Source organism: Streptococcus sp. 2022WUSS135 (assembly GCF_044427045.1).
Taxonomy (GTDB): Bacteria; Bacillota; Bacilli; order Lactobacillales; family Streptococcaceae; genus Streptococcus; species Streptococcus hashimotonensis.
This window is the reverse complement of the sequence record NZ_JAOTGL010000003.1, coordinates 57,672-102,477: the sequence shown is the minus strand read 5'-3', so window position 1 is coordinate 102,477 and position 44,806 is coordinate 57,672. Positions and strand designations below refer to the sequence as shown.

Here is a 44,806-nt window from a genome sequence, read left to right as displayed (position 1 = left end):
AAGCAATATTTAATTCCAAACTTAACTGATTTGTGTTATACTGTTTATACATTTTCATGCCTTTCTAGTTGTTTTGTCGTTATTATAATTATAAAGCATGAAATGGAAAACGAGCAACTCCTAATTGGAATTGCTCGTTTTTTTATATGTGAGCGGCTAGTTTTTGCCCAGCCTCAGCTTCATTTTTAAAAGGTGTAATCTTTCAGAATCTCAATAGACTCAATTTTTACATCTGTTTTAGGTTTATCGCTACCATCTGTTTCGACGGAAGCGATTTTATCTACGATGTCCATCCCTTCAATGACTTGACCAAATACGGTATGCTTGCCATCTAAGTTTGGGTTGCCTCCGTTTTTATAAGCATCGATGATTTTACCAGGATAGCTAGAACTAGAGAGTTGGCTAGACATGTCAGTTGTATTTTGATTGATGAAAAACTGACTTCCATTTGTTCCTGCACCAGCATTTGCCATAGAAAGTGAGCCACGAATGTTATAAAGGAAAGCTGAAATCTCGTCTTTAAAACCATTTCCAGCATCGATAGTAGTATCTTTTCCGGCCCAGATAGACTCTCCACCAGTACCATTTCCAAGAGGATCGCCACCTTGAATCATGAAATCCTTAATGACACGATGGAAGATCGTTCCATTATAGTATCCTTCCTTGGCATGGGTCAGAAAGTTTTCCACAGTTAATGGAGCTTGCTCGGGGAAGAGTTTTATAGTGATGTCGCCTTCGGTTGTTTTTATTTTAACAGCAGCCTCATTTTCACCAATTTCATTGGAAAGTTGGGGGAATGTAGCTTTAGGATTGTTAATGGCGTATGCCAAATCTTTGGCATATTGGCTAGAAGCAGTTGTATCAGCTGTCGTAGTCGAGCTTGAACTAGAGCTAGATGCTGTAGAAGATGAGCTATTAGCTGTCGAGTTGTTTATGCAGGCAGTTAGCAAGATGCTCGAAGCTAGAGCAAGAGCTAGTATTTTTTTCATTGAAAATCCTTTCTTGTCTTGTTCAATATTATGCTCATTCTACCATGAAATATGGATTTTTTCAATTTTTATCTAGTATAAAAAGTGTATCTAATTCAACAATATGATATACTATATTCACAAATGTAAAAAGGAGAATAGTGATGTTTGAGAACTTGTTTGGCCCAGATGGAAGCCTAGTATGGCATACGGCCCTTTTCTACAGTTTTTCTGCAATCATATTAGCGACGGTTTGTTTCCATATTATTAAAAATTTTATGGAATGGCACCATAACAATCAGGCCCCAAAAGAATCCTACAGGGCCAAGCTTGTCTCTAAACGAACTCATGTTTTTGGTAATGAAGTAGCACGAACCAATTATTATGTAACGTTTGAATGGGAGGGAAGACGGCAGGAGTTCCGTGTACGCTCGGACGAGTATGCCCTCTTGGCAGAGGGAGATGTAGGCAACCTGCATTTTCAGGGGACTCGCTTCCTAGGTTTTGAACGGCTCTAAGAGTCGTTTTTCTTTTGAAAATATCCCTATCTAGTGTATAATGGTCTGAACAGATATTCGTACAACACAAAAGAGGTATTTAAAATGATTCAATCAATCGGACAGGTTATGCTGTATGTCAATAATCCTGAAGCAGCCGCAAAATTCTGGAATGAAAAAGTTGGCTTTGAGCGTGTAGAACGCCAAGAACAAGGTCCGCAAGTTTCTTATGTTATCGCGCCAAAAGTAGATAGCGATGTTCAATTTGTTCTTCATGATAAGGCAGCAGTTGCTGAAATGCATCCAGAGATGTTTCTTGGTATTCCATCTATCTTGATGGCATCTGCAGATGTTGAAAAAACCTACCAAGAATTTATCGAACGCGGTGTCAATGCCAACCCAGTTATGGATCTTGGATTTATGAAAACTTTCAACTTTAGCGACGAAGAAGGCAACTATTACGCAGTACAAGAGGTAAAATAAATGTCAATTCAGAATCGGATTGAAGAAATGTACAAAGACCATGAGGTCAAGCCCTATATTTCCCCTGAACGTGACCTGGCAGCCTGGCTTTTGGAGGCCAAGCCCGTTCCAAAACGCAATATGATTCGGCTAGAAGAAGGTCTGCTGGCAGGGGACATTATCCTCCTCTGGCGTGTCAATTTTGGCACTTTTACAACTACGACGCCCTATTCCAAGTATTTTGAGTACATTTACGGCATCAATGGCCCTGCCCATATGGAAAAGTTGTTGGCGGAAGGCTATGTTTATTTAGAGTCAGCCTTTGATTCGCTGGACCACATTACCTCCACTGCCAAGAAGAATATCCTCAAGGCAGAAGGCGTGACCGGTCTTTCCAAGATGAAGGCGGCCGACCTCGACACTGCCCTCAAGGACCACTTGACAGAAGAAAAACTAGCTCCCTACTTTGCTGTTCGTGGTTATGCCCTGACGAAAAAAGGCAAAGCTGCTCTGGAAAATCACCCAGAAGTCATTGACAAACACCCAAAGAAGAAAATGTAGACTGGCAAGGCTAGTCTATTTTTTCTTGACAGAAAACGTTATCAATGGTATTCTAATATAAAATATTGAAACGTTTCAAAAACGAAATAGAAAGGAGCAAACAATGGCAGAGCAAAAATCAATTACTATGAAAGATGTAGCAAGACTAGCTGGTGTCAGTGTTGGTACGGTTTCTCGAGTTATTAATAAGGAACCAGGTATTAAGGAAAGCACACTAGAAAAAGTTCAGACTGCCATTCAGGAATTAAATTACATTCCAGATGTTTATGCGCGTGGGATGAAAAAGAACAAGACGGAAACCATTGCCTTAATTATTCCAACAGTCTGGCATCCATTTTTTGGAGAGTTTGCCTACCATGTCGAAGTGGCCCTGAGCAAGAAGAACTACAAGCTCTTGCTCTGCAATATCTCAGGACCCAAGCGGGAACTAGACTACCTAACCATGCTCCAGCAAAATAAGGTGGACGGCATCATTGCCATCACCTACAGTCCGATTGAGGATTACTTATCGTCCAATATTCCTTTTGTGAGTATCGACCGCACCTATGAAAACAAGGCAATCCCTTGTGTCAGTTCGGACAACCAAGCTGGTGCGGAACTGGCAGCGGATACCTTGATTGCAAAAGGAGGTCGCCATTTTGCCTTTATCGGCGGGCACAATAAAACAATCAATGAAACCAAGAAGCGCAGATTGTATTTTGAAAAGCGGATTGTAGAGGCAGGTTTTCCTTGTCAGGTCTTGGACTTGGAAGAGCCATATGATGACTTTGTCGGCCAAGTCGAAGAGTTTCTGATTAACAATCCACAGGTTGACGCCATTTTCACCATCAATGATTTTGTAGCCCTAGACACACTTGCTGTTTTGGAAAAACTGGGACGACGGGTTCCAGAAGACGTGCAGGTAATCGGCTATGACGGCATTCAGTTGGCAAGTGAACGCTCTTTAGAACTTTCCACCATTCGTCAGCCTCTAGAGGCTATGGCCCAGGAAGCAGTTGCCTGTCTAGTCGATGTCATCGAGAAAAGGGAGCGTCCTCTCCAAGTTACGTTACCAATTTCTTATGTGGACGGAAAAACTACAAAAAATTTTTAAAAAAGCAGTTGACAGAAAACGGTTACAATGATAAAATAAAATCATCAATAAACAGTTGGTTTTATTTTTACAAGAAAAATGAAACGTTTCAAAAAAGAGGTTCACATCCTCTTTCTAAAATCAATAAATTTGAAACGTTTCAAAAAGGAGTTCTTATGAAAACATCAAAACTGCAACAAGCTGGGCTCTTGGATCGAATCAAGCAACAGAAACTCTTGTTACTGATGTTACTACCAGGCTTGGTCTTGACTTTCATCTTCCGTTACATCCCCATGTATGGGGTCTTGATTGCCTTTAAAGATTATAATCCTTTAAAAGGGGTGCTTGGTAGTGAGTGGATTGGGTTTGAAGAGTTTACCAAGTTTCTTTCTTCTCCCAATTTCGGCACCTTACTTGCCAACACCTTGAAATTGAGTGTCTACGGTTTGCTTCTGGGATTTCTTCCGCTCATTATTTTGGCAATCATGCTCAACCAACTATTGAGTGATAAGGCTAAAAAACGGATTCAGTTGGTACTGTACGCACCAAACTTCATCTCGGTCGTTGTCATCGTTGGTATGATTTTCCTCTTCTTCTCAGTAGGAGGACCAGTCAACTCAATCCTCAGTCTATTTGGTATTGAAGCCAACTTCCTGACAGATCCTGACTTCTTCAGACCACTCTATATCTTAAGTGGTATCTGGCAGGGAATGGGCTGGGCATCGACTCTCTACACAGCTACCTTGGTCAATGTTGATCCAGCCTTGATTGAAGCGGCTAAACTAGACGGTGCCAACATCTTCCAACGAATCTGGCACATTGACCTGCCTGCATTGAAACCAGTCATGGTCATTCAATTTATCCTGGCAGCTGGGGGCATTATGAACGTTGGCTATGAAAAAGCCTTCCTGATGCAGACCTCCCTCAACCTAACCAGTTCTGAAATTATCTCCACCTACGTCTACAAAATCGGTTTGGTGTCAGGTGACTACTCTTATTCAACAGCGGTTGGTTTATTCAATGCCTTTATCAATATTATCCTGCTGATTGCAGTCAATAAGATTGTCCAACGCATCAATGACGGACAAGGCTTATAGGAGGTTCGTATGAATACACAAATGTACACAAAATTTGACAAGCGAATGCTGATTGTCAATAAAATCTTGCTGGCATTTCTTGTTTTCATAACAGTTGTGCCTATGACTTACATTTTAGTAGCTTCCTTCATGGACCCACAGGCCTTGGTCAGCAAGGGAATTAGCTTTGATCCAAAGGACTGGACAGTAGAAGGCTACCAACGAGTCTTTTCAGACAAGTCTATCCTATGTGGATTTTTCAACTCCCTCTTTTATTCCTTCTCCTTTGCCTTTGTGACTGTAGCCATTTCGGTCATGACTGCCTATCCCCTTTCTAAGAAGGATTTGGTCGGGAAAAAATGGATCAATACCTTCCTCGTCTTCACCATGTTCTTTGGTGGTGGCCTTGTTCCGACCTACCTCTTGGTCAAAGATTTGGGAATGTTGAACACCGTTTGGGCCATTATTATCCCTGGTGCAGTCAATGTTTGGAATATCATCTTGGCACGGACCTATTTCCAAGGCTTGCCAGATGAGTTGGTAGAAGCAGCGGTAATGGACGGGGCCAATGAATTTCAGATTTTCTGGAAAATCATGATCCCGCTGGCAAAACCAATTATGTTTGTCCTCTTCCTCTATGCCTTTGTCGGTCAATGGAATTCTTACTTCGATGCCATGATTTACATTAAGGATCCAGACTTGGAACCGCTCCAACTCGTGCTACGGAAAATCCTCATTCAGAGTGAGCCTGCCAAGGATATGATTGGTGCCCAGGCTGCCATGAATGAAATGAAACGAATCGCAGAAATGATTAAGTATGCGACCATAGTTATCTCTAGCTTGCCACTCATTGTCATGTATCCATTCTTCCAGAAATACTTTGATAAGGGTATCATGGCTGGTTCATTAAAAGGTTAATAAATATCTTTCATTTTCTCTTTTCTTGCGTCGTTAACTCACTTTGCCGTACCTCAGTACAGCCTTCAGCTTTTGATAGGAACGTAGTTCCCTCTATTTCCCACCTCTAAAGGTTCTCAAAACCTTTAGAGCTAGTAATAAAAGGAAAATGAAAGATATTCTAAAAAATCAATTTACAAATTATAGGAGGTTGTTTCTGATGAAACACACATTTGGAAAAACAGTTGTTACGCTTCTTGCAAGTACCGTTTTATTGGCTGCTTGTGGTTCAAAAAATACCGCATCAAGCCCTGATTATGAATTAAAGGATGTTCAGTTCCCTTTGGAAAAATCAGTTACGCTTAAATTCATGACTGCTAGTTCGCCCTTAGCTCCAGCAGATCCAAATGAAAAGTTAATTTTCAAGCGTTTAGAAGAAGAAACAGGCGTTCATATTGACTGGACAAATTATCAGTCTGACTTTGGTGAAAAACGGAACTTAGATATTGCTTCAGGTGATTTACCAGATGCCATTCACAACGACGGGGCTTCTGATGTGGAATTGATGAATTGGGCGAAGCAAGGGGTTATCGTACCAGTTGAAGACTTGATTGATGAGCATATGCCAAACCTCAAGAAAATTCTTGCTGAGAACCCAGAATACCGTTCAATGATTACGGCTCCAGACGGACATATCTACTCATTCCCATGGATTGAAGAGTTAGGTGAAGGTAAGGAATCAATTCACACCGTTAACGATATTGCTTGGATTAACAAAGAATGGTTGAACAAACTCGGTCTTGAAATGCCAAAAACAACGGACGACTTGATTAAGGTCCTTGAAGCCTTCAAGACCCAAGATCCAAACGGAAACGGCAAGGCGGATGAAATTCCAATGGGCTTCATCAATGGTGGAGGAAATGAGGACTTCAAAATTCTTTTTGGTGCATTCGGTGTAGGTGATAATGATGACCACTTAGTTGTCAGCAATGACGGAACTGTTGACTTCACAGCGGACAATGAAGACTACAAAGAAGGTGTTGAATTTATGCGTACCCTTCAAGAAAAAGGTCTTCTAGATCCTGAAGCGTTTGAACAAGATTGGAACACTTACATCTCTAAAGGGAGTGAAAATCTCTATGGAGTTTACTTTACTTGGGATAAGGCAAATGTGACAGGTATGAACGATACCTATGACATCTTGCCAGTCTTGGCAGGTCCTGATGGAACAAAGCACATCACTCGTACAAACGGTATGGGCTTCCAACGTGACCGCATGGTTATCACATCAGCCAATAAAAACTTGGAATTGACAGCCAAGTGGATTGATGCCCAATACGCTCCGCTCCAATCTGTTCAAAACAACTGGGGGACCTATGGCGACGAAAGCCAACAAAATATATTTGAACTTGACACAGCAACTAACAGCTTGAAACACTTACCATTGGATGGTACTGTTCCAGGCGAATTGCGTCAGAAGACAGAAGTTGGTGGACCCTTGGCTATTCTTGATGAATACTACGGTACAGTGACCACCATGCCAGATGACGCTAAATGGCGTTTGGATTTGATGCACGCTACTTATCTTGACTATGTGACAAATGACGATATCTACCCTCGTGTCTTCATGGAACAAGAAGATTTGGATAAAATTGCTCAAGTTGAAGCAGATATGAACGACTTCATCTACCGCAAACGTGCAGAATGGATTGTGAACGGCGGCATTGAAGAAGAATGGGATAGCTATTTGAAAGAATTGGAAAGCTACGGTCTGTCTGACTGGTTAGCTATCAAGCAAAAATACTACGATCAATACAAAGAAAATCAGTAATCAAAAAGGAGGCTGCCTGTGAAAACAGTTGAAAAAGCCAATGCATATATTCAAGCAGAAAAAGTAACCCTTGATCCGACATTTAGACCAGAACGTCATTTCGTTCCAGAAATTGGCTGGATCAATGACCCAAATGGATTTGTCTATTTCAAAGGTGAATACCACCTCTTTTATCAATTCAATCCCTATGAAAGTGTCTGGGGGCCGATGCATTGGGGTCACGCCAAAAGTAAGGACTTGGTCAACTGGGAATATCTCCCAGTCGCTCTTGCTCCAGACAAGGACTACGATAAGGATGGCTGTTTCTCGGGCTCTGCTATTGTAAAAGACGATACCCTCTGGCTCATGTACACGGGCAACATCGTCAATGAAGATGGCTCTGTCAGACAGGTGCAGAACATGGCCTATTCGACAGACGGTATTCATTTTGAAAAAATCGCTCAGAACCCTGTCGCAACGGAGGAATTTTTACCAGAAGAAGTCATCGCCAATGACTTCCGTGATCCAAAGATTTTCGAGAAAGACGGCCGCTACTATTCTGTTGTGGCAACCAAGCATAAAGACGGTGTCGGCTGTATTGTCCTACTTGGATCTGACGATTTGCTAGACTGGCAATTTGAGTCTATCTTCTTAAAAGGCCAAGCTCACCAAGGTCACGTTTGGGAATGTCCTGATTACTTTGAAGTAGATGGTCAAGAGTATCTGATTGTTTCGCCGATGCGCTATCAAAAAGAAGATAATGACTTTGTCAATATCAATTCCAATATCTTTGTGACTGGTCATGTGGACTGGGACAAGAAAGTCTTTGTAGCAGATAATTTCAAGGAGATTGACCACGGTCATGATTTCTATGCAGCTCAAACAACTGAAGGTTCAGAAGGGGAGCGTGTCATGATTGCCTGGATGCATACATGGGGCCGTCCGCTTGTAACCAATGACCTTGGGCACAAGTGGTATGGTCAAATGACCCTGCCTCGTCTACTTAAGCAAGGCGAGAATGGACTCAAACAGGTCTTGCCAGCAGGTATCTTGAACAGCTTCGACGACATTGAAATCGGTCAAGTTATTCAAGGTCCAAGCAAATTCTCCCTCAAACTGGACGACAGTTTATACTTGAAACTAGGTACTGACCAAGACTATCTTCAATTTGGCTATGATAAAGAAAGACAAGAAGTCTATATCGACCGTAGCTCTCTCAAGATCCAGCAAGCTGGTGAGGAGGAATGGTCAACCGTTCGTCGAGCGGTCACGGTTCAAGCGACAGAGCTAGAGGTCTTGGTTGACACCAACTGTTTGGAAATCTTTATTAACGATGGTCAAGAAACCCTGACATCGACCTTCTACGTAGAAGGTCAGATTATTCTAAACGCTCTATAATATTATTTGCCCTCTTAAATTATTCTTTCACTCCAAGAGAAACCCTGTATTTGCAGGGTTTTTTCTATCATGAAAATTCTTCCCAATTATGATAAAATAAAGAGATTGAGAAAGTTGAGGTATCTATGAGAAAGACAAGTAAAAAAGGAAAGGCTACGAGGCGACCAACCAAGGCAGAATTAGCACAGCAAGAACGTGTTAAAAATATCACCCTTCGAGTATTGGGTCTTTTATTCATTGCCTTTGCAGCCAGTCGCCTAGGTGTGTTTGGAGTGACCAGCTACAATATTTTCCGACTATTATTTGGTAGTCTGGCCTATCTATTATTGGCAGGTGCATTTATCTACCTTCTTATTCCCAAAGTCTTACGCGAAAGAGAAGGGACCATATCGGGCTTCTGGCTGATTGTTATTGGGTTATTAATTGAATTTCAGGCTTATTTAGATTGGACCTATCAAGGGAGTGACCTATTCGGTCATACTCTAAAATTGGCCTTGTCAGACCTAGCTAAGTTTCAGGTAACAGCATTTCTAGGCGGAGGGATGATTGGAAGTATCTTCTATCTGCCAGTCTCCTTCCTTTTTGCAAATGTCGGTTCCTTCTTCATCGGTCTTCTAGTGATAGCATTTGGTATCTTTTTTGTAAGCCCATGGTCTGTTTATGATGTTGCCGATGGCTTGGCGGTTGCCAAAGATAAGTTGGCGGAGACGCAGGTAAAAAGAGCAGAGCTTCGAACACAGAAGAAAGCAGAACGAGAAGAAAAACGTCAGCAAGAATTAGCTCGTCTAGAAGAGGAACGCCTTCGTCTAGAGGAAGAGGAAGAGTCAGCTCGGGCTTTGGCACTGGTAGATAGACATGTCGATTTAGAAACGGGTGAAATCCTAGAAGAAGAGCCTGTTCAAGTACCGATTATTTCAGAAGATGACCACTTAGACATAGAAGATGAATTTCCTATTATGTTGGCAGAAGATGACCAACCAGCACAAACAAACTCGGCAAGCCAGGATTCTGAACCAAATGAGTTTGAGAAGGACGAGGCAGATGTGCAGATTGATTTCAAGCCTAAGCAGAGACTAGCATATAAACTTCCGTCCATAGACTTATTTGCTCCTATAAAAGCTAAGAGTCAGTCCAATGAAAAACGGATTGTTCGCCAGAATATTAAAGTTTTAGAAGACACCTTTGCCAGTTTTGGAATCAAGGTGGTGGTTGAGCGTGCTGAGATTGGACCATCGGTAACCAAGTATGAAGTCAAACCAGCAGTCGGCGTCCGAGTCAATCGGATTTCTAACCTAGCTGATGACTTGGCTCTAGCTCTTGCGGCTAAAGATGTCCGGATTGAAGCTCCTATCCCAGGAAAATCTCTGGTCGGTATTGAAGTTCCAAACTCCGAAGTGGCTACAGTACCTTTCCGTGAGCTCTGGGAACAATCTAAAACAGACTCAGACAAGCTTCTGGAAATTCCTCTCGGTAAGGCTGTAAATGGCTCCGTCCGTTCCTTTAACCTAGCACGTATGCCCCATCTATTGGTGGCTGGTTCAACTGGTTCAGGGAAGTCTGTTGCTGTCAACGGTATCATCTCTTCAATTCTCATGAAAGCTGGTCCAGACCAAGTTAAGTTCATGATGATTGACCCCAAAATGGTCGAATTATCGGTCTATAATGATATTCCCCACCTCTTGATTCCCGTTGTGACCAACCCACGCAAGGCTGCTCGAGCTCTTCAAAAAGTAGTGGATGAAATGGAGAAACGTTATGAGTTGTTTAGCCAAATTGGTGTCCGAAACTTAGAAGGTTATAATGCGAAGGTCGAAGAATTTAATAGCCGTTCAGAAGAAAAACAGATTCCACTTCCTCTTATTGTAGTAATCGTAGATGAGCTGGCAGACTTGATGATGGTAGCCAGCAAGGAAGTGGAAGATGCCATTATTCGCTTGGGACAGAAGGCTCGTGCAGCAGGTATCCACATGATTCTTGCTACCCAGCGACCATCTGTTGATGTTATTTCAGGCTTGATTAAAGCCAATGTACCATCTCGTATCGCCTTTGCCGTATCAAGCGGTACAGACAGTCGGACGATTCTAGATGAAAATGGTGCTGAAAAACTCTTGGGTCGCGGTGACATGCTCTTTAAACCGATTGATGAAAATCATCCAGTCCGCTTGCAAGGTTCCTTTATATCTGATGATGATGTAGAAGCAATAGTTGGCTTTATCAAGGATCAGGCAGATGCAGATTATGATGAATCCTTTGATCCAGGTGAAGTGGCAGAAGGTGATGGCGATGCAGGTTTTGGTGATGCTGGAGGAGATCCACTTTTCAACGAAGCACGTGCCTTGGTAGTTGAGACACAAAAAGCCAGCGCCTCTATGATTCAACGACGCTTGTCTGTTGGTTTTAACAGGGCAACACGCCTCATGGAAGAGCTAGAAGCAGCGGGTGTCATTGGTCCAGCTGAAGGAACAAAACCTAGAAAGGTATTGGAAACACAATAATGAAATTTGATGCAGTTCATCATATTGCAATTATCGGTAGTGACTATGACAAAACAAGAGAATTTTATGTTGAAAAACTAGGCTTTGAACAGGTGGATGAACATATTCGCCCAGAAAAAAATGATATTCTCTTCAATGTCAAAAAAGGCAATCTGATCTTGGAAATCTTCATCAAACCAGATGCTCCGCTGAGACCAGCCATGCCTCATCCTGAACATACAGGTCTACGCCATCTAGCCTTCCAGGTTGCAGATGTGGAAGCCTGTCTGGAAGAGTTTGATCGTCTGGACATCCGACATGAAGTCCTGCGAACAGATGATTTTGATGGTAAAAAAATGGCCTTCTTCTTTGATCCAGATGGCCTCCCTCTAGAAATTCATGAATAGTCCATCTTTTCATGTCCAGAGAGGCCTATCAATATGACAACTAATTAATACTCTTAGAAAATCAAAATCATACGCTGTTGACTTGATTTGATGAACGTCAGTTCTATCTATAGTCATTTGAATTAACTTTGATACATCGTCACTTTCGGCTTGCCGTACTATAGTACAGCCTGCACCTCAGTTCCTTGTCTGAAAGCTAATTCATTCGACTATACATCTACGTCGCCTTGTCTGATTTAGTATAAAAAAGAATCCCCACTGCGCCTGCAATGGGGATTCATTATGCCATCTATGAAAGGATGGATGATTTTAGGATTTTAAAGTGAAGACCGCAATAACCAAAGCTAGGTACATCAAAAAGGTCAAGATAAAACTAGCTCGCCAGAAAACCTTGAAGAAACGGCGATATAAAAAATTCTTTTTCTTTAAAAGGAAGAAACCACAAAGACCAATCGCCAGTAGTGAGAGGGCTAGGACAAGCTGAGGCAGCAGACTGTTATAGTAGGCCTTGTCCGAAATCAGATAAAATTCAATTGCATAGAGAGGAAAGGCAATGTCTGCAAAGTTCCATCCTCGGTTTTGCAACCTAAAAAACTTGACAGCAATTATCGAAATGGCCAAGGTTAGAAAGATAAATAGAAAGGCTACTATTTTTAAAAATATAATCGATTCAAACATACATTCATTCTATAAAAAATGTGAAAAAAAGTAAACCTAAAGCTTGCATTTCTTTAAAAATCGTGTATAATGAAAAGGTATGTGTAAAACACATATTTGTGGGAGGTAAAAATCTTTAATTACCGCCAAAACCACAATAGGAGGATTTTATATCATGGCTAAAAAAGTCGAAAAACTCGTAAAACTTCAAATTCCTGCAGGTAAAGCTACTCCAGCTCCACCAGTCGGACCAGCACTTGGTCAAGCAGGTATCAACATCATGGGATTCACAAAAGAGTTTAACGCTCGTACAGCTGACCAAGCTGGCATGATCATCCCAGTAGTTATCTCTGTGTATGAAGATAAATCATTCACTTTCATCACTAAAACACCACCAGCTGCTGTTCTTTTGAAAAAAGCTGCAGGTGTTGAAAAAGGTTCAGGTACACCAAACAAAACTAAAGTTGCAACAGTTACTCGTGCACAAGTACAAGAAATTGCTGAAACTAAAATGCCTGACTTGAACGCTGCATCTCTTGAAGCTGCAATGCGTATGATCGAAGGTACTGCTCGTTCTATGGGATTCACTGTTACTGACTAAGTAGCACCCAAGATTATCTGATTACAAGGAGACATATAACATGGCTAAAAAAAGCAAAAACTTGCGTGCTGCTCTTGAAAAAATCGACAGCACAAAACTTTACAGCGTAGAAGAAGCTGTTGCTCTTGCAAAAGAAACTAACTTCGCTAAATTTGATGCGTCAGTTGAAGTTGCTTACAACTTGAACATCGACGTACGTAAAGCTGATCAACAAATCCGTGGTGCAATGGTATTGCCAAACGGTACTGGTAAAACTTCACGCGTTCTTGTTTTCGCACGTGGTGCTAAAGCAGAAGAAGCAAAAGCTGCTGGTGCAGACTTTGTTGGTGAAGATGACCTCGTTGCTAAAATCAACGGTGGTTGGTTGGACTTCGACGTTGTTATCGCAACTCCAGATATGATGGCAGTTGTTGGACGTCTTGGTCGCGTACTTGGTCCACGTAACTTGATGCCAAACCCTAAAACTGGTACAGTAACAATGGATGTTGCTAAAGCAGTTGAAGAGTCTAAAGGTGGTAAAATCACTTACCGTGCTGACAAAGCAGGTATCGTACAAGCTCTTATCGGTAAAGTATCATTTGACGCTGACAAACTCGTTGAAAACTTCAAAGCTTTCCACGATGTAATGGCTAAAGCTAAACCAGCTACAGCTAAAGGTACTTACATGACTTCAGTATCAATCACAACAACGCAAGGTGTTGGTATCAAAGTTGATCCTAACTCATTTTAATCAATAGAAAGATTGTCTTAGGGCAATCTTTTTTTCTTGAGATTTTCTTGACAAGCACTTGATTTCGATTTATACTATATTCAATTTACATAAAAGGAGTTATCCAATGAAAGTAGCAGAGAAAGAAGAGCTTTATAAATACCTTTCTGCAGCCTACAACCTTCCGCAGGAAGCATTTTCAGAAGCCCTGCGTGAAAAAATATTGGAGGTAGCAGGTCAGCTGGACAAGGAGGAAAATCTCTATATACTGGCAGGACACTTAAGTCGCTTTATCAATGCAGAGTTAACAGCTCTGACTTGCCGAGCGCCTAAGGAATTGGTGCAACTAGCCCATTACCTTCAAGAGGTTCAAAACCAATATCGCTATACCAGTCTTTTTCCAGGAAAGGTAAAATAGGAGAAAACATGACAGAATATACAAAACCACTCGTTTGGAAGTGGGAAGATGAAAATGACAACCGATCTGGCAACCGTCCAACAGCGGGCAGTCGCTTTGAGCAAGACCTACCAAAGGGAGAGAAGCCTTTCCAAGTCTATTCATTGGGGACGCCGAATGGCATTAAGGTTGCTATTATGTTGGAGGAGTTGAAAGAGTTAGGTATTTCGGAAGCTGATTATGACCTCTTTCTCATCAATATCGGTCAAGGAGACCAATTTGGCTCCGATTTTGTTGCCATCAACCCCAACTCCAAAATACCAGCTATGGTAGATTATTCCGAGCAAGAACCGATTTCGGTCTTTGAATCAGCCAATATTCTCCTCTACTTGGCAGAAAAGTTTGACGCCTTCCTACCAAAAGCTTGGGCAGAGCGGACAGAGGTTCTTAATTGGCTCTTCTGGCAAACTGGCGCCGCTCCATTTGTTGGTGGAGGATTTGGACATTTCTTCCATTACACTCCGACAGTGCAAGAATATCCGATTAATCGCTATACAATGGAAACTAAGCGTCAGCTGGATCTCTTGGATCAATTATTGGGGACAAGAGAATATGTAGCTGGAAATACCTATACCATCGCAGATATTGCTATTTGGTCTTGGTATGGTCGCTTGGTTCAAGGAGAACTATATCCAGGTTCGGTAGAATTTTTAGATGTTGATTCTTACAAGCATCTAAAGTCCTGGGTAGAGAAAATAGCCCAACGCCCAGCTGTACAACGAGGGTTGACAGTGAAATATCATTCAATTGATAATTAATTGACTTGCCCACCTTATGGGTGGGTTTTTCTTTTACTTTGGTATGATAAAAGTTTATAATGAAAGAGTTAGACTTTGTGAAAATCCAAAAACAGAAATTAATAATTGATACTCAATGAAAATCAGAATTAGACTAGGCGACGTAGATGCAGATAGAACTGAAGTTCATCAAATCAAGTCAACAACGTCTGATTTTGATTTTCGAAGAGTATGAGTTTTTCCTGTCTTATATTTACATAGAAAGTAATAGAAAAATGTCCGAAAAAGTTGAAATGCAGCAGTCCAAAGAACAGGCGACAATGGCCAGAGGCTTGGCTTGGTTGACTGCTGGAAATATTCTTAGTCGCCTGCTTGGTGTTGCCTATGTTATTCCCTGGTATATTTGGTTAGGGGAATATCGAGCTGAAGCCAATGCCCTCTTTAGTATGGGGTATCAAATCTATGCCAACTTCTTATTGATTTCAACAGCTGGTCTTCCGACAGCTATTGCCAAACAAGTAGCTAAATACAATGTCTTGGGTAAAGAAGAGGTGTCGCTCTACTTGGTCAGAGAATTCTTCAAGCTCATGTTGGTCTTTGGAGCTGTCTTCGCAGGAGTCATGTATCTAAGTGCTCCGTGGTTGGCAGACGCATCGGGGTCGAAGGAAAAGTTACTTCCAGTCATGTATAGTCTAGTCCCGCCTCTCTTTATCTTCCCAGCCATGAGTATCTTGCGTGGTTTTTTCCAAGGTCGGCACGATATGAAGCCCTATGCGATCAGCCAGCTTGCAGAGCAGCTGGTACGGGTTATCTGGATACTGGCAGCAACATTTATGATTATGAAGTTGGGTAGCGGAGACTATCTTGAAGCAGTTGTCCAATCTACCTTTGCAGCTTTTGTCGGGATGATTGCTAGTGTTGGGATTTTAGTTTATACTTTATGGAAGCAAGGTTACCTTGGTAAGTTGCTTCATGCTAAGAAACAAAAGATTTCTTTGGATACAGGTCAACTTATTAAGGAAACTGTTCGAGATGCGATTCCAATTATCATTTTAGGTCTAACGATTCAATTATTGCAGTTTATTGACCAAGTCACATTTATTCGTGTTATGGAAAGAATTACGAATTACAGTAATTCGGAACTTTTGGAACTTTATTCGTATATGGCTGCCAATCCAAGTAAGATTACGATGATGATTATCGGGATTTCACTGAGTTTGGGAAGTGTTGCTATTCCATTGATTACAGAGAAATTTGTCAAGAAAGATTTGAAGGCGGCGTCTCATTTAGTGGCGGATAATCTACAATTACTCTTTATATTCACTATACCGGCAATTGTTGGAACAGTCCTGTTAGCTGGGCCACTCTATACGATTTTTTACGGACCGTCAGAGCCTATCGCCATTACTCTATTCATTTGGAACTTATTTTTAATTTTACCTCTGGGACTATATTCTGTCATTAGTGTAGTCATTCAAGCAATATTTGAAAATAGAAGAGCGATTTATTATTTCTTGATTGGGATGCTAGTGAAAATCGTTTTACAAGTACCAATGATCTATGTCTTTAAGGTATATGGTAGCTTTATCTCGACGATATTTGGGTTGGGAATTATGCTGTACCTCTTCTATAGACGAATTGACAAGGTTCTGCATATTGATGAAAGACTAGTGATAAAAGATATTGCGACCATTAGTTGGATTTCTATCGTAATGGGACTCGTTGTATGGGGGATTGAATTTGTCCTGAATCTTATCCTTCCAGCAAATGGCTATGTATCTAGCTTTATCCACTTGGCTGTTGCAGGTGGAGCAGGTATGCTTGTTTTTGTCATCTTGACATTGAAGACTCGTCAGCTAGATCGTTTAATTGGAAGTCGGGCTCAGAGTTTACGGAGGAAATTGCGCCTAGGCTAGTTTGTTTTAAAAATCTCTAATTTCTACTATTGAAAAGCTGGGAAAAAGAGGCGTTTTAGAATGTGAGAAGGAAAGTTCGTTGAGGATTTTCCTTTTTTCTTGGAGATTTCAGTATAAAAAAAACGGTTTTTGTGGTAGAATAGTAGGGATAAAAAAGAGGAGAGAGATGATGAAACCTAAATACGAACGTATTCTAATCAAACTATCTGGTGAGGCCTTGGCTGGTGAACGTGGTGTCGGTATTGACCTTAAAACTGTTCAGGAAATGGCAAAGGAAATTCAGGAAGTCGCAGAATCAGGTATTCAGATTGCCCTTGTTATTGGTGGTGGTAACCTTTGGCGTGGAGAACCTGCTGCTGAAGCGGGTATGGATCGAGTTCAAGCAGACTATACAGGCATGTTGGGGACTGTTATGAATGCTCTTGTAATGGCTGATTCCCTTAAACAGCTTGGTGTGGATACACGTGTGCAGACAGCGATTGCGATGCAGTCAGTTGCAGAGCCTTATATTCGTGGTCGTGCCCTTCGTCATCTTGAAAAAGGTCGCATTGTTATTTTTGGAGCTGGTATTGGTTCTCCGTACTTCTCAACGGATACGACAGCGGCTCTTCGTGCTGCAGAAATTGAAGCGGATGCGATTTTGATGGCTAAAAATGGTGTGGATGGCGTCTACAATGCTGATCCGAAGAAAGATGCTAATGCAGTTAAATTCAATGAATTAACCCACCGTGAAGTGATTAGTCGTGGTTTGAAAATCATGGATGCGACGGCATCAACTCTCTCAATGGACAATGATATTGATTTGGTCGTGTTCAATATGAACGAACCAGGAAATATTAAACGTGTTGTCTTCGGTGAGCCAATCGGTACTACCGTTTCAAATTCTTCAGAAGAAAAATAAATCATATCGTCATTTAATTTTTCTTTTATGTACTTCGACGATCGAGGAAATATTGTTTCCTTATTTCCAACTTCAAACGGGAGTGGGAAAGAACTCGACCAAGATAAAAAGAGTTCGTCTTCCCACCCCCGCACAGTTGATTAGGCCAGATTTGGAGTACAAAACACGAACAAATCTGCCAATCAACCACTGCGCTGAGATGTTGACACGAACTCTGAGCAGTGGTCCTGGGCTTTTTGCCCAGCCTCATTTGAACTCGCCTTGCCTAACTTCAGTTATGCCTGTGGCTCGTTGCTAGTACTAAAAGTAAACTAAAAGACTGTAAAAAAATACAAAGAAGGAAGTCTTATGTCTAAAGAAATTATTGCTAAAGCGCAAGAGCGCATGAATCAATCTCATCAGAGTTTGGCACGTGAATTTAGCCACATTCGTGCTGGCCGTGCCAATGCTAGTTTGTTGGACCGTATTTCCGTTGAGTACTACGGTTCTCCAACACCATTGAACCAGTTGGCTGGTATTACAGTGCCAGAAGCGCGTGTTCTATTGATTACTCCGTTTGATAAGTCAATCTTGAAGGATATTGAGCGTGCTTTGAACGCTTCAGATCTTGGCTTGACGCCACAATCTGACGGTACTGTTATCCGTTTGGTTATCCCTGCCCTTACAGAGGAAACGCGTAAGAACTTGGCGAAGGATGTGAAAAAAGTTGGCGAAAATTCAAAAGTTGCCATCCGTAATATCCGTCGTGATGCCATGGATGAAGCTAAAAAAGCTGAAAAAGCAAAAGAAATCACTGAAGACGAATTGAAGTCACTTGAAAAAGATATTCAAAAAGTAACAGATGATGCTATCAAAACAATTGATAAAATGACTGCCGACAAAGAAAAAGAATTGTTGGAAGTTTAATCAACAAGTTTTTAGGCTACAAAAATAGATCATCACTGGGCTGTCTAACTTCCAGTGGTGAACCAATAAGAAATCTAATGGGGGGAGTTAGACAAGACTTCCCCTACTTTTTAATCAGAAAGAAGAAAATCATGAATGATTTATTAGCACAGCATATCGTTGGTTTAGTGACTGACGAAAACGATCAGTTTTACTTTGTCCAAAAAGAGGGGAGAACCTTTGCTCTTTCTAAGGATGAAGGCGAACATAGTCTAGGTCAATCTGTTAAAGGATTTGCCTATACCGATATGAAACAAAAACTCCGTTTGACAACTAAGGAAGTTGGAGCGAGTCGTACCAGCTTTGGTTGGGGAACTGTCACAGAGGTACGTAAGGATTTGGGTGTCTTTGTGGATACAGGTCTGCCAGACAAGCAAGTGGTTGTTTCCTTGGACATTTTGCCTGAAATCAAGGAGCTCTGGCCGAAAAAAGAGGATCAGTTGTACGTCAAATTAGACGTCGATAAGAAGGACTGCATTTGGGCTCTGCCAGCTTTTCAGGAAGATTTTCAGAAAATGGCTGGACCTGCTTATGACAATATGCAGAACCAAAATCTGCGAGCGATTGTCTATCGTTTGAAAATGAATGGTACTTTTGTTTATTTGCCAGACAACAACATGCTTGGTTTTATCCATCCGAGCGAACGCTTTGCGGAACCACGTTTGGGTCAGGTTTTAGAGGCGCGTGTCATCGGCTACCGTGCAGTTGATCGGACCTTGAACTTGTCTCTCAAGCCACGTTCATTTGAGATGCTGGAAAATGATGCCCAGATGATATTGACTTATCTGGAAAGCAATGGAGGCTTCATGACCTTGAACGATAAGTCTGCTCCGGAAGACATCAAGGCCACCTTTGGTATTTCCAAAGGGCAATTCAAAAAAGCTCTTGGAGGTCTGATGAAGGCTGGAAAAATTAAACAGGATTCTTTGGGAACAGAGTTGGTGTAGGGGGCGTCTATGCTAGTGTATATTGCTGGTAGCGGGGCAATGGGGTGTTGTTTTGGTTATCAATTGTCTAAGACAAATCATGAAGTGATTTTGTTGGATAATTGGGAAGAGCATATCGAAGCGATTCGAGAAAACGGCTTGAAAGTGACTGGAGATGTAGAGGAAACTGTACACTTACCTATCATGAAACCGACCGAAGCAACGAGAGAAGCAGATTTTATCATTCTATTGACAAAGGCTGATCAGTTGCCAAAGATGTTGCGGGATATTAAGCCGATAATCGGTCCAACTACCAAGGTTTTGAGTCTCTTGAATGGTTTGGGGCATGCGACGACCATGCGTCGGTACGTGCCAGATGAAAGTATCATGGTTGGGGTGACCATGTGGTTGGCGGGACTAAAGGGTCCTGGACATGCTCACTTAGAAGGTCCGGGTTCTATGTCCGTTCAGCATATTCTTGGTAATGAGCAATCAGTTGCGGATATTATTGAAATGCTGAATGAAGCTGGACTAAATGTGACCTATGACAATCATGTTGTCAGTGCTATTTGGCAGAAAGCCTGTGTCAATGGTGTGATGAATCCAACTTGTACCATTTTAGACTGTACAATTGGTGAATTATTTGGTACGGAGGCTGGACTGAATCTAGTACAGGGGATTTTCAAAGAATTTATTGCTGTTGCTAAGTCTGAGGCAGATGGAATTGACGAAGAAGCTATTTGGAAATATGTTATTGATGCTTCGAAGAAGGCTTCCAATCACTATCCATCTATGCATCAAGATTTGGTCCAACATGGTCGAAAGACAGAAATTGATTATCTGAATGGAGCAGTTGTATTCAAAGGTAAGCGAGCAGGCATCCCTACGCCATACTGTCAGATGATAACAGACATGGTTCACGCCAAGGAAAGTATGCTGGGGTTGAGATAGGAGAAAGTCATGCTGATTGAAGTGGAAACGATTGAAGAATATATGGTTGCCTTGCCTGAGAATCGGAAGGAAGCGGTTGAACGGCTCCATCAAGTGATTGTGGAACAGTTACCAGCTGGTTTTGAAGTAGGCATCTTGGGAGGTATGATTAACTATTATGTGCCGCTTACTGCCTACCCTGATGGTTATCATTGCGCACCGGGAGAGCCCCTGCCTTTCCTTGCCTTGGCATCACAAAAGGCACACATCGCCCTCTACCACATGGGAATCTATATGGACCAAGAATTGAATGATTGGTTCGTTGCTGCTTATCAAGCACAGGTGCCTACCAAACTGGATATGGGCAAGTCCTGTGTTCGTATGAAAAATCCCAAGAATATTCCTTATGAATTGATAGGGGAATTGGTTAGTAAGATGTCTATGGAGCGCTATATAGAGCTCTACGAAAAAAATCATAGAAAGTAGATGTAGTGAGAAGAAGTTTTTATTCTTGGTTGATGACCCAGCGCAACCCGAAAAGTAATGAACCAGTAGCTATCTTGGCAGATTATGCCTTTGATGAATCTGATTTTCCTAAGCAATCAGATAATTTCGATGAAGTCAGTCGTTTTTTGGAGGAATCGGCCAGCTTTGCCTTTTCCATGTCTGATTTTGATGCGATTTGGGAAGATTATTTGGGACATTGATGGATAAAATAGTACAAAATAGCCTTGTTTGGGCTATTTTTGTTATAATAGAGAAAAGCACAGGAAAAGGAGCAACTCTTGCTAGAACATTCAATTGATATTCAACTCAAGCATCCAGATGATTCGTTTAGTCTATTTGGTTCGAATGAACGCCATCTGAGATTGATGGAACAGGAACTAGGTGTGGTTATTCATGCCCGTACGGAAAAAGTGCAGGTGATTGGACAGGAAGAACATGTAGAACAGGCACGTCTTGTTATCCAGTCTCTCCTTGTCTTGGTTAGTCGTGGTTTGGTTATCAATACACCAGATGTGGTGACAGCTATTTCCATGGCAAAAAATGATGAGATTGAGAAATTCGTTGCCCTCTATGAAGAAGAGATTATCAAGGATAACTACGGCAAACCCATTCGCGTAAAGACTCTTGGTCAAAAACTCTATGTGGATAGCGTAAAGCATCATGACATCGTGTTTGGAATTGGACCTGCTGGTACAGGTAAGACCTTCTTGGCGGTTACTCTAGCTGTCACAGCCCTCAAGCGGGGACAGGTCAAGCGCATTGTCCTGACACGTCCTGCGGTCGAGGCAGGCGAAAGTTTAGGCTTTTTGCCAGGGGATTTGAAAGAAAAAGTAGATCCCTATTTGCGCCCTGTCTATGATGCCCTCTACCAGATTTTGGGCAAGGAGCAGACCACGCGCCTAATGGAGCGGGAAATCATCGAGATTGCACCGCTGGCCTATATGCGTGGTCGGACCTTGGAAGATGCTTTTGTCATCTTGGATGAGGCACAGAACACCACCATTATGCAGATGAAGATGTTCCTAACCCGTCTGGGCTTTAATTCCAAGATGATTGTCAATGGGGATATTAGCCAGATTGACCTGCCGCGCAAGGTTAAGTCAGGTTTGATTGATGCGACGGAGAAGCTGAGCAAAATACCGCAGATTGATTTCGTGCATTTTTCAGCCAAGGATGTGGTTCGTCATCCAGTTGTTGCCCAGATTATCAATGCCTATGAAGAGGAGGCTCTGGCAGCTGATAGCCGAGCAAGTTTTGAAACGATTGGGCAGCCTAGTCGGAAATACAATGGTGAAGAGTAGCTGTTTCATTGGCTGATATATAAAAGAATTGTGATGCTAGTTACATTTAATATACAATAAAAAGTCCAAATGGACGATACTGTAAGTGACGAAACAAACAGGAGCTTAGTCCAAATGAGTGACTTACAGCATATCGTAAAATCACATCGTACAGCAAATATCAACTATTTGTCATAAGTTATACCAAGCCTATTGCCCGACTCCCTTAAAGCATTGTCACAACGTTGCTTTGTCTAAGGTATCGGATAAATCTATGCAAATATTGCTAGTACTTCCAGTTAGTTGGATTAGGGATTAAATCTCAACGTCATTTTCGAACCAGCCCTCATTGTAGCGGATAGAGGTTATGAAACCTATAATTTTATAGATCGTTACCAATAAAAAGGCTGGTTCTATCTGATTCGGATTCGAGATGGGAAAAGCAGCATGAAACCGAGTTTTACTCCCTTTCTTTTCGCATGTTCGGCACCGATAAGTATGAAAACCTCGTGGCCAATTGTGATAAATCTGTAGACTATATAAAAAGCCTCCTTTTGTGTTGTCCGAACATAAAATCCCAAGTATTACATCGGAAAAATACTTGGGATTAGATATCATAGATTAACTGATCAGAGTTAACTTAGAGACACTGATTGATGACAGGACTTTTATGCACGAATAACAAGAAGTGGCTTAAGACCAAAACTTCTCTGCAATTTCTTGGCCTTGTTTAATTTTTGCCCACTGTTGCGGGATGGCCAATTCATTACCTGAATCACATGAAGCGAATCCACATTGATGTGACAAGTAGAGACGCTCTTTTGGAATAATCTTGCTTGCTTCCTCGAGTAATTTGTAAACACGCTCTTCATCATCCAAATCAGAAGTTTTACTTGAAAGTAGACCAAGAACGACTTCGACATTCTTATCACGCAAGCTTTCCAAAGCTTTTAAATCACCTGCACGTTCATCATCCCACTCAAGGAAGAATCGATCGTATTTTTGGTCACGCAGGAATTTTTCAGCAATAGCTTCGTAAGTTCCGCCAGCTGCAGAGCGGCTTTCATAGTTACCACGGCAGTTGTGCGTCCAGACGGTCAAGCCAATTTCATGTCCGTAATCAATAACAGCATTATTGATAGCAACAAACTCGTCAGCCAAAGCAGCCAATGCTTCAGAATCGTCTTGTGGCAAGAAAGGTACAGGGTTAGCAGGGTCGAATAATTCCCAAAGGCAGTCATCGAATTGAACGATTTGTCCACCAGCTTCCTTGTACTGGTCTAAAAATTCTCTATAGGCAGCCAATAAACCTTCTTTCAAATCCTCACGTGTTTTATAAACTTGGTCTGGACCGACTTGACCATTGAAGAGAACAAGCTCGGTAAAGGCATGGGCAGGTCCCCATACAGTTAACTTTGTATCAGTTTCACCAGCTAGTTCTTTAACTTTTTTATAAATGTCAATGAAATGGTGATTTTTTGCTGAAAGAGGACCTGTGATACGTAATCCAATATCCTTACGTGTTTCAAAAATTTGTCCATCATGGTCTTTAAAAGGATAACCATGCTCAGCAATGTAACGCTCGATACCATCGAAGCCCCAGACAAAGTCAAGATGCCACATTGATTTTGAAAACTCACCGTCTGTTACAATATCAATACCATTTGCTTTTTGCTCAGCGACAATCGCCTCGATAGTTGCAGCTTCAGTTTCTTGATAGCCATCAAAGGCGTCGTAGAATGGGTATTGGATATTGTCACGATGCTCAATTTTACGTTTAAATTCTCCTAAGTTTGCTGGTCGAAGAAGTGAACCGACTAATTGGAATCTTGAAGTTGTCATATATGTATCTCTCTTTCTTTCTTTCGTTTTAGTATGAACCTATTCTAACTCATAAGCTATCATTTGAAAAATAGTTATTTTCATGGCAAATCCATAGTTAAAAACTATAACTAGAAAAAAAGACGGAAATAACTTTCTATCATTTGTCAACTATGGTATAATCGAAAGTGCTGAAATCCGAACGTTAGGAGACTTAGGAGAAAAATGAAAAAACAATCACCATTTATAATTGCAGGAATCGTCATGCTAGGGGTCGTGATGCGTGCCCCCTTTACAGCTTTACCTGCTATTTTGACAGATGTGGCAGCAGGACTGGGAGTAGAAGTGAGTTCATTAGGAATTTTAACCTCTATTCCGCTCATTATGTTTGCTCTTTGTTCATCCTTAGCACCGCGTCTTGCGGCTAAGTTTGGCATGGAAAAACTAATGGCCCTGGTCTTACTGGTCATGGTGCTTGGTTCAGGGATGCGAGTTCTCAACTTACCAGCCCTTTACATTGGTACTATGCTTGTTGGTGCTACAATAGCGTTTATTAATGTTTTGCTACCAAGTTTGGTTGCGGCTAATTTTCCAAAGAAAATTGGTCTGTATACGACGATTTATATCACTCTCATGGGGGTGGCGGCAACAGTTGCATCCATGATTGCTGTTCCAATTGTATCCTCTAGTTCTTGGGAATTTTTTATTCTGTTAATTACAGGATTGGTGTTTATGGCTTTCCTAATCTGGTTGCCTAATGTAAAAAATAACCATCGATTTGCAAGTGAGAACCAAGGAAAACAGAAATCATCTATCTGGAAAAATAAAGCAGCGATTGCCTTTTTGATATTTGGTGGGCTACAATCAGTCCTCTACTATACAGAGATTACCTGGTTGCCAACCATTTCTCAATCAGTTGGCTTTAGTAAGGCAGAAGCAGGTCTAATGGCTGGTTTCTTTAATATGACAGCTATTCCCATGTCTATGATTATCCCAGCTGTTCTTTCCCGTCAGACAAAAGAAATGCGTCGAAATATCATGCTGGCTATTTCATCTGTTACCTTGCTTGGCTTGGTCATGATGGCATTGATTCCGACCAATCTCATTCTTTGGTCAGCACTTCACATTATTTTAAGTTTTTCAAATGCAGCGCTCTTCCCTTATATGATGTTGAGCTTTACTTTGAAAACAAGCAACAGCCAGGCTACTGCTCAGCTATCAGGAATGGTGCAGACAGGTGGCTATCTCATTGCAGCATTTGGACCAGGCCTTCTCGGTTATAGCTATCCAATCTTCGGAAACTGGATGCCATTGATTCTTGCTTTGGCTATCGTCACACTTGCCATGATGTGGACTATTGTTCTCATTGAAAGAGAAGATATTATCTTATAAAGTATAATCCCTTAAGAAGGTTGACATTTTTCTGTGAAAATGGCAGAGCTTCTAAGGGATTTTTTGTCAAACAAAAAAAGCTGGGACCCTTGCCAGCTTTTTAATGTGCTACACGTTTACGAGCAGCTTTTTTACGATTTTCCTCAATGAAGGCTTCTTTCTTTTCTTCTGGTTCAATGATTGTTTTGTGAACAGTGAAGACTGCGCCTGCTGCAAGAGCAACTGTAGAAAGAACACCTGTCAAGAAACCTTTACCAAAACCTTTAGCCATAGTTATTTCTCCTTTACTTGTGTTATAATAGATTTTAGCGAAAAAGCAAAATATTTTCAAGGAAAAAGATGAAAACTAAAGTTATTGTGGTCATTGGACCAACTGCGGTAGGAAAAACCGCTTTAGGCATTGAATTGGCCCGGCGCTACAATGGAGAAATTATCAGCGGTGATAGCCAGCAAGTCTATCGCAAACTGGATATTGGTACGGCCAAGGCTAGTAAAGAGGAGCAGGCTGCTGCGGTTCATCACTTGATTGATGTCCGAGATGTGACCGAGGGCTATTCGGCTTATGAATTTGTAGCAGAAGCCAAGGCTTTGATTGCTGACCTTACTAGTCGTGGCAAGCTGCCTATTATCGTGGGTGGAACAGGCCTATATATCCAAAGTCTACTGGAAGGCTACCATCTGGGCGGGCAGGTTGACCAGGAGCAAGTTCTTGCTTATCGGGCGGAACTCGACTGCTTGTCTGACGAGGTTTTGGAAGCAATGGCAGAGCAGGCAGGTTTGACAGTCGAGGGAAACAGCCGACGGAGAATCATTCGTGGACTTGAGTTGAAAAAGTTTGGCAAAAACTTAGAAAATACAGAGTCAGAATATGAGCCTCTTTACATCTGCCTGACGGATGACAGACAGGCTCTTTACGACCGCATCAATCAGCGAATGGATATGATGATGGCGGCGGGCTTACTAGATGAAGTTAGCTGGCTCTACAGAGAGCAACCCCAAGCCCAAGCTGCTATGGGAATTGGCTACAAGGAGTTTTTCCCTTATTTTGCTGGTGAGCTTTCGCTAGAAGAAGCAGTTGATAAGGTCAAGCAAAATAGCCGCCGCTTTGCAAAACGCCAATTGACTTGGTTCAGAAATCGGATGCAGGTTCCTTTCTATTCAGTAGGCGAGCCAGATTACAAGTCGCAGATTTTCACCGCCGTGGAGGAATTTTTAAATGATTGAAACGCAGAAAGAACAAGAACGTGCCCTCCTGGTCGGAGTGGAATTACAGCAAACAGACAACTTTGACATGTCCATGGAGGAGTTGGCAAGCCTGGCAAAGACGGCTGGCGCTCTGGTCAAGGGAGTCTACACTCAAAAACGTGAAAAATACGACAGCAAGACCTTTGTCGGCTCAGGGAAACTAGAAGAAATTGCCCAGATGGTCGAAGCTGATGAGATTGATACCGTTATTGTCAATAACCGACTGACACCCCGTCAGAATGTCAATTTGGAGGAGATTCTGGGGGTTAAGGTCATCGACCGTATGCAGTTGATTTTGGATATTTTTGCCATGCGAGCACGGAGCCACGAGGGAAAACTGCAGGTCCACTTGGCCCAGCTCAAGTACATGTTGCCACGCTTGGTTGGACAAGGTATCATGCTCAGCCGTCAGGCGGGTGGTATCGGCTCTCGTGGACCAGGTGAAAGCCAGTTGGAGCTCAACCGTCGAAGCATTCGCAACCAGATTCACGACATCGAACGCCAACTCAAAACGGTGGAGAAGAACCGAGCGACTGTCCGTGAACGCCGCCTGCAATCAGGTGTTTTCAAGATTGGCTTGATTGGCTATACCAATGCTGGTAAGTCCACCATCATGAATGCCATGACGGATAAGCGACAGTACGAGGCGGACGAACTCTTTGCGACACTTGATGCCACGACCAAGCAGATTAACTTGGCTGACAAGTTCAATGTGACCCTGACTGACACGGTTGGTTTTATTCAGGACCTGCCGACCGAGTTGATTTCTGCCTTCAAGTCCACCTTGGAGGAGTCCATGAACGTGGACCTCTTGCTCCATGTCATCGATGCTTCTGACCCCAATCACAGTGAGCAAGAGCAGGTAGTCTTGGATATTCTCAAAGACCTGGATATGCTGGACATTCCACGTCTAGCTCTCTACAACAAGTTGGACAAGACGGACGACAGCTTTACCCCCAGTCAGTTTCCTCATGTCATGCTGTCCGCTAAGGATGAAAATGCCAAAGGCCATATACAGATGATGGTCTTGGCCAAGATTAAGACCATGTTTGAACGATTTGAGGTCAGGGTTCCACTTGCTGAATCTTATAAATTGCATGATTTGGCAACTCTGGCACTGATTGAAAATCGGACCTATGAAGAGGATGTGGAAGTGGTATCAGGCTATATCGCTTCCAGCAATAAATGGAAGTTGGAAGAATTTTATGACGGATTATCTTGATTTGGCAATCAAATACGGTGGCTTTACCAGCCTGGACAAGGTCTATCTGGCGAAGAAATTAGCTGATTTGACTGACCAACAAAAACTAGACTTTATCACGCCACCGCCTTCGGTTATCAATGCCTATTTTGCGGAAATCTACCAGAAACAAGGAGCAGAAGAGGCGACCGACTATTATCTCACTCTATCTCAGCAGCTGAGCCTTTTTTCAAAAGAACCCAGCTTTGAAGAAGATAAGCCCTTTGTCCGTCTCAACTTATCAGGTAAGTCTTTCGGATTTGCCTATGTGTCGGCTGACGGTTTGGCTCAGGTTTTTTCGGAAGGAGCGGAGGAAGTGACAGATAGCTTGCTCTTTGAAATTGCCCAAGTCTTTCCCCACTATGTCGTCTTTGTGGAGGAGGGCAAGATTTTCATGAAAGCCAATCCCTTTAAGGACGCCGAATTAAAGGAAGTTGAAACAGACTATCTCTTGACCCAGGTGGAAAAGGCAGAAGGTTTGGTCAAGATTTCAGGCTTTAATCAGGAAGAAGTGCTGGAAGCAGCGGAAGGTTTTTCTGGTCAGTATTACTATGTCTGGTCGGGTCGCTCTGCAATTTTATATATAAAACATTAGAAAGTAAACAATGCAAATTCAATTTTTAGGTACGGGGGCTGGTCAGCCCTCCAAGGCTCGAAATGTATCCAGTTTGGCCTTGAAACTCTTGGATGAAATCAATCAGGTTTGGCTATTTGACTGTGGCGAAGGAACGCAAAATCAAATTTTGGAAACGACTATTCGCCCACGTAAAGTCGCAAAAATCTTTATCACTCACCTGCATGGAGACCATATTTTTGGACTGCCAGGTTTTTTATCTAGCCGTTCTTTCCAGTCAAGTGAGGAGCAGACTGATATTGATATTTATGGTCCTGTTGGCATTCGTTCCTTTGTCTTAGCAAGTTTGAAAGTATCAGGGACACGCCTACCATATCGCATTCATTTTCATGAATTTGATGTTGATACAGTTGGTCAGGTCCTAGAAACAGACAAATTCACGGTATTCGCTGAAAAGCTGGACCATACCATTCCTTGTGTCGGCTATCGTGTCATCCAAAAAGATTTGGAAGGGACATTGGATGCAGAGGCACTGCGCGCGGCAGGTGTACCATTTGGTCCTCTATTCGGTAAAATCAAAAACGGTCAAAACGTGACGCTAGAAGATGGGACTGAAATTATCGCGAGTGACTATATTTCTCCTCCTCGGCCTGGTAAGGTGGTGACCATTCTTGGTGATACGCGCAAGTGTCATGCTAGTGTCCGTCTGGCTGTCAATGCTGATGTGTTGGTGCATGAGGCGACTTACGGAAAAGGCGATGAGAAGATTGCTCGCAAGCATGGGCATTCGACCAATATGGAAGCCGCTCAGGTTGCTAAGGATGCGGGTGTCAAACAGCTGCTTCTCAATCACATTAGTCCTCGCTTTTTGGCCAAGGATGTCAGTCAGCTGCGTAAGGATGCTAGAACCGTCTTCGAAAATGTCCACATTGTTAAGGATTTAGAGGAAATTGAGCTATGAGAACCATTCTAATCACAGGTGCTTCTGGTGGCTTGGTACAGGAAATGGTGCCATTGCTGAAGGATGATTTTTTGATTTTACTAGGTCGTGATGTCGAAAAAATTGAGCAGCTCTATGCTTACCATGAAAAAAAGGCTGTCTTTGATGTAGACATCCGAGATGAAATAGCTCTGACGGCATTTTTCGATGAACTGGATAGTCAGTTTGGTCAGATTGATATTTTAGTCAATAATGCTGGCTATGCCATTTACGATGATTTTGAGAATTTTTCCAGCCAGCAGGTGCAGGCTATGTTTGACATCAATACTTTTGCTCTGATGACCATGTGCCGTTTAGTAGGTAAACGAATGAAGGCAAGACGGAGTGGTCAGATCATCAATATCGTTTCCATGTCAGGATTGATTGCTTCAAGTAAATCGTCAGTTTATTCGGCGACCAAGTTTGCGGCCATGGGATTTTCCAATACTATTCGCTTGGAATTAGCCCAGTATGGTGTGACAGTTACTACGGTTAATCCAGGTCCAATCGCAACTAGCTTTTTCGATCAAGCAGACCCGGATGGAAGCTACCAAGAGAGCGTCAAGGCTTTCTTGTTGCAACCAGATTATGTGGCTCGGAAAATCGTGGCAGCTATGGGGACGAAGAAACGGGACATCAATCTACCTTGGTCACTAGCAGCTGCTCACAAGCTCTATACCTTGTTTCCAAGAATATCAGATTACTTGGCCAGTACAGTATTTAATTTGAAATAGAAAAACGCCGAAATAAAACTCGGCGTTTTCGTGTATACTAGCTACGCTTTTTTCTACGTAAGGAGATACTGCCTAGAAGTAGGCTACCTAATGCGATAGCGATATAGTTTGTTTTTTCACCTGTTTGAGGTAGTTGTTTTGCATCGGTAGACTTGGTGGTATGTACTACTGTAGTAGTTTTTGGCGCCTGATCCAGAATATTTTTTGGCATTTCAGGTTGTGGTACAAGAATTTCTACAGCTGGTAAGTCTTCTAAGGTTGCTAATTGACTACCAAATAGGGCGTTGGACACCCAACGGAAGAAGTGAACAGGGTGGACCTTGTTTGTTGGATTACCTGCATAGATAAAGACAGGTTGGTCTTGATAATTTCCAGCGATGGCGACAATTTTATTGGCTAATTTGTCATGACCAGGCCACCACCCTGCGATATAATAATCTTTGTCAGCAATTTTAACAAGTGTTTTAAATCCTTCAGGAATGCCTTCAATCCAATTACCGGAGTTGGAATAGAAAAGTCCATTCATGGCGTAACCACTTGTTAATGGATCTTTATCATCAATAATAGCCCGCATGAGACCTTCATAGTCGCCACCATCTGTAAATTGTTCCGCATTGAAACCTGCTAAGATTCCTAATTCCTCCAGTTTTTGCATGGCGACACCACCTACGATGATAATTGGTTTCTTACCAAATACACTGGCATCAAATTGATCAGATTCGAGAATGATAGCATCAGCCTCATCTGCGCTATTGACAATTTCAAAGCCCATTCGTTCTACCGCAAGTGCAGCATTTGCAAGAATGGCAAAGTCGCCTGCCCAACTATAAGAGTGAGAAGGAGCATACACCTTCATTGCTTTCAATTCTTGTCCAAGAGGCTTCTTATAGAGAGGTTCGCCGTATAGAGCATAGGTATCCAGCAAGTGGCTAAATTGGTTAGTTTCCATGATGTAGCCATCGTCTGTAAGGTAGACCTTAGCGCCTGATTTGATGGCTTGATTAATGGCCTGAACGGCGCTTTCAGATGTGTTTGCAACGATATAGTAAGGCGCTTTGAAATCAATTTCCGTAGTACGTGGAGCTTTTGTCCATGTGATGTTACCTAATTTGCCACTAAAGGCATTTTCTTCAAATACAGCCTTGGCGCTAAAGCCTTTCATATCTGGGAAGTTGACCACCAATTCAGCATACATGGCTCCCCAAGTAGATTCATCAGAACCAGCGTAGAGGACATGGTTAGCGAATCCTCGTTTGGCTTGAGCCATATCGACAACTAGGTCGCCCTTGCGGAAGTTTCCAACATCTTCAGTTAATTCCTTGACAATAACCCCATTACGATTGAAATATTCAATCATCTTAAATGCTTCCTGCATATCGTTGTGTTTATCGAGCGTCATAGGAATCACATAGTAGTCTGGGAAGAATTTTGGCTGGTCTTTTTTGACACGTCCGACAACAGCTCCGTCTGGTCCAACTAATTCAGACTCTGCTTTTGGATCTTCTACCTTATTGACACCGCGTGAATAGTATTTGAGCCGCATTTCCATGAGACTGTCTGGCTTGGTTGCCATATTGTGAACACCGCCCAAAACAGCAAAGAATCCAGCTTTGAATGATTCTTGATTTCCTTCTGGAATTTCAATCGTATGTCCAAGAATACCGTGGTACATTGCATACATCGCTGTATAGCCTGAGAAGGAATCGTCCCAACCATTTCCCCAGTGGACTTTAGGGATGGTGTAGCGTTCATATTTAGAATTTGCAATACCTGCTCGGCCCATTTCGTGAGCTTTTTCCAGCATAATATCGGCTAGTAAATCATATTCAAAGTTTGGGTCATGTGGCGGAGTGGCAGGCTCGATGAGAAATCCAGATACAAAACCATGAATATCTAAAACAGATATTGGATTCCATTTGTGGATTTGACGGACGATGGCTTGTGTTTCTGGATTCACTTGGAAACCAGTATCACGGTTAGGGTCCAAACCATTTACTAGTGAACGCAAGTTTTTAACATCGCCATCAGGATTTTCTGTGAAATTGAACAAGAAGATAAATTTATCTAACAAATCTGTCACTTTTAAATGCAGGGTAACAGGATTTCCATCGGCATCTGTAGATGGGAAAGTAATGGTATCTTTTTGTGCAAATTCTTTGAATAGGCTAGTTACCACATCTATGCCGGGTTGTTCATCAGCATGAGTGTTGTTGATGAGAATAGGTAATTTATAGTCGAAGGTTCCAGCTTGCAACTCTTTCAGCATCTGGTCGGGTTGGGTCAGCATGAGTGGCGTTGTTTCAGTAAGATATTTATCAATACTTGCTTGATCTTTAGCCACAATAGCCATTTTAATATCTCTACCTTCAGCTGATTGACCAATTGACTCAATCCTTACTAGGCGGTCGGTCGCGGCATTATCTTTAGTTTCCTCAATCTCTGTCAACATTTCCTCATGTGTACGGTAGGCTTCATAAGGACGGAAATGAAGAGTTTTTGAAATGGTCAGGTTTCCATCGGTGCTAGTACCTTCCAACAGCATATCTTTTATAAAATGTCGATAGGTACGGCGAATATTACTCGGTGTCCGTTTGCTCAAATCTTCTCCAAAGAGAGCTGCGAGCTGGATATTCAAATGAAGTTGGTTATCCTGTCTGCTTTCTTCTACAGTGATAAATGTATCGCCTGTGAAATCTCCCTCTTTCAAATTCCAGGTTTTCCATTCGGAAATAGGCTTTCCATCCAATGTCCATTCTATTTTTTCAGTCGTATCTGGAAGAGTGACGGATTCTGTGATAGTGACTGCTTCCGATAGATAGACAGTTTTTGTTTCGAGTGTAATTGTATCAATAGTCGGTACGGCAGATTTTTCTTCTGTAGTATCCTGATTATCATTATTAGCTAATCTGAGCGTAGTTTCCTCGGCATTGGGCTCGGAAGATGTTGTATCTTCTCCTGTGGAAACAGGTGTAGGAGAAGTATCTGCTATTTCTTCAGTTTGTTTTTCTATCTCCTTCCCTTCTGCAAGATTATCTGTAGCTTCGCTTGTGCTAGTTTCCATGATAGGAGTCTCTTCAGGCAGTGGAGTCACTGTTTTACTAGCAGTAGTTGGCATCTCCTCTGTATTTGCGAAGACCGTTCCCTGAGCGAGAGATGCAGCTAAAAGAACTGTTGAGGCAAGCAGGACTTGATTCAACAGCCTTTTCTTATATGAAAGTTTCATACGAACTTCCTCCTTTTGATAATGTGTACGGGGTAGTAAATTAAAACGGGTTATTTCATGCCTATCTTATCAAAAAATATATGTCTTTACAATATAAATTGAATATGTTTATATATTTAAAATATTCAGAAATATCGAATCATAAAGACTATTTATTTTTAGTAGGATAATGAACTAAAATCTGTTATAATGGTAAAAAAATAAGGGAGAGATGTATGGAAAAACTTTGGAAAATTATATACAGTCGGACATTTATCGTCATTAGTTTGATTGTTCTAACCATTTTCCTTATTCTATGGTTGGTAGGTTCGGCAGCTACCTATATGCCTGCTTTATTGATTGTTTTGCAAATTTTTTCGATTTTTGTGGCTATTTCAATCATCAATAGACCGATGAATACCAGTTTTAAGTTAACCTGGATTATTTTTGTCATTGGTATTCCGATTTTTGGTGCTCTATTCTATTTTATTTTGCAGTCCAACATTGAAACCAAACGTTATCGTAAAAATTTTCATAAGCAAGCACAAAGACTTCGGGAGTATAGTAAGACGTCTGAAAAGGTCATGAAGGCATTGGAGCAGGAAGATAAGGAGCAACTGAAATTAGCTCACTTCATGAGTGAGTACGTTGGCTACCCAATTCATACCAATACGGATGCCGTCTATTTTTCAACAGGTCAGGAAAAATTTGAAGCTCTACTAGAAGAATTGAAAAAGGCAGAGCAGTATATTTTCATGGAGTACTTTATTGTCGATATGGGGTATATGTGGGATTCTATCCTTGACATTTTGAAGGAAAAGGCAGCGCAAGGGGTGGAAGTTCGTTTTATGTATGATGGGATGAATTCACTGACCAATCTTCCCTATAATTACTATAAAACCTTGCGAAAATATGGGATAAAAGCCAAAGTATTTTCTCAAATTATCCCAGCCTTATCTACGGTGCAAAATAACCGTGACCATAGAAAAATTGCGATTATTGATGGAAAGGTTGCCTTTACTGGTGGCATTAATATCGCAGATGAATACATCAACAAGAAAGTGCGTTTTGGTTACTGGAAAGACGCAGCGATTATGATTAGGGGAGAAGCTGTTGCAAACTTTACGTTGATGTTCCTTCAAATGTGGAATTACAATGAAAAGACAGAGACAGATGATCTAAAATACCTCAAAACGCATAAAGATTTAGAGACGGAAACCGTTGATGCTGAAGGTTTCTTCCTTCCGTATGGCGAGAATCCATTTGATGGAGATGAGGTAGCCAAACGAGTCTGCCTAGACATGATTCAGTCGGCAACGGATTATATTTATATCATGACACCCTACTTAGTGTTGGATGATGAAATGATTGATAATTTGACTTATGCTGCGAAGCGTGGAGTCGAGGTTCGCATTCTGCTCCCGCATATCTATGATAAAAAATCAGCCTATTTGGCTGCTCGTACTGATTTTCCGACTTACTTGGAAGCAGGAATTGAAATCTTTGAATTCCAGCCTGGGTTTGTCCATTCCAAAGTTGTTTTGGTCGATGATAAGAAAGCTACTGTTGGTACGGTGAATATGGATTTTCGCTCTTTTTATCTTAATTTTGAGTGCGGTCTCTATATTTACAATCACTCGGCAGTTTTGGCAGCTATTAAGGATGACTTTACTCATTCCTTCAAAAAATCACAGCAAATTAACCTTCTAACCTTCCATAAAACGTACTCTTGGTATAAGCGTTTGGGAGGAGCCCTACTGCGAATTATTTCACCTTTATTATAAATTGCACTATTAGTTCTTCATGGAGCAAGGGATCGACATTCTGTTTCGGTCTTACCTTGCTCCATTTTTCTTGGAAAATGATATAATAGAAAGATAGTTTATACTCGGAAAAGTTACAGGTTACTTGTGATTTTGAGTATTAAGGAGTAAAAAACGTGATAAAACCCAATTATGACTGGCAATTATTGACCGGTTTTTCTGATGAACAATTTATCAAAATTGCTAAAAAAGAAGGAGTGGACCCGGTGGCGGCTAAGTTGCTGTATGAACGTGGCATCCATTCGGCGGAAGAATTGCATACTTTCTTACAACCAAGCTTAGAAGACCTTCACGATCCCTATTTACTACATGATATGGACAAGGCGGTAGAGCGGATTCGCCGAGCAATCGAAGATTACGAACAAATTTTGATTTATGGAGATTATGACGCAGACGGCATGACCTCGGCATCTATTCTGAAAGAAACTCTGGAGGAAATGGGGGCAGAAGTCCAAGTTTATCTTCCCAATCGTTTCACAGACGGCTATGGGCCGAATCAGTCAGTTTACAAGTATTTTATCGAACAGCAGGGGATTTCTCTTATTGTGACGGTGGACAATGGCGTAGCGGGTCATGAAGCGATTGCCTATGCCCAGGAAATGGGTGTCGATGTTGTCGTGACAGACCACCATTCCATGCAGGAAACCCTTCCCAATGCCTATGCGATTGTACATCCAGAGCATCCAGAGGGAAATTATCCCTTCAAACATTTGGCAGGTTGCGGTGTAGCCTTCAAATTGGCCTGTGCCCTTCTTGAAACGGTTCATGCAGACTTGCTGGATTTGGTCGCAATTGGCACCATCGCTGATATGGTTAGCTTGACCGATGAGAATCGTGTCATGGTCAAATATGGTCTCTCGCTTCTCAAACAGACTGAACGAGCAGGTTTGCAAGAGCTGATAAAGATAGCTGGTATTGACATAGACAGTATTGATGAAGAAACAGTTGGTTTCCAACTTGCTCCGAGATTGAATGCCCTTGGTCGACTCGACGATCCTAATCCAGCCATCGAATTACTGACTGGTTTTGATGACGAAGAGGCCTATGAGATTGCTCTCATGATTGACAGTAAGAATGTCGAGCGCAAAGACGTTGTCCAAGCAATTTACGATGAAGCAAAAACCATGCTCCGTCATGATAGACCTGTTCAAGTTCTGGCTAAAGAAGGTTGGAACCCAGGTGTTTTAGGGATTGTAGCAGGACGCCTACTAGAAGAATTGCACCAGCCTGTTATTGTCTTGTCTATTGAAGATGGTAAGGCAAAGGGTTCGGCTCGTTCTGTTGAAGCGGTTGACATTTTCAAGGCCCTTAAAGATCATCAGGACCTATTTATCGCCTTTGGTGGCCATGCTGGTGCAGCAGGTATGACCTTGGAAGTTGACAAACTCGAAGAGCTTGCTCTAACCTTGGCAGACTACATTATCGAAAATAAATTGGATTTATCCAGCAAGTCTTCGCTGGTCTTAGATGAAGAATTGGATTTAGAGGAATTAACCCTAGATACTCTAAAATCTTTCGAGAAGCTTGCGCCTTACGGCATGGATAATAAAAAGCCTGTATTCTACATCAGAGACTTTCAGGTAGAATCAGCAAGAACCATGGGGCAGAATAATGCTCATCTGAAGATACGGATTACAAAAGGGGTTGCTGGATTTGATGTGGTTGCTTTTGGTAAGGGTAATCTAGCCTTGGAATTTTCACAGGCCAAGGGCTTAGAACTAGCTGTTACCTTGTCTGTCAATCAATGGAATGGTAATACCAGTCTTCAGCTCATGTTGGTTGATGCTCGGGTCAATGGTGTTCAACTTTATAATATTCGTGGAAAGCAACATCCTATTCCTGCAGGAGTCCCAATTTTGGACATTGAAAATCCAGTAGCAGATAACAAAGCAATTGTCTTAGCTAACTTGCCTGAGGACCTCAGTAGTCTGCGTAGCTATTTTCAGGAAAGAGAATTTGAAGCCATTTATTTTAAAAATGAAATTGCCAAACCGTACTATCTAGATGGTTATGGTAGCCGAGAACAATTCGCTAAATTGTATAAGACTATTTACCAATTTGATGAGTTTGATGTCCGCTACAAACTGAAAGATTTGGCTGGTTACTTAAAAATTAAGGACAGTCTATTGGTCAAAATGATTCAGATTTTCCAAGAATTAGAATTCGTCACGATTACGGATGGGGTCATGCGGGTCAACAAAGAGGCGCAGAAGCGAGAGATTTCAGAAAGTCAAATATATCAAGAATTGAAAGAAACAGTTATCCAACAAGAGTTGATGGCGCTTGGCACCGTTCAGGAAATTTATGAATGGCTATGTGGTCGCGTTTGATGACAGTAGAAGCTCTGGTTGTTGTTGGAGTGATTGGAACGCTTCTCTACACTTATAGGTTTATCAGGCAAAAAAGTCTGTTGAAAAATCTTGAACAGATAACCGAAATAAAGCACGCACTGATTGAATTACGGCGAGTAGGATGGTCAGAAAGAGCCATCAAAAAGGTTTTCCTGAAACAACTGTTGCCTCTAAAACAAGAAGACATCCCAGCATTTGTTCAAAATTTCATAAAAGAAGCTACTATTTTTGCCTCAACTAGCTTTTATCAGTTGATAAAAGTTGACAGTCGCTCTTTAAGCCAAGAGAAAGCGACGGCTTTATTAGAGCAAAGTATGAATATGTTAGATTTTCCTGAGGAATTAAGTCACGGGATATTACCTGAACTTTTGCAGAAGATGGATGTGAATTGTCCTCCACACCATCCCTTTTGGCGGTACTTTGCTAAGCTAGTTGATAAGGCTTTTCCAGTTCGAGAATTAGAAGTCAAACGGCCGTTAAACAGACAGGTCCATCAACTGCGCTACCTTATTTCCTATCAGCAGGCTTTTTGGGTACGTCAGCAGTTTGGAAAAGGAAAAACAGACTGGCAGGCTCTGGTAGCCTATTTACGTAGCCTACCTCGGTGGTCTTACCGCTTACGAGAATCTGCCCGCCTACACAGTAAACAACTGTTCGGCAAGAAAAATCAGAAGACCTTGCCAGTCAATATGAAGATTTTGATTCATTTTCACAGTGAATTTATCCTAAATCAAGATGGACAATTTGCCTTGATTTTAGAAGAACGACCTCAGGTCAATGGCGTGGTAAACGGGGCTTCCTTCAATTATGCCAGAGCTAATAATAAGCGCCATAGACAACTTGATATGGCTCCAGTTGGCACGCAGGATCCCGTTTTTCGGAAAGAATTGCTACGCTCAAAGATGGGAGTCTATTTATCACCTACTCGCTTTCGTCGCTACCAAAAAGGAAGAAATGAGGTTGGCTGGGAGCAGTCTTACTTTAATCAGCAAGGAAGCTTTTCCTATGGTGGGCATAGCAGGGCAGCTTGTGTGGCGAATGTGAGGAGACGATTTGCTAAAGATATAGGTCTGAAATGTACCAAAAAACAATTTCATGGTATAATGAAGAGTAAAAATTATTTTTAAAAAGAGAGAGACAAATGAACTTAAAAGATTACATCGCAACAATTCCTAACTATCCAAAAGAAGGTATCGAATTCCGTGACATTAGCCCTTTGATGGCAGATGGAAATGCTTATAGCTATGCAGTACGTGAAATCGTTCAGTATGCGACAGATAAGCAAATCGATATGATTGTTGGGCCAGAGGCGCGTGGTTTCATTGTTGGATGTCCAGTTGCCTTTGAATTGGGAATCGGTTTTGCACCAGTTCGTAAGCCAGGTAAGTTACCACGTGAGGTTATCTCAGCTGACTATGAAAAAGAATATGGTGTAGATACATTGACGATGCATGCAGACGCAATCAAACCAGGACAACGTGTCTTGATTGTCGATGACTTGTTGGCAACTGGCGGTACTGTAAAAGCTACGATCGAAATGATTGAAAAGCTTGGCGGTATCGTTGCTGGCTGTGCCTTCTTGATTGAGCTAGATGATTTGAAAGGCCGCGAAGCAATCGGTGATTACGACTACAAGGTTTTGATGCACTATTAATCTAAGGTTATAGCCAAAACTTATAACTGGTCCTATTTTTATTCTAATTGAATTGCATAGCAACCTGTCTTATAATAAATATAAGAAAATTGGGAGGTTGCTTATGCCAATTAAAATTGAAAAATCATTACCAGCAGTTGAAATTTTGAGAAAAGAGAATATTTTTGTGATGGATAGTGACCGAGCTAGTCATCAGGACATTCGTCCTATCAAAATCCTTATTCTCAATCTCATGCCACAGAAGATAGTGACGGAGACTCAGTTGCTCCGTCTTTTGGCTAACACTCCTTTACAGTTAGAGGTTGAATTTCTCTACATGGCTAGTCACGAGTCCAAAAATACACACTCGGACCATTTGAAGCAGTTTTATAAGACTTTTGAGCAGGTCAGGGATAGCTATTTTGACGGGCTCATCGTGACAGGAGCACCAGTTGAAAACTTACCTTTTGAGGAAGTTGATTACTGGCAAGAACTTACTCAAGTTTTTGATTGGTCAAAAACACATGTTTATTCAACATTGCACATTTGTTGGGGTGCACAGGCTGGTTTGTATGCACGCTATGGTGTACCCAAACACAGTATGTCTCGAAAACTATCAGGCGTATATTGTCAAGAAGTGACTAATCCAACTAGCCCTCTTATGCGTGGGTTTGACGATGAATTTCGTTCACCACACTCCCGTTATACGGAAGTAAGAGAAGCAGATATTGCCCATCTGAGTGGGTTGACGATTTTATCACAAGGTCCAGAAGTTGGCCTATCCATTTTAGCCAGCAAGGATTTAAGAGAAATTTATAGTTTTGGACATTTAGAGTATGATAGGGATACCCTAGCTAAGGAATACCAACGTGATTGTATAGCTGGAAAAAATCCCCATTTACCGGAAAATTATTTCAAAGAAGATGACCCTACAAGCAAACCATCTCTCTCTTGGAATTTGCCAGCAGCACAATTCTTTACCAACTGGGTGAATTACGCTGTCTATCAAGAAACTCCATACGACTGGCATATCTTTGAACAATCAGCCCAGTCAGCTAGTCTTTAAAGAGGAAGTATGAACTATTCACAGCAATTTCGTCAGGGACATTTGGTCCTGCCAGCAGCAATATTATTCCACTATCAAGAGCTTTTTCCGTCGGCAGATGATTTTTTGATTTGGCAGTTTTTCTTTTATCAAAATTCTTCAGCCATCGAATCATTAGCACCTAGTGAGATTGCTCAAGCTACTGGTAAAACAGTTGCCCAGGTCAATCAAGCTATTGAAAATCTCCAAGATGCTGGACTCTTAGAATTTAAGACAATCAGTATTGCTGGTGAAATTGAAATGATATTCGATGCGCTTCCTGCTTTTGAAAAATTGGATGCTCTGTTAACTCCAAAACAGGCAGTTGAGATTGTGCAACCAGAGAATGATTTGAAGACCTTGGTGGGTGATTTTGAACGTGAATTGGGTCGCTTTTTATCGCCGTTTGAAATCGAAGATTTGCAGAAGACTATTGAGGATGACAAAACTTCGATTGATTTGGTTCGTGCAGCCTTGAAAGAAGCTGTTTTTAACAACAAAACAAATTGGAAATACATCCAAGCTATTCTACGAAACTGGCGCCGTGAGGGAATTACTACAGTTGCGCAAGTAGAAGCGAAAAATGCAGAAAGAGAAATTCAGACTCCTAAGAATGTGACTGTTTCAAGTGACTTTCTTGATGCAATGTGGATGTGGAAAGATTGATATGGAAACAAAATTATCTAAAAGGCTGGAAACAGTCGCAAGTTTTGTCCCACAAGGGGCACGTCTAGTTGATGTAGGGAGTGACCATGCTTATCTCCCTCTTTTTTTGGTAGAGCAGGGGCGTATTGATTTTGCCATTGCGGGGGAAGTCGTTCAAGGCCCCTATCAGTCAGCGCTCCAGAATGTAGAGCAGGCGGGACAAACAGAAAAAATTCTAGTCCGTTTAGCAAATGGCTTAGGTGCGTTTGAGATGTCTGACCAGATGACTGCCGTGACCATAGCAGGTATGGGAGGACGCTTGATTGCAGAAATCTTAGAAGCAGGAAAAGAAAAGCTTGCGACCATTGAACAGTTGATACTCCAGCCAAATAATCGTGAAGATGATGTGCGTCGATGGTTGGAAAAAAATGGTTTTAGATTGGTTGCTGAAAAGATTCTGGAAGAAAATGGCAAGTTATATGAAGTCCTCGTTGCAGAATCAGGACAGATGAGATTATCAGAAGTTGAACATCGTTTTGGTCCCTATCTACTAGAGGAGGTTTCGCCAGTTTTCGTCAAAAAGTGGAGAAGAGAACTTGAAAAATTAAGTTTTGCTTTGGAACAAGTTCCATCTGAACGCCAAGGTGACCGCTTTGCCATTTCCCAAAAAATCCAACAAATTCAGGAGGTACTCCATGTTAGCTAGTCTGGTTATTGAGCGCTATCAAGCCTTTTGCCCCTCTTCTTTGGCTATGGAAGGCGATGTCAAAGGGCTGCAAATTGGTACCCTTAATAAAGAGATTCAACGTGTCATGGTGGCTCTGGATATTCGTGAGACAACAGTGGCAGAGGCGATTGATAAAAAGGTGGATTTGATTATCGTCAAGCACGCTCCGATTTTTCGTCCTATAAAGGATTTGGTGGGTGACAATCCGCAAACTAAAATGTATCTTGATTTGATTAAGCATGATATTGCAGTCTATGTCAGTCATACAGATATTGATGTGGTTGAGGGTGGTCTCAACGACTGGTTCTGTGAACTATTAGAAATTCAAGATACTACCTACTTGATTGAAACTGCCGAGGGGCAGGGGCTTGGTCGTGTGGGGACAATAGCAGAGCAGACTTTGGAGGATTTGGCTTTGAAAGTCAAGTCTGTCTTTGGTCTAGATGCTGTCCGTCTAGTGACCTATGGGCATCAAGCCAAGCAGTATGTCAGCCGTGTAGCCATCTGTGGAGGCAGTGGTGGGGCTTACTACCATGAGGCTCTTGCCAAGGGGGCAGATGTTTACATCACAGGCGATATTTACTACCATACTGGGCAGGATATGCTGACACAAGGCTTGCTGGCTATTGATCCAGGCCATCATATCGAAGCCTTGTTTATCAAGAAAATTGCTGAATTGTTGGAAACATGGAAGGCAAATGAAGGTTGGGATGTCGAAATTCTACCTTCAACTGTTTCAACCAATCCGTTTAGACATTTGTGATAAATTAATCAGTACCTAATTATGGAAAGACCAAGACGACATTTAATGTAGTTTTAGGTCTTTTATTTTTTGGATGTTTTCTTATTTATTTAAGTGAAAAAGCTTGAATTTTATAATAAATTAGGATATCTTAATTTATAGGATATGCAAGATTAAACAGGATAGGATGTTAGTTATGACTTGGTTTACTAATCAGTCTGTAGTTCTACAGGCTTTGCTAGGTGGTTTATTCACATGGTTTTGTACGATTATGGGGTCTGCCGTTGTATTTTTCTTTAAGACAGTTAGTCGTCGTTTGCTAGACACCATGCTAGGCTTTGCAGCTGGTGTTATGATTGCGGCTTCTTTTTGGTCTTTATTAGCCCCATCGATTGAGTATGCTGAAAGTTCATACGGCAATTTGGCTTGGATACCAGCAGCAGTAGGTTTTGCAGCAGGTGGTATTTTTTTACGCTTGGTAGATGCCTGGGTTCCGCATTTGCATTTGGGGAATGATAAAGATAAGGCAGAAGGCGGTGGTGAGAAGGAGAGAAAAAATCTATCCAAAACAGCCCTGCTCTTCTTAGCTATTACGATTCACAATATTCCTGAAGGCTTGGCGGTCGGTGTGACATTTGGTGCACTTGCTTCTAACTATAGTCCAGCAGCTTTTATCGGCGCAATAGGTCTTGCTATTGGGATCGGTATACAAAATATTCCTGAAGGTGCAGCCTTGGCTATTCCAATTCGTACAGACGGTGCATCTAGGTGGAAAGCTTTTTACTGGGGATCAATGTCAGCGATTGTCGAGCCGATTGCAGCAGTCATAGGGGCTTTTGCGGTTACCTTTATGACACCTATTTTACCTTATGCCCTCTCCTTTGCGGCAGGAGCCATGATTTTTGTCGTTGTAGAAGAGCTCATTCCAGAGTCGCAGACAAATGGCAATACGGACATTGCAACTCTGGGCTTAATGGCTGGTTTTATCATCATGATGATTTTGGATGTTGCCTTAGGATAATTTGTTAAAGTCTGTCGTCACAGGCTTTTTTCTTATGACAATATCTTTAAAAATATGGTATAATGAACTGATATTAATTGATGGAAGGTACTCTTATATGAAAGGTATTATTCTGGCAGGTGGGTCTGGGACTCGTCTCTACCCATTGACACGCGCAGCTTCAAAACAGTTGATGCCGATTTATGACAAACCAATGATTTATTACCCATTGTCAACACTCATGTTGGCTGGGATTAAAGAAATCTTAATTATTTCTACTCCTCAGGATCTACCTCGTTTCAAGGACATGCTTGGTGATGGTTCTGAGTTGGGAATTTCTCTCTCATATGCAGAACAACCAAGCCCAGATGGTTTGGCGCAAGCCTTCATTATCGGTGAAGAATTTATCGGTGATGACAATGTAGCCTTGATCCTTGGTGATAACATCTACCACGGCAATGGATTGACCAAGATGTTGCAACGTGCAGCAAGCAAAGAAAAGGGCGCGACTGTCTTTGGTTACCAAGTAAAAGACCCAGAACGCTTTGGTGTTGTCGAGTTTGACGCAGATATGAATGCCATCTCTATCGAAGAAAAACCTGAAGAGCCAAAATCAAATTTTGCGGTTACTGGTCTTTATTTCTATGACAATGATGTTGTGGAGATTGCCAAAAATATCAAGCCTTCACCTCGTGGTGAGTTGGAAATCACAGATGTCAACAAGGCTTACTTAGAGCGTGGCGACTTATCTGTTGAGCTTATGGGCCGTGGATTTGCCTGGTTGGATACAGGTACGCATGAAAGCCTCTTGGAAGCTGCACAGTACATCGAAACGGTTCAACGTTTGCAAAACGTTCAAGTGGCTAACTTGGAAGAGATTGCCTATCGCATGGGCTACATCACCAAAGAACAAGTGCACGAGTTGGCGCAACCACTTAAGAAAAATGAATACGGACAATACTTGCTCCGTTTGATTGGAGAAGCCTAATGACAGAAAACTTTTTCGGTAAAACACTAGCAGCTCGCCCAGTTGAAGCTATTCCAGGAATGTTAGAATTTGACATTCCTGTTCATGGTGACAACCGTGGCTGGTTCAAGGAGAACTTCCAAAAGGAAAAAATGTTGCCTCTCGGCTTCCCTGAAAGCTTCTTTGCAGAAGGAAAATTGCAAAATAATGTTTCCTTCTCTCGCAAAAATGTTCTTCGTGGTCTTCACGCTGAGCCTTGGGATAAATACATTTCAGTGGCAGATGGCGGTAAGGTTTTGGGAACTTGGGTCGATCTTCGTGAAGGAGAGACCTTCGGTAATACCTATCAAACAGTTATCGATGCTTCAAAAGGTATCTTCGTTCCGCGCGGAGTAGCCAATGGTTTCCAAGTTTTGTCAGATTTCGTGGCTTACAGCTACTTGGTTAACGACTACTGGG

At 41.8% G+C, this 44,806-nt stretch carries 45 protein-coding genes and 1 pseudogene (1 of these 46 running past the window's edge); 41 read left to right on the top strand and 5 right to left on the bottom strand.

Features of this window, described 5'->3' with window-relative positions:
- Positions 1-189 (top strand): hypothetical protein (locus ODU45_RS02225; RefSeq protein ID WP_398580681.1); only part of this gene is annotated, 189 nt, incomplete at its 5' end.
- Here the strand turns inward: ODU45_RS02225 and ODU45_RS02220 are convergent.
- Positions 186-989: a peptidylprolyl isomerase gene (locus ODU45_RS02220; protein WP_398580680.1), complete on the bottom strand. Its 804-nt coding sequence runs from the start codon at positions 987-989 to the stop codon at positions 186-188. The two genes, ODU45_RS02225 and ODU45_RS02220, sit on opposite strands and share 4 nt — an antisense overlap.
- A 143-nt stretch (positions 990-1,132) precedes the next feature.
- On the opposite strand from ODU45_RS02220, the gene ODU45_RS02215 reads away from it, so the two are divergent.
- From ODU45_RS02215 to ODU45_RS02170, 10 genes are all read left to right on the top strand, one after another.
- The gene (locus tag ODU45_RS02215; protein ID WP_105134064.1) at positions 1,133-1,486 is read left to right on the top strand and encodes a DUF2500 domain-containing protein; all 354 of its coding nucleotides are present in this window, start codon (positions 1,133-1,135) and stop codon (positions 1,484-1,486) included.
- Positions 1,487-1,570: 84 nt separating this feature from the next.
- Complete coding sequence (locus ODU45_RS02210) at positions 1,571-1,948, top strand: VOC family protein (protein ID WP_024407510.1); 378 nt, start codon at positions 1,571-1,573, stop codon at positions 1,946-1,948.
- Entirely contained in the window at positions 1,949-2,488 is a 540-nt protein-coding gene (locus tag ODU45_RS02205; RefSeq protein WP_398580679.1) for a hypothetical protein, read from the top strand.
- A gap of 103 nt (positions 2,489-2,591) precedes the next feature.
- The gene (locus tag ODU45_RS02200) at positions 2,592-3,581 is read left to right on the top strand and encodes a LacI family DNA-binding transcriptional regulator (RefSeq protein WP_398580678.1); all 990 of its coding nucleotides are present in this window, start codon (positions 2,592-2,594) and stop codon (positions 3,579-3,581) included.
- 155 nt (positions 3,582-3,736) lie between these two features.
- Positions 3,737-4,657, top strand: a complete 921-nt coding sequence (locus tag ODU45_RS02195) for an ABC transporter permease (protein ID WP_398580677.1) — start codon at positions 3,737-3,739, stop codon at positions 4,655-4,657.
- A gap of 9 nt (positions 4,658-4,666) precedes the next feature.
- Complete coding sequence (locus ODU45_RS02190; protein ID WP_398580676.1) at positions 4,667-5,554, top strand: carbohydrate ABC transporter permease; 888 nt, start codon at positions 4,667-4,669, stop codon at positions 5,552-5,554.
- 199 nt (positions 5,555-5,753) lie between these two features.
- Complete coding sequence (locus ODU45_RS02185) at positions 5,754-7,364, top strand: ABC transporter substrate-binding protein (protein WP_398580675.1); 1,611 nt, start codon at positions 5,754-5,756, stop codon at positions 7,362-7,364.
- Positions 7,365-7,382: 18 nt separating this feature from the next.
- A complete protein-coding gene (locus ODU45_RS02180) occupies positions 7,383-8,741 on the top strand; it encodes a glycoside hydrolase family 32 protein (protein ID WP_136671404.1) in 1,359 nt (452 codons plus the stop codon).
- Positions 8,742-8,866: 125 nt separating this feature from the next.
- On the top strand, positions 8,867-11,236 hold the full coding sequence (locus ODU45_RS02175; protein ID WP_136671403.1) for a DNA translocase FtsK: 2,370 nt from the start codon (positions 8,867-8,869) through the stop codon (positions 11,234-11,236).
- A complete protein-coding gene (locus tag ODU45_RS02170) occupies positions 11,236-11,622 on the top strand; it encodes a VOC family protein (RefSeq protein WP_105151183.1) in 387 nt (128 codons plus the stop codon). The genes ODU45_RS02175 and ODU45_RS02170 overlap by 1 nt, the downstream gene beginning before the upstream one ends.
- Positions 11,623-11,931: 309 nt before the next feature.
- Here ODU45_RS02170 and ODU45_RS02165 read toward each other — a convergent pair whose 3' ends face one another.
- On the bottom strand, positions 11,932-12,300 hold the full coding sequence (locus tag ODU45_RS02165; protein ID WP_004194874.1) for a DUF3397 domain-containing protein: 369 nt from the start codon (positions 12,298-12,300) through the stop codon (positions 11,932-11,934).
- A gap of 154 nt (positions 12,301-12,454) precedes the next feature.
- Here ODU45_RS02165 and rplK point away from each other — a divergent pair, with 154 nt between their 5' ends.
- The 13 genes and pseudogenes from rplK to ODU45_RS02100 all read left to right on the top strand — a co-directional run.
- Entirely contained in the window at positions 12,455-12,880 is a 426-nt protein-coding gene (gene rplK, locus ODU45_RS02160; RefSeq protein WP_002935890.1) for a 50S ribosomal protein L11, read from the top strand.
- Between the two features lie 40 nt (positions 12,881-12,920).
- The gene (gene rplA / locus ODU45_RS02155) at positions 12,921-13,610 is read left to right on the top strand and encodes a 50S ribosomal protein L1 (protein ID WP_398580674.1); all 690 of its coding nucleotides are present in this window, start codon (positions 12,921-12,923) and stop codon (positions 13,608-13,610) included.
- 106 nt (positions 13,611-13,716) lie between these two features.
- The gene (locus ODU45_RS02150) at positions 13,717-14,007 is read left to right on the top strand and encodes a hypothetical protein (RefSeq protein ID WP_136671402.1); all 291 of its coding nucleotides are present in this window, start codon (positions 13,717-13,719) and stop codon (positions 14,005-14,007) included.
- An 8-nt stretch (positions 14,008-14,015) separates the two neighbouring features.
- A complete protein-coding gene (gene yghU, locus ODU45_RS02145; protein ID WP_136671401.1) occupies positions 14,016-14,804 on the top strand; it encodes a glutathione-dependent disulfide-bond oxidoreductase in 789 nt (262 codons plus the stop codon).
- A 254-nt stretch (positions 14,805-15,058) separates the two neighbouring features.
- Complete coding sequence (locus ODU45_RS02140) at positions 15,059-16,699, top strand: polysaccharide biosynthesis protein (protein WP_044683815.1); 1,641 nt, start codon at positions 15,059-15,061, stop codon at positions 16,697-16,699.
- A gap of 166 nt (positions 16,700-16,865) precedes the next feature.
- On the top strand, positions 16,866-17,600 hold the full coding sequence (gene pyrH / locus ODU45_RS02135; protein WP_015445263.1) for a UMP kinase: 735 nt from the start codon (positions 16,866-16,868) through the stop codon (positions 17,598-17,600).
- A gap of 348 nt (positions 17,601-17,948) precedes the next feature.
- Positions 17,949-18,506, top strand: coding sequence for a ribosome recycling factor (gene frr, locus ODU45_RS02130; RefSeq protein ID WP_024384951.1), 558 nt, complete (start codon positions 17,949-17,951; stop codon positions 18,504-18,506).
- A 131-nt stretch (positions 18,507-18,637) separates the two neighbouring features.
- Positions 18,638-19,492, top strand: coding sequence for an RNA-binding virulence regulatory protein CvfB (gene cvfB / locus ODU45_RS02125; protein ID WP_398580673.1), 855 nt, complete (start codon positions 18,638-18,640; stop codon positions 19,490-19,492).
- A 9-nt stretch (positions 19,493-19,501) separates the two neighbouring features.
- On the top strand, positions 19,502-20,422 hold the full coding sequence (locus ODU45_RS02120; protein ID WP_398580672.1) for a 2-dehydropantoate 2-reductase: 921 nt from the start codon (positions 19,502-19,504) through the stop codon (positions 20,420-20,422).
- Between the two features lie 9 nt (positions 20,423-20,431).
- Entirely contained in the window at positions 20,432-20,887 is a 456-nt protein-coding gene (locus tag ODU45_RS02115; protein WP_398580671.1) for a DUF1801 domain-containing protein, read from the top strand.
- A gap of 5 nt (positions 20,888-20,892) precedes the next feature.
- Complete coding sequence (locus ODU45_RS02110; protein ID WP_009910192.1) at positions 20,893-21,108, top strand: YozE family protein; 216 nt, start codon at positions 20,893-20,895, stop codon at positions 21,106-21,108.
- A 78-nt stretch (positions 21,109-21,186) separates the two neighbouring features.
- Positions 21,187-22,209 carry a PhoH family protein gene (locus ODU45_RS02105; RefSeq protein ID WP_398580670.1) on the top strand — a complete coding sequence of 341 codons (1,023 nt, stop codon included), beginning with the start codon at positions 21,187-21,189 and terminating at the stop codon, positions 22,207-22,209.
- Between the two features lie 114 nt (positions 22,210-22,323).
- Positions 22,324-22,523 (top strand): annotated as a pseudogene (locus ODU45_RS02100) (IS982 family transposase); the annotation flags it as partial.
- Between the two features lie 358 nt (positions 22,524-22,881).
- On the opposite strand, the gene ODU45_RS02095 reads toward ODU45_RS02100, so the two are convergent.
- Complete coding sequence (locus tag ODU45_RS02095; protein WP_044763959.1) at positions 22,882-24,030, bottom strand: cobalamin-independent methionine synthase II family protein; 1,149 nt, start codon at positions 24,028-24,030, stop codon at positions 22,882-22,884.
- Positions 24,031-24,234: 204 nt separating this feature from the next.
- On the opposite strand from ODU45_RS02095, the gene ODU45_RS02090 reads away from it, so the two are divergent.
- A complete protein-coding gene (locus ODU45_RS02090) occupies positions 24,235-25,401 on the top strand; it encodes an MFS transporter (RefSeq protein WP_105139086.1) in 1,167 nt (388 codons plus the stop codon).
- A 100-nt stretch (positions 25,402-25,501) separates the two neighbouring features.
- Here the strand turns inward: ODU45_RS02090 and ODU45_RS02085 are convergent, their stop codons facing one another.
- Entirely contained in the window at positions 25,502-25,672 is a 171-nt protein-coding gene (locus tag ODU45_RS02085) for a DUF3042 family protein (protein WP_012775205.1), read from the bottom strand.
- A gap of 68 nt (positions 25,673-25,740) precedes the next feature.
- On the opposite strand from ODU45_RS02085, the gene miaA reads away from it, so the two are divergent.
- From miaA to ODU45_RS02060, 5 genes are read left to right on the top strand one after another with little or no spacing between them, the layout of a single operon-like run.
- The gene (miaA, locus tag ODU45_RS02080) at positions 25,741-26,625 is read left to right on the top strand and encodes a tRNA (adenosine(37)-N6)-dimethylallyltransferase MiaA (protein WP_105153544.1); all 885 of its coding nucleotides are present in this window, start codon (positions 25,741-25,743) and stop codon (positions 26,623-26,625) included.
- The gene (gene hflX, locus ODU45_RS02075; RefSeq protein WP_015646651.1) at positions 26,618-27,868 is read left to right on the top strand and encodes a GTPase HflX; all 1,251 of its coding nucleotides are present in this window, start codon (positions 26,618-26,620) and stop codon (positions 27,866-27,868) included. The genes miaA and hflX overlap by 8 nt, the downstream gene beginning before the upstream one ends.
- The gene (locus tag ODU45_RS02070; RefSeq protein WP_398580669.1) at positions 27,852-28,481 is read left to right on the top strand and encodes a cystathionine beta-lyase; all 630 of its coding nucleotides are present in this window, start codon (positions 27,852-27,854) and stop codon (positions 28,479-28,481) included. Before hflX ends, ODU45_RS02070 begins: the two co-directional genes overlap by 17 nt.
- Before the next feature lie 10 nt (positions 28,482-28,491).
- The gene (gene rnz / locus ODU45_RS02065; RefSeq protein ID WP_398580668.1) at positions 28,492-29,421 is read left to right on the top strand and encodes a ribonuclease Z; all 930 of its coding nucleotides are present in this window, start codon (positions 28,492-28,494) and stop codon (positions 29,419-29,421) included.
- On the top strand, positions 29,418-30,173 hold the full coding sequence (locus tag ODU45_RS02060) for an SDR family NAD(P)-dependent oxidoreductase (protein ID WP_398580667.1): 756 nt from the start codon (positions 29,418-29,420) through the stop codon (positions 30,171-30,173). The genes rnz and ODU45_RS02060 overlap by 4 nt, the downstream gene beginning before the upstream one ends.
- 37 nt (positions 30,174-30,210) lie before the next feature.
- Here ODU45_RS02060 and ODU45_RS02055 read toward each other — a convergent pair whose 3' ends face one another.
- Positions 30,211-33,396, bottom strand: a complete 3,186-nt coding sequence (locus tag ODU45_RS02055) for a M14 family zinc carboxypeptidase (protein ID WP_398580666.1) — start codon at positions 33,394-33,396, stop codon at positions 30,211-30,213.
- A 215-nt stretch (positions 33,397-33,611) separates the two neighbouring features.
- On the opposite strand from ODU45_RS02055, the gene cls reads away from it, so the two are divergent.
- The 11 genes from cls to ODU45_RS02000 all read left to right on the top strand — a co-directional run.
- Entirely contained in the window at positions 33,612-35,159 is a 1,548-nt protein-coding gene (cls, locus tag ODU45_RS02050; protein ID WP_398580665.1) for a cardiolipin synthase, read from the top strand.
- Between the two features lie 155 nt (positions 35,160-35,314).
- Entirely contained in the window at positions 35,315-37,528 is a 2,214-nt protein-coding gene (recJ, locus tag ODU45_RS02045) for a single-stranded-DNA-specific exonuclease RecJ (protein WP_136646842.1), read from the top strand.
- A complete protein-coding gene (locus tag ODU45_RS02040) occupies positions 37,507-38,676 on the top strand; it encodes a DUF3114 domain-containing protein (RefSeq protein WP_398580664.1) in 1,170 nt (389 codons plus the stop codon). Before recJ ends, ODU45_RS02040 begins: the two co-directional genes overlap by 22 nt.
- A gap of 14 nt (positions 38,677-38,690) precedes the next feature.
- A complete protein-coding gene (locus ODU45_RS02035; protein WP_002937136.1) occupies positions 38,691-39,203 on the top strand; it encodes an adenine phosphoribosyltransferase in 513 nt (170 codons plus the stop codon).
- A 103-nt stretch (positions 39,204-39,306) separates the two neighbouring features.
- A complete protein-coding gene (gene metA, locus ODU45_RS02030; RefSeq protein ID WP_014637718.1) occupies positions 39,307-40,248 on the top strand; it encodes a homoserine O-succinyltransferase in 942 nt (313 codons plus the stop codon).
- 9 nt (positions 40,249-40,257) lie between these two features.
- Positions 40,258-40,932, top strand: a complete 675-nt coding sequence (locus tag ODU45_RS02025; protein ID WP_398580663.1) for a DnaD domain-containing protein — start codon at positions 40,258-40,260, stop codon at positions 40,930-40,932.
- A 1-nt stretch (position 40,933) separates the two neighbouring features.
- Positions 40,934-41,617, top strand: coding sequence for a tRNA (adenine(22)-N(1))-methyltransferase (locus tag ODU45_RS02020; RefSeq protein WP_398580662.1), 684 nt, complete (start codon positions 40,934-40,936; stop codon positions 41,615-41,617).
- The gene (locus tag ODU45_RS02015) at positions 41,607-42,401 is read left to right on the top strand and encodes a Nif3-like dinuclear metal center hexameric protein (RefSeq protein WP_398580661.1); all 795 of its coding nucleotides are present in this window, start codon (positions 41,607-41,609) and stop codon (positions 42,399-42,401) included. The genes ODU45_RS02020 and ODU45_RS02015 overlap by 11 nt, the downstream gene beginning before the upstream one ends.
- A gap of 175 nt (positions 42,402-42,576) precedes the next feature.
- On the top strand, positions 42,577-43,401 hold the full coding sequence (locus ODU45_RS02010) for a ZIP family metal transporter (RefSeq protein ID WP_024410284.1): 825 nt from the start codon (positions 42,577-42,579) through the stop codon (positions 43,399-43,401).
- A gap of 97 nt (positions 43,402-43,498) precedes the next feature.
- On the top strand, positions 43,499-44,368 hold the full coding sequence (gene rfbA, locus ODU45_RS02005) for a glucose-1-phosphate thymidylyltransferase RfbA (RefSeq protein WP_024379473.1): 870 nt from the start codon (positions 43,499-43,501) through the stop codon (positions 44,366-44,368).
- On the top strand, positions 44,368-44,806 hold the 5' portion of the coding sequence (locus ODU45_RS02000) for a dTDP-4-dehydrorhamnose 3,5-epimerase family protein (RefSeq protein ID WP_205027199.1). 155 nt of this gene lie beyond the right edge of the window; the window shows 439 of its 594 coding nt (coding positions 1-439); it begins with the start codon at positions 44,368-44,370; its stop codon lies beyond the right edge, outside the window. The genes rfbA and ODU45_RS02000 overlap by 1 nt, the downstream gene beginning before the upstream one ends.

Excerpts from the sequence above, each read along its gene's own strand:
- ODU45_RS02220 (WP_398580680.1), bottom strand. The coding sequence starts at position 989 with ATGAAAAAAATACTAGCTCTTGCTCTAGCTTCGAGCATCTTGCTAACT.
- ODU45_RS02215 (WP_105134064.1), top strand. The coding sequence starts at position 1,133 with ATGTTTGAGAACTTGTTTGGCCCAGATGGAAGCCTAGTATGGCATACG.
- ODU45_RS02210 (WP_024407510.1), top strand. The coding sequence starts at position 1,571 with ATGATTCAATCAATCGGACAGGTTATGCTGTATGTCAATAATCCTGAA.
- ODU45_RS02205 (WP_398580679.1), top strand. The coding sequence starts at position 1,949 with ATGTCAATTCAGAATCGGATTGAAGAAATGTACAAAGACCATGAGGTC.
- ODU45_RS02200 (WP_398580678.1), top strand. The coding sequence starts at position 2,592 with ATGGCAGAGCAAAAATCAATTACTATGAAAGATGTAGCAAGACTAGCT.
- ODU45_RS02195 (WP_398580677.1), top strand. The coding sequence starts at position 3,737 with ATGAAAACATCAAAACTGCAACAAGCTGGGCTCTTGGATCGAATCAAG.
- ODU45_RS02190 (WP_398580676.1), top strand. The coding sequence starts at position 4,667 with ATGAATACACAAATGTACACAAAATTTGACAAGCGAATGCTGATTGTC.
- ODU45_RS02185 (WP_398580675.1), top strand. The coding sequence starts at position 5,754 with ATGAAACACACATTTGGAAAAACAGTTGTTACGCTTCTTGCAAGTACC.
- ODU45_RS02175 (WP_136671403.1), top strand. The coding sequence starts at position 8,867 with ATGAGAAAGACAAGTAAAAAAGGAAAGGCTACGAGGCGACCAACCAAG.
- ODU45_RS02170 (WP_105151183.1), top strand. The coding sequence starts at position 11,236 with ATGAAATTTGATGCAGTTCATCATATTGCAATTATCGGTAGTGACTAT.
- ODU45_RS02165 (WP_004194874.1), bottom strand. The coding sequence starts at position 12,300 with ATGTTTGAATCGATTATATTTTTAAAAATAGTAGCCTTTCTATTTATC.
- rplK (WP_002935890.1), top strand. The coding sequence starts at position 12,455 with ATGGCTAAAAAAGTCGAAAAACTCGTAAAACTTCAAATTCCTGCAGGT.
- rplA (WP_398580674.1), top strand. The coding sequence starts at position 12,921 with ATGGCTAAAAAAAGCAAAAACTTGCGTGCTGCTCTTGAAAAAATCGAC.
- ODU45_RS02150 (WP_136671402.1), top strand. The coding sequence starts at position 13,717 with ATGAAAGTAGCAGAGAAAGAAGAGCTTTATAAATACCTTTCTGCAGCC.
- yghU (WP_136671401.1), top strand. The coding sequence starts at position 14,016 with ATGACAGAATATACAAAACCACTCGTTTGGAAGTGGGAAGATGAAAAT.
- ODU45_RS02140 (WP_044683815.1), top strand. The coding sequence starts at position 15,059 with ATGTCCGAAAAAGTTGAAATGCAGCAGTCCAAAGAACAGGCGACAATG.
- pyrH (WP_015445263.1), top strand. The coding sequence starts at position 16,866 with ATGATGAAACCTAAATACGAACGTATTCTAATCAAACTATCTGGTGAG.
- frr (WP_024384951.1), top strand. The coding sequence starts at position 17,949 with ATGTCTAAAGAAATTATTGCTAAAGCGCAAGAGCGCATGAATCAATCT.
- cvfB (WP_398580673.1), top strand. The coding sequence starts at position 18,638 with ATGAATGATTTATTAGCACAGCATATCGTTGGTTTAGTGACTGACGAA.
- ODU45_RS02120 (WP_398580672.1), top strand. The coding sequence starts at position 19,502 with ATGCTAGTGTATATTGCTGGTAGCGGGGCAATGGGGTGTTGTTTTGGT.
- ODU45_RS02115 (WP_398580671.1), top strand. The coding sequence starts at position 20,432 with ATGCTGATTGAAGTGGAAACGATTGAAGAATATATGGTTGCCTTGCCT.
- ODU45_RS02095 (WP_044763959.1), bottom strand. The coding sequence starts at position 24,030 with ATGACAACTTCAAGATTCCAATTAGTCGGTTCACTTCTTCGACCAGCA.
- ODU45_RS02090 (WP_105139086.1), top strand. The coding sequence starts at position 24,235 with ATGAAAAAACAATCACCATTTATAATTGCAGGAATCGTCATGCTAGGG.
- ODU45_RS02085 (WP_012775205.1), bottom strand. The coding sequence starts at position 25,672 with ATGGCTAAAGGTTTTGGTAAAGGTTTCTTGACAGGTGTTCTTTCTACA.
- miaA (WP_105153544.1), top strand. The coding sequence starts at position 25,741 with ATGAAAACTAAAGTTATTGTGGTCATTGGACCAACTGCGGTAGGAAAA.
- hflX (WP_015646651.1), top strand. The coding sequence starts at position 26,618 with ATGATTGAAACGCAGAAAGAACAAGAACGTGCCCTCCTGGTCGGAGTG.
- ODU45_RS02070 (WP_398580669.1), top strand. The coding sequence starts at position 27,852 with ATGACGGATTATCTTGATTTGGCAATCAAATACGGTGGCTTTACCAGC.
- rnz (WP_398580668.1), top strand. The coding sequence starts at position 28,492 with ATGCAAATTCAATTTTTAGGTACGGGGGCTGGTCAGCCCTCCAAGGCT.
- ODU45_RS02060 (WP_398580667.1), top strand. The coding sequence starts at position 29,418 with ATGAGAACCATTCTAATCACAGGTGCTTCTGGTGGCTTGGTACAGGAA.
- ODU45_RS02055 (WP_398580666.1), bottom strand. The coding sequence starts at position 33,396 with ATGAAACTTTCATATAAGAAAAGGCTGTTGAATCAAGTCCTGCTTGCC.
- cls (WP_398580665.1), top strand. The coding sequence starts at position 33,612 with ATGGAAAAACTTTGGAAAATTATATACAGTCGGACATTTATCGTCATT.
- ODU45_RS02040 (WP_398580664.1), top strand. The coding sequence starts at position 37,507 with ATGGCTATGTGGTCGCGTTTGATGACAGTAGAAGCTCTGGTTGTTGTT.
- ODU45_RS02035 (WP_002937136.1), top strand. The coding sequence starts at position 38,691 with ATGAACTTAAAAGATTACATCGCAACAATTCCTAACTATCCAAAAGAA.
- metA (WP_014637718.1), top strand. The coding sequence starts at position 39,307 with ATGCCAATTAAAATTGAAAAATCATTACCAGCAGTTGAAATTTTGAGA.
- ODU45_RS02025 (WP_398580663.1), top strand. The coding sequence starts at position 40,258 with ATGAACTATTCACAGCAATTTCGTCAGGGACATTTGGTCCTGCCAGCA.
- ODU45_RS02020 (WP_398580662.1), top strand. The coding sequence starts at position 40,934 with ATGGAAACAAAATTATCTAAAAGGCTGGAAACAGTCGCAAGTTTTGTC.
- ODU45_RS02015 (WP_398580661.1), top strand. The coding sequence starts at position 41,607 with ATGTTAGCTAGTCTGGTTATTGAGCGCTATCAAGCCTTTTGCCCCTCT.
- ODU45_RS02010 (WP_024410284.1), top strand. The coding sequence starts at position 42,577 with ATGACTTGGTTTACTAATCAGTCTGTAGTTCTACAGGCTTTGCTAGGT.
- rfbA (WP_024379473.1), top strand. The coding sequence starts at position 43,499 with ATGAAAGGTATTATTCTGGCAGGTGGGTCTGGGACTCGTCTCTACCCA.